At 63.8% G+C, this 57,547-nt stretch carries 49 protein-coding genes and 4 tRNA genes (1 of these 53 cut by a window edge); 22 read left to right on the top strand and 31 right to left on the bottom strand.

The genetic code is table 11. The features are described from left to right. Positions 1–213: the 5' portion of an amidohydrolase gene (locus HBJ55_RS00485; protein WP_167109937.1), read on the bottom strand. The gene continues 603 nt to the left of window position 1, outside the view; only the first 213 of its 816 coding nucleotides appear in the window; its start codon is at positions 211–213; its stop codon lies off the left edge, out of view. Positions 214–370: 157 nt separating this feature from the next. Between HBJ55_RS00485 and rarD the strand changes: the two genes are divergently transcribed. Next, positions 371–1,309, top strand: coding sequence for an EamA family transporter RarD (rarD, locus tag HBJ55_RS00480; RefSeq protein WP_167109935.1), 939 nt, complete (start codon positions 371–373; stop codon positions 1,307–1,309). A 30-nt stretch (positions 1,310–1,339) separates the two neighbouring features. Here the strand turns inward: rarD and HBJ55_RS00475 are convergent, their stop codons facing one another. Together HBJ55_RS00475 and HBJ55_RS00470 are read right to left on the bottom strand one after the other, a co-directional pair. Continuing rightward, a complete protein-coding gene (locus HBJ55_RS00475) occupies positions 1,340–2,932 on the bottom strand; it encodes a methyl-accepting chemotaxis protein (RefSeq protein ID WP_240935928.1) in 1,593 nt (530 codons plus the stop codon). 206 nt (positions 2,933–3,138) lie between these two features. After that, entirely contained in the window at positions 3,139–4,413 is a 1,275-nt protein-coding gene (locus HBJ55_RS00470; RefSeq protein ID WP_167109933.1) for an O-acetylhomoserine aminocarboxypropyltransferase/cysteine synthase family protein, read from the bottom strand. A 123-nt stretch (positions 4,414–4,536) separates the two neighbouring features. Here HBJ55_RS00470 and HBJ55_RS00465 point away from each other — a divergent pair, with 123 nt between their 5' ends. The 4 genes from HBJ55_RS00465 to HBJ55_RS00450 all read left to right on the top strand — a co-directional run bounded on the left by HBJ55_RS00465 (position 4,537) and on the right by HBJ55_RS00450 (position 11,187). Further along, entirely contained in the window at positions 4,537–6,249 is a 1,713-nt protein-coding gene (locus tag HBJ55_RS00465; RefSeq protein WP_167109930.1) for a SulP family inorganic anion transporter, read from the top strand. A 245-nt stretch (positions 6,250–6,494) separates the two neighbouring features. Then, positions 6,495–7,655: a TAXI family TRAP transporter solute-binding subunit gene (locus tag HBJ55_RS00460; RefSeq protein ID WP_167109928.1), complete on the top strand. Its 1,161-nt coding sequence runs from the start codon at positions 6,495–6,497 to the stop codon at positions 7,653–7,655. 71 nt (positions 7,656–7,726) lie between these two features. Then, positions 7,727–9,751, top strand: coding sequence for a TRAP transporter permease (locus tag HBJ55_RS00455; RefSeq protein WP_167109926.1), 2,025 nt, complete (start codon positions 7,727–7,729; stop codon positions 9,749–9,751). A gap of 8 nt (positions 9,752–9,759) precedes the next feature. Then, the gene (locus tag HBJ55_RS00450) at positions 9,760–11,187 is read left to right on the top strand and encodes an enoyl-CoA hydratase/isomerase family protein (protein WP_167109924.1); all 1,428 of its coding nucleotides are present in this window, start codon (positions 9,760–9,762) and stop codon (positions 11,185–11,187) included. A 30-nt stretch (positions 11,188–11,217) separates the two neighbouring features. Here HBJ55_RS00450 and HBJ55_RS00445 read toward each other — a convergent pair whose 3' ends face one another. Genes HBJ55_RS00445 through HBJ55_RS00430 form a run of 4 tightly spaced genes read right to left on the bottom strand, consistent with a single transcriptional unit; the run spans position 11,218 to position 15,798 of the window. After that, positions 11,218–12,606 carry a hypothetical protein gene (locus tag HBJ55_RS00445; RefSeq protein WP_167109922.1) on the bottom strand — a complete coding sequence of 463 codons (1,389 nt, stop codon included), beginning with the start codon at positions 12,604–12,606 and terminating at the stop codon, positions 11,218–11,220. Beyond that, positions 12,603–13,028, bottom strand: a complete 426-nt coding sequence (locus HBJ55_RS00440) for a PaaI family thioesterase (RefSeq protein ID WP_167109920.1) — start codon at positions 13,026–13,028, stop codon at positions 12,603–12,605. The genes HBJ55_RS00445 and HBJ55_RS00440 overlap by 4 nt, the downstream gene beginning before the upstream one ends. Next, positions 13,025–14,647 carry a class I adenylate-forming enzyme family protein gene (locus HBJ55_RS00435; protein WP_167109918.1) on the bottom strand — a complete coding sequence of 541 codons (1,623 nt, stop codon included), beginning with the start codon at positions 14,645–14,647 and terminating at the stop codon, positions 13,025–13,027. The genes HBJ55_RS00440 and HBJ55_RS00435 overlap by 4 nt, the downstream gene beginning before the upstream one ends. Continuing rightward, a complete protein-coding gene (locus tag HBJ55_RS00430; RefSeq protein ID WP_167109916.1) occupies positions 14,647–15,798 on the bottom strand; it encodes an acyl-CoA dehydrogenase family protein in 1,152 nt (383 codons plus the stop codon). The genes HBJ55_RS00435 and HBJ55_RS00430 overlap by 1 nt, the downstream gene beginning before the upstream one ends. A 198-nt stretch (positions 15,799–15,996) precedes the next feature. On the opposite strand from HBJ55_RS00430, the gene HBJ55_RS00425 reads away from it, so the two are divergent. From HBJ55_RS00425 to HBJ55_RS00385, 9 genes are all read left to right on the top strand, one after another. Then, entirely contained in the window at positions 15,997–17,526 is a 1,530-nt protein-coding gene (locus HBJ55_RS00425; RefSeq protein ID WP_167109914.1) for a 3-hydroxyacyl-CoA dehydrogenase, read from the top strand. Between the two features lie 20 nt (positions 17,527–17,546). Continuing rightward, complete coding sequence (locus HBJ55_RS00420; protein ID WP_167109912.1) at positions 17,547–18,755, top strand: 3-oxoadipyl-CoA thiolase; 1,209 nt, start codon at positions 17,547–17,549, stop codon at positions 18,753–18,755. A 93-nt stretch (positions 18,756–18,848) separates the two neighbouring features. Further along, a complete protein-coding gene (locus HBJ55_RS00415; protein ID WP_167109910.1) occupies positions 18,849–19,664 on the top strand; it encodes an IclR family transcriptional regulator in 816 nt (271 codons plus the stop codon). A 104-nt stretch (positions 19,665–19,768) separates the two neighbouring features. Beyond that, positions 19,769–20,890, top strand: a complete 1,122-nt coding sequence (locus tag HBJ55_RS00410; protein ID WP_167109908.1) for an MlaE family ABC transporter permease — start codon at positions 19,769–19,771, stop codon at positions 20,888–20,890. Next, positions 20,887–21,693 carry an ATP-binding cassette domain-containing protein gene (locus HBJ55_RS00405; RefSeq protein WP_167109906.1) on the top strand — a complete coding sequence of 269 codons (807 nt, stop codon included), beginning with the start codon at positions 20,887–20,889 and terminating at the stop codon, positions 21,691–21,693. The genes HBJ55_RS00410 and HBJ55_RS00405 overlap by 4 nt, the downstream gene beginning before the upstream one ends. Continuing rightward, positions 21,693–22,631 (top strand): MlaD family protein, encoded by a 939-nt coding sequence (locus HBJ55_RS00400; protein ID WP_167109904.1) that lies wholly within the window; start codon positions 21,693–21,695, stop codon positions 22,629–22,631. The genes HBJ55_RS00405 and HBJ55_RS00400 overlap by 1 nt, the downstream gene beginning before the upstream one ends. Beyond that, entirely contained in the window at positions 22,628–23,242 is a 615-nt protein-coding gene (locus HBJ55_RS00395; RefSeq protein WP_167109902.1) for an ABC-type transport auxiliary lipoprotein family protein, read from the top strand. The genes HBJ55_RS00400 and HBJ55_RS00395 overlap by 4 nt, the downstream gene beginning before the upstream one ends. Before the next feature lie 108 nt (positions 23,243–23,350). Beyond that, positions 23,351–24,040 carry a DNA-binding transcriptional regulator CsiR gene (gene csiR, locus HBJ55_RS00390; protein WP_167109900.1) on the top strand — a complete coding sequence of 230 codons (690 nt, stop codon included), beginning with the start codon at positions 23,351–23,353 and terminating at the stop codon, positions 24,038–24,040. 149 nt (positions 24,041–24,189) lie between these two features. Continuing rightward, on the top strand, positions 24,190–24,411 hold the full coding sequence (locus HBJ55_RS00385) for a hypothetical protein (RefSeq protein WP_167109897.1): 222 nt from the start codon (positions 24,190–24,192) through the stop codon (positions 24,409–24,411). Here the strand turns inward: HBJ55_RS00385 and HBJ55_RS00380 are convergent, their stop codons facing one another. From HBJ55_RS00380 to HBJ55_RS00370, 3 genes are read right to left on the bottom strand one after another with little or no spacing between them, the layout of a single operon-like run. Continuing rightward, positions 24,412–25,359 carry a 5-oxoprolinase subunit C family protein gene (locus HBJ55_RS00380; protein WP_167109895.1) on the bottom strand — a complete coding sequence of 316 codons (948 nt, stop codon included), beginning with the start codon at positions 25,357–25,359 and terminating at the stop codon, positions 24,412–24,414. Beyond that, the gene (locus HBJ55_RS00375; RefSeq protein ID WP_167110110.1) at positions 25,356–26,060 is read right to left on the bottom strand and encodes a carboxyltransferase domain-containing protein; all 705 of its coding nucleotides are present in this window, start codon (positions 26,058–26,060) and stop codon (positions 25,356–25,358) included. The genes HBJ55_RS00380 and HBJ55_RS00375 overlap by 4 nt, the downstream gene beginning before the upstream one ends. A gap of 2 nt (positions 26,061–26,062) precedes the next feature. Beyond that, complete coding sequence (locus tag HBJ55_RS00370) at positions 26,063–26,815, bottom strand: 5-oxoprolinase subunit PxpA (RefSeq protein ID WP_167109893.1); 753 nt, start codon at positions 26,813–26,815, stop codon at positions 26,063–26,065. Between the two features lie 218 nt (positions 26,816–27,033). On the opposite strand from HBJ55_RS00370, the gene HBJ55_RS00365 reads away from it, so the two are divergent. The 5 genes from HBJ55_RS00365 (at position 27,034) to HBJ55_RS00345 (ending at position 31,443) form a co-directional block, all read left to right on the top strand. Continuing rightward, positions 27,034–27,471 (top strand): VOC family protein, encoded by a 438-nt coding sequence (locus HBJ55_RS00365; RefSeq protein WP_167109891.1) that lies wholly within the window; start codon positions 27,034–27,036, stop codon positions 27,469–27,471. Positions 27,472–27,482: 11 nt separating this feature from the next. After that, complete coding sequence (locus tag HBJ55_RS00360) at positions 27,483–28,460, top strand: LysR family transcriptional regulator (RefSeq protein WP_167109889.1); 978 nt, start codon at positions 27,483–27,485, stop codon at positions 28,458–28,460. 35 nt (positions 28,461–28,495) lie between these two features. Next, positions 28,496–29,479, top strand: coding sequence for a TRAP transporter substrate-binding protein (locus HBJ55_RS00355; protein WP_167109887.1), 984 nt, complete (start codon positions 28,496–28,498; stop codon positions 29,477–29,479). 64 nt (positions 29,480–29,543) lie between these two features. Then, positions 29,544–30,107: a TRAP transporter small permease gene (locus HBJ55_RS00350; RefSeq protein WP_167109885.1), complete on the top strand. Its 564-nt coding sequence runs from the start codon at positions 29,544–29,546 to the stop codon at positions 30,105–30,107. Positions 30,108–30,138: 31 nt separating this feature from the next. Beyond that, entirely contained in the window at positions 30,139–31,443 is a 1,305-nt protein-coding gene (locus HBJ55_RS00345; RefSeq protein WP_167109883.1) for a TRAP transporter large permease subunit, read from the top strand. A gap of 19 nt (positions 31,444–31,462) precedes the next feature. Here HBJ55_RS00345 and HBJ55_RS00340 read toward each other — a convergent pair whose 3' ends face one another. From HBJ55_RS00340 to osmF, 8 genes are all read right to left on the bottom strand, one after another. Continuing rightward, the gene (locus tag HBJ55_RS00340) at positions 31,463–33,304 is read right to left on the bottom strand and encodes a protein kinase domain-containing protein (protein WP_167109881.1); all 1,842 of its coding nucleotides are present in this window, start codon (positions 33,302–33,304) and stop codon (positions 31,463–31,465) included. Positions 33,305–33,313: 9 nt separating this feature from the next. Further along, a complete protein-coding gene (locus HBJ55_RS00335; RefSeq protein ID WP_167109879.1) occupies positions 33,314–34,963 on the bottom strand; it encodes a dihydrolipoyllysine-residue acetyltransferase in 1,650 nt (549 codons plus the stop codon). A 27-nt stretch (positions 34,964–34,990) separates the two neighbouring features. After that, positions 34,991–35,968, bottom strand: coding sequence for an alpha-ketoacid dehydrogenase subunit beta (locus tag HBJ55_RS00330; RefSeq protein ID WP_167109877.1), 978 nt, complete (start codon positions 35,966–35,968; stop codon positions 34,991–34,993). Between the two features lies 1 nt (position 35,969). Next, on the bottom strand, positions 35,970–37,196 hold the full coding sequence (locus HBJ55_RS00325) for a thiamine pyrophosphate-dependent dehydrogenase E1 component subunit alpha (RefSeq protein ID WP_167109875.1): 1,227 nt from the start codon (positions 37,194–37,196) through the stop codon (positions 35,970–35,972). Positions 37,197–37,417: 221 nt separating this feature from the next. Then, entirely contained in the window at positions 37,418–38,185 is a 768-nt protein-coding gene (locus HBJ55_RS00320; RefSeq protein WP_167109873.1) for an ABC transporter permease, read from the bottom strand. After that, positions 38,182–39,123: an ABC transporter ATP-binding protein gene (locus HBJ55_RS00315; protein WP_167109872.1), complete on the bottom strand. Its 942-nt coding sequence runs from the start codon at positions 39,121–39,123 to the stop codon at positions 38,182–38,184. Before HBJ55_RS00315 ends, HBJ55_RS00320 begins: the two co-directional genes overlap by 4 nt. Then, positions 39,120–40,286 carry an ABC transporter permease gene (locus HBJ55_RS00310; RefSeq protein ID WP_338071946.1) on the bottom strand — a complete coding sequence of 389 codons (1,167 nt, stop codon included), beginning with the start codon at positions 40,284–40,286 and terminating at the stop codon, positions 39,120–39,122. Before HBJ55_RS00310 ends, HBJ55_RS00315 begins: the two co-directional genes overlap by 4 nt. A 3-nt stretch (positions 40,287–40,289) precedes the next feature. Continuing rightward, on the bottom strand, positions 40,290–41,201 hold the full coding sequence (gene osmF, locus HBJ55_RS00305) for a glycine betaine ABC transporter substrate-binding protein OsmF (protein ID WP_167109871.1): 912 nt from the start codon (positions 41,199–41,201) through the stop codon (positions 40,290–40,292). A 93-nt stretch (positions 41,202–41,294) separates the two neighbouring features. On the opposite strand from osmF, the gene HBJ55_RS00300 reads away from it, so the two are divergent. Beyond that, positions 41,295–42,284 (top strand): DUF1853 family protein, encoded by a 990-nt coding sequence (locus HBJ55_RS00300; RefSeq protein WP_167109870.1) that lies wholly within the window; start codon positions 41,295–41,297, stop codon positions 42,282–42,284. 52 nt (positions 42,285–42,336) lie between these two features. Here HBJ55_RS00300 and cysS read toward each other — a convergent pair whose 3' ends face one another. Beyond that, complete coding sequence (gene cysS, locus HBJ55_RS00295) at positions 42,337–43,746, bottom strand: cysteine--tRNA ligase (protein ID WP_167109869.1); 1,410 nt, start codon at positions 43,744–43,746, stop codon at positions 42,337–42,339. A 1-nt stretch (position 43,747) separates the two neighbouring features. Then, a complete protein-coding gene (locus HBJ55_RS00290; protein ID WP_167109868.1) occupies positions 43,748–45,427 on the bottom strand; it encodes a glutamine--tRNA ligase/YqeY domain fusion protein in 1,680 nt (559 codons plus the stop codon). A gap of 154 nt (positions 45,428–45,581) precedes the next feature. On the opposite strand from HBJ55_RS00290, the gene HBJ55_RS00285 reads away from it, so the two are divergent. Further along, complete coding sequence (locus tag HBJ55_RS00285; protein ID WP_167109867.1) at positions 45,582–46,091, top strand: peptidylprolyl isomerase; 510 nt, start codon at positions 45,582–45,584, stop codon at positions 46,089–46,091. Between the two features lie 91 nt (positions 46,092–46,182). Further along, entirely contained in the window at positions 46,183–46,944 is a 762-nt protein-coding gene (locus HBJ55_RS00280; RefSeq protein WP_167109866.1) for a UDP-2,3-diacylglucosamine diphosphatase, read from the top strand. Positions 46,945–46,961: 17 nt separating this feature from the next. On the opposite strand, the gene HBJ55_RS00275 is transcribed toward HBJ55_RS00280, so the two are convergent. From HBJ55_RS00275 to HBJ55_RS00225, 11 genes are all read right to left on the bottom strand, one after another. Further along, a complete protein-coding gene (locus HBJ55_RS00275; protein WP_167109865.1) occupies positions 46,962–48,014 on the bottom strand; it encodes a CobW family GTP-binding protein in 1,053 nt (350 codons plus the stop codon). 147 nt (positions 48,015–48,161) lie between these two features. Continuing rightward, positions 48,162–49,979, bottom strand: a complete 1,818-nt coding sequence (locus tag HBJ55_RS00270) for a SurA N-terminal domain-containing protein (RefSeq protein ID WP_167109864.1) — start codon at positions 49,977–49,979, stop codon at positions 48,162–48,164. A 212-nt stretch (positions 49,980–50,191) separates the two neighbouring features. Further along, positions 50,192–50,464 carry an HU family DNA-binding protein gene (locus tag HBJ55_RS00265; RefSeq protein WP_167109863.1) on the bottom strand — a complete coding sequence of 91 codons (273 nt, stop codon included), beginning with the start codon at positions 50,462–50,464 and terminating at the stop codon, positions 50,192–50,194. Positions 50,465–50,641: 177 nt separating this feature from the next. Continuing rightward, on the bottom strand, positions 50,642–53,044 hold the full coding sequence (gene lon / locus HBJ55_RS00260; protein WP_167109862.1) for an endopeptidase La: 2,403 nt from the start codon (positions 53,042–53,044) through the stop codon (positions 50,642–50,644). Positions 53,045–53,194: 150 nt separating this feature from the next. Next, entirely contained in the window at positions 53,195–54,472 is a 1,278-nt protein-coding gene (clpX, locus tag HBJ55_RS00255; RefSeq protein WP_167109861.1) for an ATP-dependent Clp protease ATP-binding subunit ClpX, read from the bottom strand. A gap of 77 nt (positions 54,473–54,549) precedes the next feature. After that, positions 54,550–55,170: an ATP-dependent Clp endopeptidase proteolytic subunit ClpP gene (gene clpP, locus HBJ55_RS00250; protein ID WP_167109860.1), complete on the bottom strand. Its 621-nt coding sequence runs from the start codon at positions 55,168–55,170 to the stop codon at positions 54,550–54,552. A 95-nt stretch (positions 55,171–55,265) separates the two neighbouring features. Beyond that, entirely contained in the window at positions 55,266–56,612 is a 1,347-nt protein-coding gene (gene tig, locus HBJ55_RS00245) for a trigger factor (protein WP_167109858.1), read from the bottom strand. A 274-nt stretch (positions 56,613–56,886) separates the two neighbouring features. Next, positions 56,887–56,961: transfer RNA gene (locus HBJ55_RS00240), tRNA-His, on the bottom strand. A 34-nt stretch (positions 56,962–56,995) separates the two neighbouring features. Beyond that, positions 56,996–57,070, bottom strand: a tRNA-His gene (locus tag HBJ55_RS00235). Between the two features lie 43 nt (positions 57,071–57,113). After that, positions 57,114–57,190 (bottom strand) — tRNA-Arg (locus HBJ55_RS00230). A 67-nt stretch (positions 57,191–57,257) separates the two neighbouring features. Continuing rightward, positions 57,258–57,334: transfer RNA gene (locus tag HBJ55_RS00225), tRNA-Pro, on the bottom strand. Positions 57,335–57,547: the final 213 nt, after the last annotated feature.

Below are 57,547 nucleotides of genomic sequence, written 5' to 3'. Positions count from 1 at the left end.
GGTCAGCCATGCAGCGGCGCGGCTTTGCTCCATGGGCTCGGCCATCTCGCGGGAGTTCATGGTAAAGCCGGTGGAGAACATTTCGGGCAGCACGATGAGATCGGTCTCGCCACCATCGAGCTCGCCCAGTTGTTCTTCGAGCATGCGACAGTTGGCCTGAGGATCTTCCCAGCGCAGGTCGCACTGGACCAGGGTCGTACGCAAATCGCTCATGGAGTGGTTCCCTTGCGGTTACTCGTCTATCGCATCAGCCTAACTCAGGCTGGCAAAGACGTCAGCCTGCTTGCGCGCTTGCGAAACGACGCCGGGACCATGGAGCCGAGTTCAATAGGCTGCTAAATTGTAGCCTTAATTCTTCAGAGTGACCGGCATGTCCCTGCAGTTCATGAGTGATCGCGAAGCCGCACGTGGCGTCGGCTTCGGTCTGGCCGCCTACGTCATGTGGGGCTGCTTTCCCCTGTTCTTTGCCTTGTTCGAAGGCATACCCGCCTACGAGGTGCTGATACATCGCATCATCTGGTCGTGCCTGTTCCTGGTCGGGCTGGTCACTCTGCTCAAGCGCTGGGCTCCCATCCGCAAGGCATTCACCCAGCCCAGGCGCCTGGGCCGTGTGCTTGGCTGCGCCGTGCTGATCGCTATCAACTGGGGGCTCTATATCTATGCCGTCGAGACCCGTCAGGTGTTCCAGGCCAGCCTCGGCTACTTCCTCACGCCCTTGGTCAACGTTGCACTGGGCATGCTGGTGCTGCGCGAGGCCATGGCCGGGCTGCAGCGCATTGCCGTCTTGCTGGCCGGCATGGCCATCGCCATCCAGCTGATGTTGCTGGGTGAGCTGCCCTGGATCAGTCTGACGCTGGCGCTGAGCTTCGGCACCTATGGCCTGCTGCGCAAGCAGGTACCTCTCGACGGGCTCTCAGGTCTCTTCGTGGAAACCCTGCTGTTGCTGCCGCTAGGGTTGATGGCTCTCGCCTGGCTCAGCGCAAACGACCTCTCACACTTCCTGGGCGGGTTTCGCGTGTCGCTGCTGCTGGTGGCAAGCGGTGTGATCACTGCCTTGCCGTTGCTGGCCTTCGCCGGGGCGGCTCGACGCCTGCGTCTCGCTACGCTGGGGTTCCTGATGTACCTCAACCCCTCCATCCAGTTCTTCATCGCACTGTTGGTGTTTCACGAGCCGCTCTCGCCGGTGCAGCTAGCCACCTTTGTACTGATCTGGGCTAGCCTGGCGCTCTACTCCTGGTCGGCCTGGAGTACCCGGACACGCTCGCCATTGGCGCCAGCCGGCACCGCATCAGCGCCAGAGCAGCGCTGACACGGCGAAACCGCGCCAGCGCTCGAAGGGTTACGCCGTCTCGGGCTTGTAGCCGACACGGAACCCGCCCCAGTGCTTGCCACCCACGTAGATGGGGACGGAGAGGTCGTGCATGATCTCGCCGGTGTCGCGCTTGTAGGTCTGCAATAGCAATGTCTGCTCGTGGGTTCCGCAGCGTTGACCGGTGGTATCTTCATAGATGCGCCGGTTGCGACAGAACTTCAGGTCGTGCTCGTAGTCACCGGTAGGCGGCTTGCTGCTTTGTACGTTATGCGTAGGAATGTAGCCGCGGCGGTCGATACCGATGGCATAAGCCACGCCCAATCGCTCCAGCAGCGGCTCCTGCACGGCCGGGAAGTTCTCGTCGGTGTAATGCACGAAACCGGTCTCGTACTGCACCGGGTTGGTTCCCGGAATTGGCGTGTACTGGGCATGAAAGAGAGTCTGCTCGTCCAGTTCGCCATGCTTGAGCGCTGAATCGAGCATCGCGCCGATCTTGATTGCCGCTTGTCGTGCGGCCTCGAACATCTGTTGATGGCGACCTTCGAGGCGCTGCTGGGCGAGTGCCGCATCGACGGCTTCGGCGCCCTCCATCAGGGCACGAGCCTGGCTCGCCAGGCCGTGCATGTCGCGATTGCCCTGCTCGGCGTCCTCCTCCAGCGTGCCCAGGGTACCGGCCACGCGCTGGGAGTGCCGGTTGGTATCCTCCATGGACTCGGCGATGGAGCGAATCTCGCCTTCCACCTGATCGAAATGGCCCGTCATCTCGGTAAGTTGCTCGCCGACCTTGCTCATCTCCTTGGCCCGGTCGCCAACGCGCTGCATCAGATGCCCGATGGTATCGACCACGCGATGGCTGCTGTCGCCGATATCCCCCACCAGCGCTTCGACGTTGCGCGTGGCATCGGCAGTACGCCCAGCGAGCTGACGCACCTCACCGGCCACCACCGCAAAGCCTCGTCCATGCTCGCCGGCCCGGGCGGCTTCGATCGAGGCATTGAGGGAAAGTAGATTGGTCTGCTCGGCAATCTCTTCGATCAGCGAGGTCACGTGACGCACGCTGTCCGCCTTCTGGCTCAATATGTTGAGCAGTTCCAGCGCCTCTTCGGAGCGCTCGGCCAAGGCTTGCATTTCATCGATCACCTGTCCCAACGACTCGCGACTGACATGGCTGGCATCACGCGAGCGGCTGGCCAGTGTGGCCACGTTGGAAGCGCTGGCCGCAACCTGCTCGATCGCCGAGGTGATTGCCGCCATGCTCGAGGAGGCTTCGCGAACGGTCTGCTCCTGCCGCTCCAGGCGCTGGTCCATTCGATCGGCATGGTGAGAAACCTCGGCGGAAGCGATCGCCGTGGTGCTGGCCTGACGAATCAGGCCATGCGCCATGCGCCGCAGCGAGAGATAGTCGCGGGAAGCGGGTAGCCAGACATGGAAACGGTCGTTGGCCAATGAAGCGGCACTCGCGCGATAGATCGCGGCCAGACCACTCAACGCGAGCATTGCACCCGCGAGCGACGCCAACCCCACGGAGAGGAGCGCCTGCCATTCGGCGCCGCCTCGGTAGCCGATCAAAAAGCCGGCGGCAAGCGCAACCGCGGCCAGCAGGAGCATCAGTATCCGCATGCGTGTCGTCTCTTTGTTATAGGTGTCTGCGAAGATTAACTTTATGTAAGCGAAGTTCGCATCACCACTTTCGCCTGACAGACGAAAGCGCTACTCAAGTCCTATCTCGAGTGGCCGATAGTGCCTCTTTGGCCAGCGCGCTCTCCTCTTCGATACGATGCAACTGCAACGCCGGACGTCTCCCGCTGCGAGACGCCAGCGGATTCTCAGCTCTGGCTGGCAGCCAGTGCCTGCTCCAGGTCGGCAATGATGTCATCGACGTGCTCGATACCGATAGAGAGCCGCACCATATCGGGCGTCACGCCGGCGGCGACGAGTTCGTCGTCACTCAGTTGGCGGTGAGTGGTCGAGGCCGGAATCGATGAACAGGTCTTGGCGTCGCCGATGTTTACCAGGCGCAGGATCATGTTCAAAGCATCGTAGAAGCGCGCCCCTGCATCGCGACCACCCTGAATGCCGAAGCTGAGAATGCCCGAGGCGTGCCCATCCATGTAGCGATGGGCCAAGGCATGATCCTTGTGGCCCGGAAGCCCGGCATACTGCACCCAGGTGACCGACGGGTGCCCTTCCAGGTATTCGGCCACTCGCTGAGCGTTGTCGCAAATGCGCTCGATGCGCAGTGCCAGCGTTTCCAGCCCCTGCAGCAGGTTCCACGCCGCCTGGGCGGAGAGTGCCGCCCCCATGTTGCGCAGCGGCACCACCCGAGCCCGGGCGATAAAGGCCGCCTCGCCCACGTCTCGGGTATAGCTCACACCATGATAGGAAACGTCCGGCTCGTTGAGCAGCGGGAAGCGTTGCGGTTGATCGGCCCAAGGAAACTTGCCTGAATCGACGATCACCCCACCCACTGTCGTGCCGTGCCCGCCGATGTACTTGGTCGCGGAGTGGATGACGATATCGGCACCGTGCTCGATCGGCCGCCACAGGAAAGGCGTGGGCACAGTATTGTCGACGATCACGGGCACACCGTGGCGATGGGCGACCTCCGTCAGCCTTGCCATGTCGACCACGCTGCCGGAGGGATTGCCGACGCTCTCGCAGAATACCGCCTTGGTGCGTGCATCGATCAGCGACTCGATGCCGTCGATATCGTCCTTGTCGGCGAAACGCACCTCGATGCCCTGTCGCGGCAGCGTGTGAGCAAAGAGGTTGTAGGTGCCGCCATATAGCTCGCTGATCGAGACGATGTTGTCGCCGGCCTCGGCGATGGTCTGGATCGCATAGGTGATCGCAGCCATGCCCGAGGCCACCGCCAGACCGGCAATCCCGCCCTCCAGCGCAGCGATACGCTGCTCGAGTACGGCACATGTCGGATTCATGATGCGTGAATAGATGTTTCCTTCGACCTTGAGGTCGAACAGGTCGGCGGCATGCTGGGCGCTGTCGAAGGAGAACGAGGTGGTTTGATGAATCGGTACCGCCACGGCGTGCTGGTCATTGGGGGCGTAGCCGTGGTGCAGAGCGATGGTCTCGGGCTTCATGGCGTGTCCTGTGAGGTTGACGAATCGTTCGGGTTTTATATCAACCGATGCTAACCAAGACTCAACCCATCCACCAATATCGTTTAGTCTGGTCACTCTCCCACCCTGACGCGAAGAGACGGGATGCTCAAACGCTACCTGCCGATCCTCACCTGGCTGCCTCACTACAACCGCCGCCTCGGCGCTGCCGATCTGTTGGCAGGTTTCATCGTCACCGTAATGGTGATACCACAGTCCTTGGCTTATGCCGTACTCGCCGGCCTGCCGGCCGTCGTCGGGCTCTATGCCAGCCTGCTTCCGGCGCTGGCCTACGCATTGCTCGGCACCAGTCGCACCCTGGCCGTAGGGCCGGTCGCCATCATCGCGCTGATGACCGGTGCGGCACTCTCCGGCGTTGCCACGCCGGGCACGAATGAGTATCTGCAAGCCGCGCTGGTGCTCTCCCTGCTGTCGGGTGCCATCCTGATCATCATGGGGCTGCTGCGCATGGGCTTCGTGGCCAATTTCCTCAGTCACCCGGTGATCGGCGGCTTCCTCTCGGCCTCGGGCATCCTCATCGCCGCCAGTCAAATCGGCCACCTGCTCGGCATCGAGCTGGCCGCCCGGGAACTGCTGCCGCGCTTGGCGGAGCTGGTACAGAATTTTCCCCAACTGCACTTGCCCACCCTAGCCATCGGCCTGGGGAGCCTTCTCTTCCTGTTGCTGATGCGCCAGTTCGGCCGAGCCAGCCTGCGTCGGCTCGGTCTGTCCGGACAACTGGCCGACCTGCTGACCCGGGCCGGGCCAGTCTTCGCCGTGCTGGTTACCACGCTGGCAACATGGCACTGGGGGCTCGAGCAGCGCGGCGTGACCGTGATCGGCGACATCCCACAGGGCCTGCCACCGCTGACCCTACCCGGCTTCGATGCCACACTGTGGCAGGCCCTGCTGGTACCGGCGCTACTGATCAGCATCGTCGGCTTCGTCGAGTCCGTGTCCATGGGCCAGATGCTTGCCGCTCGTCGGCGTGAGCGCATCTCGCCCAACCAGGAGCTGCTGGCTCTTGGCGGCACCAATCTGGCGGCGGCATTCACGGCCGGCATGCCCGTCAGCGGTGGCCTGACGCGGACGGTAATCAACCATGACGCCGGCGCGCAGACGCCGTTGGCCGGCCTGTTCGCCATGTTCGGTATTGGAGCGGTGACGCTGTTCCTCACTCCTGCGCTCCATTACCTACCCATTGCCACCCTCGCGGCTACCATCACGGTGTCGATCATCACCCTGATCGACGTACCCATGATTCGCCAGACCTGGCGCTATTCACGCAGCGATTTCTCGGCCATGGCCCTCACCATCCTGCTGACCCTGGTCGAGGGCGTCGAAGCCGGCATTCTTGGCGGCGTCACGCTCTCCATCGGTCTGTTCCTCTACCGCACCAGCCGCCCCCACAGCGCGCTGGTGGGACGGATTTCGGGCACCGAGCACTTCCGCAACGTCGAGCGTCACGACACCGAGACCGCCAGTCACCTAGCGCTGCTGCGCATCGACGAGAGCCTCTACTTCGCCAATGCCCGATACCTGGAGGATACCGTCTACGACCTGGTGGCAACGCGGCCCGAACTCGAGCACGTAGTACTGATCTGCTCGGCGGTAAACCTGATCGACGCCTCGGCCCTCGAGAGCCTGGATGCCATCAATGCCCGTCTCAATGACTCACGCGTCATGCTGCACCTGGCCGAGGTGAAGGGGCCGGTCATGGACCAGCTCAAGCGCAGCGACTTTCTCGACGACATGACCGGGCGGGTTTTCCTCAGCAGCTATGCCGCCTGGCGCGAGCTCTCTCGCCCTCCGGAATAATCGAGCCGTCATACCATGGTCGAAGGTTTCGTTTTCCTGACCAGCCTGACTTTCGACAACATCCTCTTTTACTTCTTGTTTTTAATTTTCACCAAGCCTGATTCCGCACTGCGAAAAGCAAGTCACATCTCAACGGTGAGCATGCGTTGACACCGTCGCCGGGGGTTCCTAGTATCGAATGCAGTTTTCGGAACTGAATACCGCATAGCAAAACAACAATCACTTCAACAGCACAGGAGCCACCCATGCGCCAGCTGTCCCGTTCTCTCGTTCTTGCCGCACTTCCGCTCTCGCTGCTCTCTGCCAGCGTGGTCCAGGCCAACGAGATCGAACTGCCCGGTACCATGGCCTGGACCGCTTACGGAACCAACTCCAGCGGCTATGCTCAGGCGGTGGCCATCGGCAACATGTTGCAGAATCAATACGGCACCTCTGTCCGCGTCCTGCCCGGTGACAACGACGTGTCGCGCATGACCCCGCTGAAGCAGGGGCGCGTCGATCTGTGCGCCTGCGGTATCGCCAGTTACTACGGCGCCGAGGGCGTGCTCATGTTCGCCGACCGCGACTGGGGGCCGCAGCCCATCCGAGTGATCACCACCTCCACCGCCTCCTTCGGCCTGTCGCTGGCCGTGGCCGGAGATCTTGGCGTGGAAACGCCGGCGGACCTCGCCGGCAAGCGCATCGCCTACATTCGCGGCGATGATGCCCTCAACAAGGGTACCGAAGCCTACCTGGCCTTCGGCGGCCTGACGTGGGACGACGTGGAACGCGTCGACTATCCCGGCTATGCGCGATCCTTCGATGGCATCATTGCCGGCGACGTGGATGCTTCCTTCACCACCACCGTGACACCACCCGCCCAGCAGCTCGCCAGCAGCCCTAGAGGAATCAGCTGGCCGGTGCTCGACCCCGACGACGCCGATGGCTGGGAGCGCATGCTGGCGGTAGCCCCATACTTCCAGCCTCACGAAGTGACCGCCGGGGCCGGCGATGTCAGCGCCGACAACCCCGTGCCCAGCGCCAGTTACCCCTATCCGATCGTGGTGGCCAACCAGGATCTCGACGACAAGGTGGCCTACGGTCTGATCAAGGCGCTGCAGGAGAACTACGAAGAGTACAAGGATGCCGCACCGGGTGCCGTGGGCTACGCCTTCGAGCATCAGGACCTGACTTGGGTGCTGCCCTTCCATGATGCCGTGGTCGAATACTACAAGGAGATCGGCGAGTGGACCGACGAGATGCAGGCCCACCAGGACTCTCTGATCGAGCGCCAGGAGCTGCTGCTCGATACGTGGAACACCTTCCTCGAGGGTGCTCCCGACGATGAAGAAGAGTTCCGCGACGCCTGGATGCAGGCCCGCGCACAGGCGCTCACCGATGCCGGCTTCGATCCGGTCTTCGAGTGATCTGAGTCTGCAGGTAGAAGCCTGACCTCGGGGCGGCGTCGCCGCCCTTCTTCCGATTCACGGACGCCGCCATGACCACCGCCCCCTCGCCCCCCGAGTCATCAAGCCAGCTCAAGGAAAAGGTCACCCACGTGCGCCCGCTGCCCACCGTCCTGCGCTGGCTTCCCGGCGCCGTGACGGTGGCGCTGATGATGATGACCCTGGATTACCTGTTCAATCTTGGCTGGCTGCGCTTCGTTACCGGCCTGGAGACCCAATTCTATTATGCCGTGGTGGCTCTGCTGCTGCCGCTGGTCTATCTGCTGTGGCCGATCACCTCGTCGCGACAGTACCGTCCGGTGCCGTGGTACGACTATGCGCTGAGCCTTTTGACGCTGATCGTGGGTGGCTATTTCGTCTATCACGCCGAGTCTATCCTCGAGCGCGGCTGGGCCTTTGCCGCTCCCGACGCCGCGATCATCGCCAGCTATGCCTGGTGGCTGCTGATCATCGAGGCGGCTCGTCGCGCCGGGGGCTGGCCCATCGCCGTGATCGCCGCGACGTTCTCGCTCTACCCACTGGTGGCGGACATAGTGCCCGGGCCGATCCAGGCGTTTCCTTCCACCCTGGAGCAGACCGCCATGTACCACACCATGAGCACCGAGAGCATCATGGGGGTACCGCTGCAGGCCTTCGCCGGCCTGGTGATCGGCTTTCTGCTCTTCGGCGTGGTGCTGCAGAAGAGCGGTGGCGGCAAGTTCTTCATCGACCTCGCTTTCGCCCTGCTGGGCCACGTGCGTGGCGGGCCCGCCAAGGTCTCGATCTTCTCCAGCGGGCTGATGGGCTCGATGAGCGGCAGCGTGATCAGCAACGTACTGACCACCGGCGTGCTGACGATTCCCGCCATGCGCCGCATCGGCATGGGCCGCTCGTTCGCCGGCGGCGTCGAGGCCTGCGCCTCCACCGGCGGGGTGTTGATGCCCCCCGTCATGGGCGCCACCGCCTTCGTCATGGCGATGTTCCTCGACGTACCCTACGCCGCCGTGGCGCTGGCCGCGGTCATTCCCTCGATCCTCTATTTTCTCGGTCTGTTCATCCAGATCGATGCCTACGCCGCGCGCCACGACATCAAGGGCCTGCCCGCCGAGGAACTGCCTTCCCTGTGGCATACCCTCAAGCAGGGGTGGTATTTCATCTTCGTCTTCGCCCTGCTCGTGTGGATGCTGTTGATCATGCAGCGCGAAGCCGTGGCACCGTTCTACGCCACTGCCCTGCTGCTGGTGCTCAACCAGTTCTCTCCCCGTAACCGCTGGGGGCTGCGCGAGCTAGGCGAATCGCTCTCCTCGGCGGCCAAGCTGTTCGCCGAACTGGTCGCCATCCTCGCCGGCGTCGGCATGTTGGTCGGCGCACTGTCGATGACCGGGCTATCCGGCACCATCGCCAACGACTTCATTCATATCGCCGGGGGCAGCGTGCCGCTGCTGCTGATCATGGGCGCGCTGACCAGCTTCGTGCTGGGTATCGGCATGACCGTCACCGCCGCCTACATCTTCCTTGCCGTGGCGCTGGCACCCGCTCTGATCCAGGGCGGCGGGCTCGATCCCATGGCGGTGCACATGTTCATCCTCTACTGGGGCATGCTCAGCTTCATCACGCCTCCCGTCGCGCTCGGCGCCTTCGCCGCCGCCACCGTGGCCGGCGCGCGCCCCATGGCTACCGGCCTGCAGGCCATGCGCCTGGGCAGCGTGATCTACTTCATCCCGTTCCTGTTCGTGCTCAACCCGGCGCTGATCATGCAGGGCGAGCCGCTCCAGATCGGCCTGGTATTCGTCCAGGCGCTGGTGGGCATCGTGCTGTTCGCCTCGGCCATGCAGGGCTATTTGATCGGGGTGGGTCGGTTGGGTACCGGCATCGTCTCGGAGTGCATTGCGCGCGCCCTGGTACTGCTGGCCGGCCTCATGCTTGCCCTGCCGGGCGGCGGCATGGTACCGCTCTCCCAGCTTGAGCTGTTCGCCATCGCGCTGGCCGCCCTCATTCCCGCCGTCGTGCTGTCTCGCTGGAGCCAGCGCCGGGCCGGGCAACGCGCGTCGCGTCTGACCTCACCCATCGATTCATGAGGAACCGCATGACGTCTCCCGTCAGCTACCATCGTCACGGCGACATCGGCGTGATCGCCATCGACAATCCACCGGTCAACGCCCTGGGCCAGGCCGTGCGCCAAGGCCTGGTGGAGGCCGTCGCCCAGGGCAACGAGGACACCGAGGCCCGCGTCCTGGTGCTCGTCGCCCGCGGCCGCACCTTCATTGCCGGTGCCGACATCCGCGAGTTCGGCAAACCACCCCAGGCGCCGATCCTGCCCGAGGTGATCGCCCACCTCGAAGCCAGCGCCAAGCCCATCGTCGCCGCCCTGCACGGCACGCCGCTCGGCGGCGGGCTCGAGGTGGCGCTGGGCTGCCAGCTACGCGTGGCGCTGCCCGGCACCAAGGTCGGCCTGCCCGAGGTCAAGCTGGGGCTGCTGCCCGGCGCCGGCGGCACCCAGCGCCTGCCACGGCTCGCCGGCATCGAGGCGGCGCTGGACCTGATTACCAGCGGGCGGTTCGCCTCCACCGACGAGGCGCTCAAGCTCGGTATCGTCGATGCCGTGCTCGAAGTCGACGATCCGATCGAGGCTGGGCTGGCAGCGGCACGCGACGTGCTCGACGGCAGGCGAACGCCGCGCGTCACCGGCGAACTTCCGCCACCCGCGGCCGATCACGAGGCTGTCGAACGCTATCGTGCGAAGCTTATGGCCGAGGTGCCGGAGCTCTTCTCGCCCTTCCGCTGTATCGACGCCATCGCCGCGAGCAGCGAAGGAAGCCTCGCCGACGGCCTGCGCCGCGAGCGCGAGCTGTTCCTTGCCTGCATGGATTCGCCCCAGCGCGCCGGGTTGATTCACGCCTTCTTCGCTGCCCGCTCCCCGCACAAGGTGCCCGGCGCCGGCGAGGCGCCCGAGCCGACCTGCATCGCCCTGCTCGGTGAGCATCCGCTATTCGCCCGCCTGCGGGGCGCCGCCGAGCGCGCCGGCATCAAGCTTACCGAGCACCCCGATGGAGATACTCAAGCCTGCATCGTTGCCCCCGGAGCCGCTCCGGCCTGTCCCGCCCACTGCCTGCACATCGCCCTGCTGTCGAGCGTGGAGGCGGCCGACCTCGATTCCATCGACGCCGACCTGGCCTTGGTCACGCCTGATGCAGCTGGCCTGGCGGAGCTGGTCGCGCTGCGCGCCGACGCCACGCAGCAGCAGGCCACGGCCAACGCGCTGAAGGCGCTACGCCAGGCAGTCGTGGTGAGCCGCCAAGGCAGCCTGTTGGCCACTCTGAGCAGCGCGGCCCGCGACGATGGCGTCAACCCACACGCGGCGATGGAGGCGGCGAGCCTGATGCTGGCCGAGCGCGGCTGGGCCTACCGCGAGAGCGATATCGACCTGCTCGCCATCGAGGCACTCGGCTACCCGCGCCACCTGGGCGGACCCCACCGCCAGGCCATCTTGCGCCTTGATAGCGAGCGTGCCTGAAGGCACTCGGAGGCATCGGGCAAGACCCCATCACCATGGTGCAATCAGAAACCAGGCCGACAACAGCGGAATGCAGGCCAGCAGGAAACGCGCATTCCAACGATAGCCGATGCGGGTCGATGCCACGCCGGTGAAGCGCGACAGGATCAACATCGAGGCCGTCATCGGCGATGACATCAAGGCCAGCGCCCACCCTACCATCAGGGAGGCCCCCGTTATGGCGGGCGACAGGCCGTCAATGGGCAGCGTGGGGAGCAGTCCGACCAGCAGGGTGACGGTAACGATCGGATTGATCCCCACCTGGGCGAGCACGACCACCATCAGCATGGCCAGCACGGCGTTCGCCGCGCCCAGGGAACCCAACAACGCCATGAGCGGCCCCAGGCTCTCTACATCGATCAGGCTGACGCACAGATGGCCCAGGTACCCCGCCGCGCCCAGCACCACCACTTCGTTGGCGCTGGGCGTCAGCAGCCAGGGCAGTTGGCGCTGCAGGCTGACGAATGCCGCGGGAATCCCCAGCGCACCCAGCCGACGGCGCTGCCAGGCCAACCAGGCCAGTGCGCCAAGCGGCGCCCCGAGCAAGGCGGCAATGGGCAAGCGGACGTCTAGCGCCCATGCCAGCAGAAACACCAGTGAGACGATCCCCACCAGCAGCAGGCAAAACCGACCGAGCGGTGCCAGGGACGGTGCGGGCAGCGCCGCCTTGCGGGCGACGGGATGCGGGCCAGTGAAGTGGTCGATACCCCACCCTACCAGGAAGATGACCAGGGCGGCCCCGATCACGTAGGGCGCCAGGTCGAGCCAGCGCAGCTCGGGCAAGTTGGAGAGCACTACCGCTACCCCGATGCCCATCGGCGAGATCAAGGGTGCCAGGGCGAAGCCGCGCAGCAAGGCCAGCATCATCCGCCGCTGTCGCGCCTGCTGGACCCAGGCACGGCCTTGGGCCGCCACCAGGGTATTGCTCTTCTCGATCATCGCGGCGAACAGATTGAGCACGCCGATGTTGAGAATGACACCGAACAGGGCGGAGCCGATGGAAAGAATCGGATAGCGGCGCCCCGGGGGCTGCAGCAGCATGGCCCGGCCGCAGCGGCGCACGAGCCGTGAACGATAGGCCGGCAGGCGCAGCAGGCTCAGCGCCACCACGAAGGTGGCAAAGAAGGCGAAGCGGCCGGCGGCCTCGAAAAGCAACCGACCGGGGGCATCGGCGTGCCATAACGCGGCCAGCGTCATCACCGCGGCTGCAACGAGCAGAGCACGGGCTATGGCCGTCAATCTGCCCCGCAGGGAGACCAGGTAGGCCAACAGCGCAAGCACGCCAACGGCTTGCGGGACGATGCTGCCGGAAACGAGGTGGGCCAGGGTAGCCAGCGTGACCAGCGCCAGCAGGCCGGTGCGCTGACGCGCCGCTGTCACTCGGCAATGCCCTCGGGTGACTCGCTGCCGCTGCGGCGCCGAAACGCACCTTCGGCCATCGCCAGCAGCTGACCCTGGGCATCGATGATTTCGCCGCTGGCCATGTAGACCTTGCGTCCGCCGCCACGCACCCTGCCGGTGGCCCGCAGCACGCCGGGACCGGCGGGTCCGACGAAGGTGGTCGCAAGCGAAAGCGTCATGCCGCGACGCACTCGCCCAGGTATCTCGCAATGAAGCCCGGCCAGACTGAGCGCGCTGTCGAGCATGGAGCCGAGCACGCCGCCATGCACGATACCGCTGCGATTGAGATGGCGCTCGTCCGCCACCAGCTCGACCACGGCGATGCCCTCCGACCACTCCACCACGCGCATGCCGAGCAGTTCGAAATAGCCCATCGTCGGCGGGTGAGAAAGCTCGCTCATGCCGTGCCCTCCCGGCTGGCTAGTTCGCGCAGGCGACCCTTGAGGATCTTGCCGCTGGCGGTGGCCGGCAGCGCATCCATCAGCACCAGTTGCGTGGGCCGCTTGTACGGGGCCAGGCGCTCGGCGATGAAAGCCTTTAGCTCACTCACCTCGACGCGGGCGCCGGGCTCGCACTGGACGAAGGCGACCACCTCTTCGTTGCCGTCCACCTGGCGCCCCACTACCGCCGACAGGGTGACGTCGGGGTGTTCGTTGATCACCGCCTCGACGTCGGGCGGATAGATATTGAAACCGGAGCGGATGATCAGCTCCTTGCTGCGACCGACGATATAGAGTTGCCCGTTTTCATCGAAGCGGGCGATGTCGCCGGTGTTCAGCCACCCCTCTTCGGTGAGGCAGGCGCGCGTCGCCGCCGGCTGGCGAAAATACCCTTTCATCACGTTGGGACCACGCACCCACAGCTCACCGACTCCTGCATGGTCCGGTTCGTCCTCGCCGGCATCACCCAGCGGTTCGAGGCGATACTCCAGCAGCGGCAGTATGCGCCCCACGGTATTGCTGTCGAAGCGATCGTCGATGCGGGTCTGGCTGATGGTCGGGCTCGCCTCGGTGAGACCGTAGCCGTTGTGCAGGGTGAGGCCGAACAGCGCCTCGACCCGGCGCTTGAGATCGCCGTCGAGTGGTGAGCCGCCGGCCGAGATGTAGCGCAGCGCGGGAGCGACGAGCGATCGCTCCTCGCGACGCAGGAATTCCAGTGTGCGCGCGAACATCGCCGGCACGCCCTGCAGCACGGTGATGCGCTCACGCTCCAGCGTCTCGAGCATGACGGCGGCGTCGAAGCGCGGCACGGTGTAGAGGCAGGCGCCGTTGTAGAGCGAGCCTAGGCACACCGACGACAGGCCGAACACGTGCGACATCGGCAACACGGCATAGACCCGTTCGCCCTCGCCGAGATGCCGCATGCCGCCTGAGAGCGAGGCGATATACAGGATGCCCCGATGGGTCAGCATCACGCCCTTGGGCGTGCCGGTGGTGCCCGAGGTATAGATCATCGCCGCGACCTGGTCGGCACCGCTGGCCGCGACCGGCTCGGGATCGACATCAGCCAGTGGCGCCAGCCGCAGCCGGCCCAGCGACGGATGCTCGAACGCCTCGGCGCCGTGCCGCTCGCCATGGGACTCGGCGTCTGACGAGGCCTCGCTGGTATAGAACACCCGGCGCGGCTGGCAGTTGTTGCGGATGGCGTCGACTTCCTGGGCCGAGAGCCGTGAATTGACGATGGCTACCCACACGTTGCGCTCGCTGGCCGCCAGCAGCAGCACGACCTGGGCCCGGCCGTTTTCGCTCACCGTCATGATGCGATCGCCGGGACGGATGCCCAGCGTGTCGAGCCACTCGGCGGCGGCACGGATCTCGCGTCCCAGTTCGGCATAGCTCCAGCGCACCTCGCCGTCGACCAGCGCCGGCTGGCCGGCCAGGCGCTCGGCGTTGTCCAGCACCCGGGTGCTGAGTCGCTCGGGCAGCTCGGCCACCAGGTTGCTCGCCAAGCGACCGAAGATCTTCTCGTCCGGCGCCCGACGTGGCGCCGAGAGAGCCGTCAGCCCACCTTCGAGAGCCATCAGCTCACCTCCCGCACCATGTTGCGGGCGATCACCAGTTGCTGGATCTGGGTGGTGCCTTCATAGATGCGGAACAGGCGCACGTCACGGTAGAAGCGTTCCACCGCGTATTCGGCAATATAGCCGGCGCCGCCATGCACCTGCACCGCACGGTCGGCGACGCGCCCCACCATCTCGGCGCAGAACAGCTTGCAGCAGGACGCCAGCGTCGATACGTTCTCGCCGGTGTCCTTGCGCCGCGCGGCATCGAGCACCATGCTACGGCCGGCATAGGCCTCGGTCTTGCTGTCGGCGAGCATCGCCTGGACCAGCTGATGCTCGGCCAGCGGCACGCCGAACTGCTTGCGTTCGATGGCGTAGTTGAGCGACTCCTCGACCAGCCGTTCGGCTACGCCCACGCACACCGCCGAGATATGCAGACGGCCGCGGTCGAGCACCTTCATCGCGGTCTTGAAGCCCTGCCCTTCGCGTCCGCCGATAATGTTTGCGGCCGGCACCCGGCAGTCCTCGAAGATGATGTCACAGGTGTGCGCGCCCTTCTGGCCCATCTTCTTGTCGGCCGGCCCGCGCTTGAGCCCCGGGGTATCGCCTTCGACGATGAAGGCAGTGATGCCACCGGCGCCCTTGTTGCTCGGGTCGGTTCGCGCCATCACCGTGAAGACGTCGGCTTCGGGGCCGTTGGTGATGAAGCGCTTGGTGCCGTTGAGCACATAATGGTCGCCGTCGCGTACTGCAGTGGTACGCAGACTGGCGGCATCGGAGCCGGAATCGGGCTCGGTGAGGCAAAAGGCGCTGAGTAGCTCGCCGGTGGCCAGGCGCGGCACGTACCTGGCCTTCTGCTCCGGCGTTCCGTCGATCAGGATGCCCTGGGCGCCGATACCATTGTTGGTGCCGAAGACCGAGCGGAAGGCCGGCGAGGTCTTGCCGAGTTCCATCGCCACCAGCGCCTCCTCCTCCATGGTCAGGCCCAGACCACCGAACTCCTCGGGTATCGACAAACCGAACAGGCCGATTTCCTTCATTTCCACCAGCAGCTCGGTCGGTACGGCGTCCTCATCCGCCAGCCGCGCTTCATTGGGAATCAAGCGCTCGCGCACGAAGCGGGAAATGGTATCGATGAGCTGATCGAGCAGTTCGGGATCGCGAATCATGGCATGTCCTCACGAAGTGGCAGGCGAATCCTGGCCGGGGCCTTGAAATGTCGGGCTTCATCTGCCCAAATTTCGCATAGCAGAACGAAAGATCGCTTTTTATTGTCAGGCACTGTTGCATAGCCTAGGATGGCGGTCAATAAAACAAAATCATGTTTTGCTATGCGAAACAAAAACACGACCAGAGAGGACGTCATCATGTCGAATGGCATATCGCCGCCCCGCTCCCCCTTCCATACGCTGGGTATCGTCGGCACTGGCGCCATGGGCCGGGGTATCGCCCAGATCGCCGCCCAGGCCGGCTTGACCGTCTATCTCCACGACCTGCGCGAAGGGGCCGTAGCCGAAGCCCAGGAATTCATCGGAGGCATGTGGTCACGCGGCGTAGAAAAGCAGCGCTTGAGCGAAGCCGATGCCGAGCTCTATCGGTCCAGCCTGAAGGGAGCCACCAGTCTTGCTGAGCTTGCCGAGTGCGACATCGTCGTCGAGGCCATCGTCGAGAAGCTCGAGGCCAAGCAGGCTCTCTTCACCGAGCTCGAGGAGATACTCGACGACCGTGCGGTACTGGCCACCAATACCTCCTCGCTTTCGGTGACTGCCATCGCCTCGGCCTGCCGCCACCCTGAACGGGTGATCGGCTTCCACTTCTTCAATCCCGTGCCGCTGATGAAGATCGTCGAGGTGATTCCGGGGCTGCGCACCGCTGATGATGTGGCCGACAACGTCGAGGCGCTGGGCCATGCGATGGGCCACTTCACCGCCCGTGCCACCGATACGCCGGGGTTCCTGGTCAACCACGCCGGTCGCGCCTACGGCACCGAGGCGCTACGCATCCTCGGCGAAAGGGTCACCAACCCCGCCACCATCGACCGCATCCTGGTCGATCAGGGCGGCTTTCGCATGGGGCCGTTCGCCCTGCTCGACCTCACCGGGCTCGACGTCTCCCATGCGGTGATGGAGTCGATTTATCACCAGTACTATGAAGAACCGCGTTTTCGCCCTTCGCCACTGACCCGCCAGCGGCTGACCGCCGGCCTGCTCGGGCGCAAGAGCGGCGAAGGCTTCTACCGCTACGTCGACGGCAAGCCGCAGGTGCCCGAGGAGCCGCCACTGCCCGAGGCCGATCCGCGACCGGTATGGATCGGCGCCGAGGAGACGGATGCTCGGCAGGCGCTGGTCACTCTGGTGCAAGCTGCCGATTGGCCGCTGGAGAACGGCGAGGCCCCCTCTCAGGATGCGCTGTGTCTGCTCGCCCCGTTGGGCGAGGATGCCACCGGCTGCGCCCTGCGCCTGGGCCTGCCGGCCGAGCGCTGCGTGGCCGTAGACATGCTGGCCGGTCTCGACAAGCGCCGCTCGCTGATGACCACGCCGACTACCCACACGGAATACCGCGACGCCGCCATGGCTCTGCTTGGCCACGACGACACGCCGGTCAGTGCCTTGGACGACAGCAACGGGTTCGTGCTGCAGCGCGTGGTGGCCTGCATCGTCAACGTCGGCAGCGAGATCGCCCAGCAGGGCGTGGCCGAGCCGACGACCATCGATCGCGCCGTGGAACTGGGGCTCGGCTACCCCTACGGGCCGCTAGCCATGGGCGACCACTATGGCAGTCGCCGCATCCTCACCGTTCTCGACAACATGCTGGCTGCCACCGGCGATCCGCGCTATCGCGCCAGCCCCTGGCTGCGCCGCCGTGCCAGTCTCGGCCTGCCGCTGACGTCGGCTTGAGGCATCCAAGGAGACTCTTCATGCAAGACGCCTATATCTTCGATGGCCTGCGCACCCCCTTCGGCCGGCATGGCGGCAGCCTGGCAGGGATCCGTCCCGACGACCTGCTGGGTCACGTGCTCAAGGCACTCGTTGAGCGCAACGCCTTCGCTGCCGAGGCCTACGAGGAAGTGCTGGCCGGCTGCACCAATCAGGCCGGCGAGGACTCGCGCAACGTGGCTCGCCATGCCGGACTGGTGGCCGGCTTGCCGGTGGAGATCGCGGCTCAGACAGTCAACCGGCTGTGCGGCAGCGGCCTGGCGGCGGTAATCGACGCCGCCCGCGCCACGCGCCTCGGCGAGGGTGAGCTGTTCCTCGCCGGCGGAGTCGAGTCGATGTCCCGCGCGCCCTATGTGCTGGGCAAGGCCGAGTCACCCTTCGCCCGAAACCAGCCGATGTATGACACCGTGATCGGCTCGCGCTTTCCCAACCCCTGGATCGTCCGCGAGTACGGTAGCCACAGCATGCCGGAGACCGCCGACAACGTGGCCCATGAGCTCGGCATCGGGCGCGACGCCAGCGATGCCTTCGCCGCACGCTCCCAAGCGCGCTACGCCGCGGCCCAGGCCCGCGGGTTCTATGACAACGAGCTGCTCACCGTCGAGGTTCCTCAGGGCCGCAAGCAGCCGCCGCTGAGCGTGGATCGCGACGAGCATCCGCGCCCGGGCACCGATGTCGACAAACTGGCGCGGCTCGGTCCGCTGTTCGAGGGCGGCGTGGTCACGGCCGGCAACGCCTCGGGACTCAACGACGGCGCTGCGGCGCTGATCGTCGGCAGCCTGGCGGCCGGTGAACGTGCCGGTATCGCGCCGCGGGCGCGTATCGTCGCCAGCGCCGTGGCCGGCGTGCCGCCGCGGGTGATGGGCCTGGGCCCCGTCCCGGCCAGTCGCAAGGCGCTGGAGCGAGCCGGACTCGCCTTGGAGCAGATGGACGTCATCGAGATCAACGAGGCCTTCGCCGTGCAGGTCCTGGGCTGCGTCGAGCAGTTGAGCATCGCCGCCGAGGACGAGCGCCTCAACGCCAACGGCAGCGCCATCGCCATCGGTCATCCGCTGGGTGCCTCCGGCGCCCGCCTGGCCCTGACCGCCCTGCGTCAACTGGAGGCGAGCGGAGGCCGCTACGCCCTGGTGACCATGTGCATCGGTGTCGGCCAGGGCATCGCCTGTATCCTGGAGAGACTGGATGCCTAGCCGACCGTGCGTTATCCCGCGGCGCTGTCGCCAACGGACCCGATTCGGGGCGATATGCGATACTTCGCCAAACGTTTGCCACAGGGAATTTCCATGAACAAGCCCGCACCGCTGGAAGACGACCAGGAGGCTCCGGCCAAGGATCGCAACTTCGTCACTGCCCTGGCCCGAGGCCTGCAATTGCTGCGCGCTTTTGGTACCGGCGAGGAGTACCTGGGCAATGCGGAACTCTCCAGTCGCACCGGCATTCCACGGCCGACGGTGTCACGCTTGACCTACACGCTGACCCAGCTCGGCTACCTGCGTCACAATACCCGGCTGGAGAAGTACCGCCTGGGGCCGGGCATCCTGGCGCTGGGCTATCGCTTCCTGGCAAGCCAGGGCATTCGCGAAATCGCACGCCCCTTCATGCAGCAGTTTGCCGAGGCCACGGACTGCAACGTCAGCCTGGGGGCGGCAGACAAGAACGACATCTTGTACATCGAGAGCTGTCATGGCAGCGGCCCGCTGATCGTGCGCCTCGACGTGGGCTCGCGGCTACCGATGGCGACCACGGCAATTGGCCGAGCCTGGCTATGCGGCCTTCCGGAGGCGCGCCGCGAGGCGGTGCTGGTAGAACTCGCCAAGGCGCATGGGAACGATTGGCCCGCACTCGAGAAGGGCATACGGCGCAGCCAGGAAGATTATGCCCGCTATGGCTTCTGCCTTTCCGAAGGTGATTGGCAATCCCAGATCAGCGCCGTTGCCACCCCGCTCATTCTCGAGGATGGCGCCGAGGTCATGGCCATCAACTGCGGTGGTGCCGCGCACCGGCTCGGCCACTCGATCATGGTCGACAACCTGGGGCCGCGGCTCAAGGAAGTGGCAAGGCGCATCCTCGCCGAATTGCAGCACGGCAATGGCCAGTAGCAGCGGTAGCGGCCAGCGATCGCTGTCGCCTAACGGCGTATGACGATATAGTGATGGTGAGATGCCCAAGGGCACCATTTTCACGAAGAGATGGACGACTCGCCATGCCCGACACTGCTTCGCGTCCCGGCATGCTGGAGCAGGATGCCCATCGTCTGAGCGCCGTTGGCGACTGGACACTGCCACACTATGCCAGGCTGCGGGAGGCCGTGGCCAAGGTCCACGAGGTTGAATCGATCGACCTGCAGAGACTCGGCGAGCTGGACACCTCCGGCGCTGCCCTGCTGGTCGACCTGCTGGGTCCCGACAGCGTGCGCGAGATCGCCCAATGGGCGCCGAACCTGCCCGCTGAACGGCAGGCCTTGCTCAAGGCCGTCGCCGATGCCAATCGCAATCCTCTGTTTGCACCGCCAGTGCCTCGCGGCAACCCGCTCGCGGCACTGGCGGGGCTTGGTCAGGTCGCCGAGCTGCTCGCAAGACAGCAGCTCAGGCTCGTTGCCTTCATCGGGCTGACGCTGAGCACGTTGCTGAAAACGTTATTCACTCCCTGGCGCTGGCGAATCACCTCGCTGTCGGCACACGTTCAGCAGACCGGGCTCAACGCCATTCCCATAGTGGCCCTGCTCACCTTTCTGGTCGGCGCGGTGGTGGCCTTCCTCGGCGCCACCGTACTGCGCGATTTCGGCGCAACCATCTACACCGTCAATCTGGTGACCTACTCCTTCCTACGCGAGTTCGGCATACTTCTGGCGGCAATCTTGCTGGCCGGCCGCACCGCCAGTGCCTTCACCGCGCAGATCGGCTCGATGAAAGCCAACGAGGAACTCGATGCGCTGCGCGCCCAGGGGCTCGACCCCATGGAAATGCTGGTGCTACCCAGGGTACTGGCGATGATGATCAGCTTGCCGATCCTGGCCCTGATCGGCATGCTCAGCGGCATGCTGGGAGGGGCGGTGGTATGTGCCATGGCCCTCGACATCACCTCCACTCAGTTCCTCACCATTCTCCAGCGCGACATTCCGCTGGAGCATTTTTTGGTGGGCATCGGCAAGGCGCCACTGTTCGCCTTCGTCATCGCCGTGATCGGTTGCCTGGAAGGCTTCAAGGCCGGCGCCAGCGCCCAATCGGTTGGTGAGCACACCACCTCCAGCGTGGTGCAATCGATCTTCATGGTAATTCTGCTCGATGCGCTCGCCGCGCTGTTTTTCATGGAGATGGGTTGGTGAATCAGACGGGAGAAGCCATCGTCGAGATACGCAGCCTGGTCAATCGCTTCGGCGATCATGTGGTTCACGAAGGGCTCGACCTGGACATACGGCGTGGTGAGATTCTTGGCGTGGTGGGCGGCTCCGGTACCGGCAAGTCGGTTCTGCTTCGCAGCATCGTCGGGCTCAAGCAGCCCGACGGCGGCAGCATCCGCGTTTTCGGCAAAGACCTGCAGCGCCTGCCTTCCGCCCAGCGAACCCAGATCGAGCGCCGCTTCGGTGTGCTGTTCCAGCGCGGCGCTCTGTTCTCCTCGCTCAATTTGCAGGAGAACGTGGCTCTGCCGCTGTTCGAGCACGCCGGCCTGTCGCGGTCCGACGCCGAGCGCCTGGCACGGGTCAAGCTGGCGCTTGCGGGGCTGCCGCCCGAGGCCGCCCGGTTAAACCCGGCGGAACTCTCCGGCGGCATGGTCAAACGTGCCGCGCTCGCTCGCGCCTTGGCCCTCGATCCCGAAGTGCTGTTCCTCGACGAGCCCACCGCCGGGCTCGACCCGATCGGTGCCGCCGCCTTCGACCGCTTGATCATGACCCTGCGCGATGCGCTGGGCTTCAGCGTCTTTCTGGTCACGCACGATCTCGATACGCTGTACTCGAGCTGCGACCGGGTCGCCGTCATCGCCGACAAGCGAGTCCTGGTGGCCGATTCATTGGCCACGGTAGAAGCCACCGACGACCCCTGGATACGCGACTATTTCCACGGCCCCAGAGGCCGGGCCGCCAGCCTGGCGGCAAGACACCATTCGTCACCGCAGGGGGAGAGACGCTGATGGAGACCCGCGCACACCACGTCGTCATCGGCCTTTTCGTCGTACTGGCGGCCATCGGCGGGGCACTGTTCGCGCTCTGGCTGAACCAGAGTACCCGCGACCAGACCTATACCCAGTATGAAGTTCTTTTTCATCATGGCGTCAGCGGCCTGTCGGAAGGCAACGCCGTGGAGTACAGCGGCGTTCGGGTCGGAGAGGTAGACAGCCTGCACCTCGATCCCGCCGACCCTCGCAACGTTCTGGCGTTGATTCGCGTCGAAAGCCAGGTGCCGATCCGGCAGGATACCCGGGCACGCCTGGCCCTGGCCAACATCACCGGCAGCATGTCCATCCAGTTGCATGGAGGCGCCCCGGATAGCCCTCTGCTGGTTACCCAAGGCGACCGGCCACCACGCATCACCGCCGACCAGTCGCCGCTGAGCGCCATGCTCAGCGACAGCGAGGAGCTGCTGGGCAACGTCAATCGCGTGCTTTCGCGTTTGGAGGCGGTGCTTTCGGAAGAGAACGTGCACAACGTCGAACGGATACTGGCCAACCTGGAGCGCACCACGGCCCAGCTAGCCAGTCTCGGCGACGCGCCCGGAAATCTGGCCGAACGCCTGAACGAAGTATCCCAGGAAGCCGCTCGAGCACTCACCGAAATTCGTGCGCTAGCCAACCGTACCGGCGGCATGATGCAGGGCCATGCGGAAGGCATGCTGGTGGACGCCCGCCAGGTCACTGCCAGCCTGGCACGCACCGCCCAAAGCCTGGAATCACTGTTGGAGGACAACCAAGGGGCACTGGAGAGCGGCTTGCGTGGCGTGCAGGGCTTGGGACCGGCGACCCTGGAACTACGCGACACGCTCTCTTCGCTGAACCGTCTGATGCGTCGCCTGGAGGATAACCCGCGCGCCTTTCTGCTGGGACGCGATCGCGTCGAGGAGTTCAGCCCATGAGGCATCGCTTGCCACTGCCAGCAGTGATGGCAGTCCTTCTGTCACTGTTCGGCTGCGGCCTGGTGCCGGAGCGCACCCCGATCGTACTGTATGAACTGCCCGCTCGCAGCCTCGATCCAGCACCTCAAACGGACGAGCGAATCGAAGCGACACTGCGTCTGGCAACCCCGCGTGCCACCGGCCTGCTCGATGGCTCGCGAATTCTTGTCGTCCCGTTGCCCAACCAGCCACGAGCCTACGAAGGTTCACGTTGGGCCGACGGCATGCCACAGCTCATCCGCAACCGCCTGCTCGATGCCTTTCAGGATGATGGGCGCATCATGCACCTGGTGCATGACGACAGTGCCGTGTCGGCCGACACGGAACTGCTCAGCGACCTGCGCACCTTTCACAGCGAATACCAAGACGACCTGCCCGTGGCAACGCTGCGCCTCGACGTCAGGCTGATCGACACCCGCTCGCAGCGAATCTTGGCCAGCCGTCGCTTCGTCCAGCAACAGCGCGCGGAGAGTGAGGCCATCCCCGACGTGGTCGACGCCTTCGGCATGGCGGCGGACAGGCTGGCACGCGGTCTGGTCGACTGGACTGCAGCGCAGATCGATCGGCGCTGAGCTGTACCAGACCACTTGAAGGCATAGAGACTTGGCAGAACGTCGAGCGATTACCAGCAACGTTAGCGATTGGTTATCATGCTCGGCAACTTCAAGGGAACAACGACCATGACGATGGATACGCCACGCCAGAATCTCGGTATCAGCGCCTACAGCTGGCTCAAGCACGACATCATTCGCGGTGTGTTCCGGCCCGGCGAAAAGCTATTGATGAGCCGGCTCAAGGAGCGCTACGGGCTAGGTATCGGCCCACTGCGCGAAGCCCTCTCCCAGCTCGTCGCCGAGCGCCTGGTAGTGGCCATCAGCCAGCGTGGCTACCGGGTCGCCCCCATGTCGCTGGCCGAACTCAACGATCTCTACGATGCCCGCGCCCATCTCGAAGGGCTGCTGCTCAAGCTTGCCATCGAGCGCGGCGACGACGGCTGGGAGGCCGACATCCTGGCCAAGGCGCATACCCTGTCAAAGGTCATGGAAGTGAACTCCCCCGACGAGCTGCTGGATGTCTGGGATGCACGGCACAAGGCCTTCCATACGGCGATCGTGAGCGGCTGTCGCTCGCCCCATCTGCTGCAGGTACGCGACAGTCTGTTCGATCAGGTCGAGCGCTACCGACACCTGTGGTTGCGCGAGACGGTATTTTCCGAGGAGGCGCTGGAGCGTAAGCGTCAGGAGCATGCCGCTCTGGTCGAGGTGATACTCGAGCGTCAGGCCGCACGCGCCGCCGAGATGATGCGTGAGCACCTGATGACTCCGGTTCCGATCATCACCGAAGTGATGACCCGCCGCGGCCTGGCCTGACACGCCCCTCTTCTCGGTCTCTCTGCCTTCGTCACCATCCTGTCATGCGCTGTCGCCAGAATGGTAGGTGACAGGCCGAACGCATCGGCTTATTTTGAAAGTAAACCAGAAGAGCCGGCCTGATTGACGCAGGGCCGAGGGAGGGTAACATGCCACACCTGCTGCGGTTTTCCCGCGACATCGAATCCCGCCTCGAGAGACTTGCCCAGCGTACCGGCAAGAGCAAGGGGGAACTGATCGAGAGCTGCCTCGCGATGGGCATGCACGACCTGGAAGCTCAGTTTTTGCTGGAGGAGGCCGTCAGCGCCCCGCTAGCCAGCCATCGCCCTGCCCTCGACCAGTTGCTGCGCGAGAGCGGGCTGGGCGCCTGATCATCCGTTTCGGTGGAGCTCATTCAAGCAGCTTCGATGCCTCGCCAGCGCTTGCTCGCTGGACGTGGCCACCAGTCTCACTTCTTCCCCGGGCAGGCACTGTGCCAGGCACGCAGTTGACAACGGAGTCAGCGCCCCCAGGCGTGGGTAACCGCCAATGGTCTGGCGGTCGTTGAGCAATACGATGGGCTGTCCGTCCGGCGGCACCTGCACTGCTCCGAGAGGAATCCCCTCGGAGATCATGCTACCCAACCGGCAGTGCAGCTCGGGCCCGCGCAACCTGACCCCCATGCGGTCAGCTCGGTCGTCAATGCGCCACGGCGCATTGAAGGCACGATAGAGACTCACGCCGGTGAAATGACCGATCTGCGAGCCGGGTACCAGCGCCAGTTGCCGCCCCACCAGAGTGATGCCTTTGGCCGGGTCGAACGGCAGACGACGCTCCGGCGCTTGCTGCCCGCTCCATTCGAGCCGATTCCCGTTTCTCAACGCGCTGCCGTCACCCAGATGTCCGCCCAGTTGCTCCCGTGCCGTAGCGCTGCGGCTACCCAGCACCTCCGGCACATCGAACCCGCCTGGCACGGCCAGATAGGCTCGCAGGCCCTGCCGCGGCTGGCTAAAGGTCAGGCGTTGCCCAGCGGCGATGCGAAAGGTCGCACCGGGTGCGAGCGGACTGTCGTCGAGACGGGCCCCGAGATCTGCCCCCGCCAAGGCCAGTGTCGCATCCTGCTCCGCCTCCAGCGTCAGACCGCCACCGATCACGATCTCCAGCGCAGCGGCATCCGCTGCATTGCCCAGCAGCCAGTTGGCCCAATAGAAAGAGATCCAGTCGGCGGCGCCGCCCTGGGTCACGCCCAGGTGGCGCACGCCGAAGCGTCCACCGTCCACGACGAGCGCCAGGGGCCCCTCCTGCACGACGCGTAGAGCACGAGACACAGCATGATTCATGAAGCGCTCTCCAGCGGTGTGGTGTCGCCGCCCTGGCGCTCGAACTCATCACGAGAAATCGCCGCAAAGCGCACCCGGTCGCCCGGCAGCAGTAGTGGCTCGCCGCGACGAGCATGCTCGAACAGCGGCACGGCGGTGCGACCCAGGATGTTCCAACCACCCGGTGACTGCAGCGGGTAGATGGCGGTCTGGCGCTCGGCAATGGCGACGCTGCCGGCGGGTACCCTGCGCCGCGGCGTATTCAGCCGCGGCGTGGCCAGAGCCTCTTCCACCAGCCCCATGAAGCCGTAGCCGGGCGCGAAGCCAAGCGCGAAGACACGGTAGTCGCGATCGCAGTGACGCCGCACGATCTCATCGATAGTCAGCCCCGCCCGCTCGGCCACACGCACCAGCTCCGGGCCGACGCTGGGGTCATACCAAACCGGGATTTCGTGGCGCTGGCCCAGCCCGGCACCGGCCGGCTCCAGCCCTTCGAGTGCGCGCTCGATGCGCTGCAGCGCCTCAGCATGCGTCAGGCACAGGCAGTCGTAGTGCAGCATCAGCGTGGTGTAGGAAGGCACGAGATCGATCAGCCACGACCCAAACGCCTCGCGAAGCGCCCGATCGGCAGCGAGGAGCCAAGGCATGTTCTCCTCGTCGATGGTGTCGAACAGGCGCACCATGAGCACATCCATGGCGGCCGGCTCGATGCGCGGCCGAATCGTCACGTCGTCTTCAACGCTTCGAAGGCCTCGCGAATGGCTCGTACCGCAGCCACCGACTCGGGATTGTCGCCGTGTACGCAAAGGGTGTCGCAGGGCAGCTCGAGCTCGGTGCCATCCGCTGAGCGCAGCGATTCGCCCCTGGCCAGGCGCACCGCTTGTTCGACGATAACCTTCTGGTCATGGTGCACCGCTCCCGGCAGGCGGCGTGAGACGAGATGGCCGTTGGCATCGTAGGCCCGGTCGGCAAAGGTCTCGAACCAGATGGCGATGCCCTCTTCCTCCGCCAGACGCCGGCTCGGCTCGGGGTCGGCCGTGGCCATCAGCATCAGCGGCAGGCCTGGATCGTAGCTGCGCACCGCCCGCATGACGGCACGCAACAGCTCGGGATCGCGAGCCATGTCGTTGTACAGCGCGCCATGCGGCTTGACGTAGCGAATGGTGGTCCCCTCCGCCTGGCAAATGCCGGCGAGCGCACCCATCTGGTAGAGCACCATGTCCTCGACTTCCGCGGGAGAGCAGGCCATGGAACGGCGTCCGAACCCCATCAGGTCGGGATAAGCCGGATGCGCCCCCACCCTGACTCCATGCTCCACTGCAAGCCGTACCGTGCGGCGCATCACATGCGGATCCGAGGCGTGGAAGCCGCAGGCAATATTGGCGCAATCGACATGAGGCATGACCTCACTGTCGAGCCCCAGCGAGTAGTTGCCGAAGCTTTCGCCCATGTCGCAGTTGAGTAGGGGAACGGCCATGACGACTCCTGTGTCAAGCAGTGTCAAACGTCTATTCTTGTAGCGTGTTCCACTATATGAAGCGTCTTTTTTCATTGCCAATCGTTTTTCACGATACTCCGTATCGACAGCTTCTATCATATTGTTATTTAGTGGAAAAATGGTTGACCTCGTCCCTTTCGGGGATTATCAATGAAAAGAGTCGAGGCCCTATAACGTCAACAAAAGGAGTCACCCTCATGGCGGTCAAAGATCCTTTTCACCTGGCCATTCAGGTTCACGATATCGATGAGGCACGCCGCTTCTACGGCGACTTCCTCGGCTGCCCCGAAGGGCGCTCATCGGACAGCTGGGTGGACTTCAATCTCTTCGGACATCAGTTCGTCTGCCATCTCAATCCGGCCCTGAGGGATAATCCGGTTTCCAGCCACAAGAACCCCGTCGATGGCCACGGGGTGCCGGTGCCGCATTTCGGTGTGGTGCTGGAAATGGAGGCCTGGGAAAACCTGGCCCAAAAGCTGCGGGATCACGGCGTGGAGTTCGTGATCGAGCCCTATATCCGCTTCAAGGGCGAAGCCGGCGAGCAGGCCACCATGTTCTTCTACGATCCTTCCGGTAATGCCCTTGAGTTCAAGGCCTTCAAGAACCGTGAAGAACAGCTGTTCAAGAAGGCCTGACCGGCTCCGTCATGCTTGATTTCAAAGAGCTGGAGGCTTTCGTCTGGGCGGTCAGGCTGGGCTCCTTCCGCAAGGCGGCGGAACGCCTGCACCTGACGCAGCCCTCGATCTCGGAGCGCATCTCGCGCCTGGAGGGCAGCGTCGGAGAGGTGCTGCTGGAGCGCTCGGCCAGACCCATCCAGCCTACCATGCGCGGCCGCGAGTTCTTTGTGCATGCGGAGCGGTTGCTGCAACAGCGCGACGAAGCACTGAGACTCTTCGACGACGAGGAGACCTACTCCGCCCCCCTGCGCCTGGGCGCCATCGAGACCATCGCCCATAGCTGGCTGCCCGATTTCATGCGCGGCCTGACGCAGCGTTATCCGCGGCTCACCATCGAGCTGAGCGTCGACTATTCTCCGGCGCTCAACCAGCGGCTGGCCGGCAATGACCTCGATATCCTGCTGGCCATGAACGGTTATCTCGATCCTGAGCGCGTCGATCAGGTATCGCTCAGCCCCTACGAGATGGGCATGTTCGTCTCACCGGATCATGTCGAGATGCTGACTGCCCGCCCCGACAGCTGGCTGGTCGGGTTGCCTTTCATCTCCTTCGGCAAGAAGGCGCGACCCTATGAGGAACTGATCGAGTACCTGGCACGGCAGGGGCTGGAGCATCCACGCATTCACAGCGTGAGCACTCTGATGACCATTGTGCGAATGACCATGGAGGGGCTTGGCATCGGTGCTCTTCCCGTCGCCACCGTGCTGGACGAGTGGCGCAGCGGCAAGCTGTACCGCCTGGAACTGCCAAGTGCGCTGCCCGACATGCACTACGACGTGATATGGCGTCCGGCCAGCCATCCACGCTTCTGTCGTAGCGTTGGGCTGCTGGCCCAGGAGTGCGCCGAACGCTACGCAAGGGCACGCCGAGACGACATGGCGCACAGCGATTTTCCCGGCCGTTGGGTGCGGCCAGAACGCCCCACGACACACCCACTGGCAACATGACCACCACCCTCAGAAATCCAACAAGAGAGAAGATAATGAACAAGATCCTGTCCCGTTCCCTGCTGCTGGCGACCGCCTGCAGCCTTTCCGCTGCGGCCACCGCCGCCGAATGGACCATGGCGACACCTTATGGCGATGCCAGCTTCCATACCAAGAACGTGAAGCAATTTGCCGAGGACGTCGCGGAAGCCACGAATGGCGAACTGACCATCAACGTGCACAGCGGTGGCTCGCTGGTGGCCCACGGCGAGATCAAACCCTCGGTGCGCCGCGGCACCGTCGAGGCCGGTGAGGTCTTCCTCTCGACTCTGTCCAACGAGGATCCGATCTTCGAAGTCGACACCCTGCCGGGCGTGGCCGGCAGCTACGATGAAGCCTATCAGCTGTGGCAGACCACCAAGCCGCTCATCAGTGAGCTGTTCGCCAACCAGGGCATGATGCCGCTGTATGCCGTCGCCTGGCCGGCTCAGGGCATCTACACCGATTTCGAGCTGAACGACCCGGAGCAGTTCAAGGGCCTGCGGGTGCGCGCGCCGAACATCAATACCCAGCGTTTCGTCGACAACCTTGGCGGCAGCCCCACCGAGACCGAGGAGTCGGACATCCCCACCGCCTTCAGCACCGGCCGGGTGGACGCCATGATCACCTCGAGCTCCACCGGCAATTCGATGACCGCGTGGGACTACGTCTCCCACTACACCGACGCCAACCTGTGGCTGCCGAAAAACATCGTTTTCGTCAACCAGCGCGCCTTCGATCGCCTCGACGAGGCCACGCAGGAAGCGCTGCTGGAAGCGGCCGCGCGTGCCGAGGAGCGCGGCTGGCAGATGAGTCGTGACGACAACCAGGCCAGTCTCGAGGCGCTGCAGGAGAACGGCATCACCGTCTCCGAGCCTAACGAGGAAGTGGCCGCCGCCCTGCAGGAGGCGGGCAATCAGCTGTTCTCCTCATGGCAGGAGCGTGCCGGCGAGCAATCCATGCAGGTGCTCGAGGAGTATCAGCAGCAGCGCGGCAACTGATCCCGCAGAGACAAGGCGTGGTGGGCTGCCGCCACGCCTCTCCAGTTCGCCTCGAGGCACTGCCATGACTTTCAAGTTCAACGCACTTTACCGCCTGGGTGCCTGGGGCGCGGCCGCCTGTATGGTGGCGATCTGCGCCCTGGTTGCCCTGCAGGTCACCTTCCGCCTGGTCGACGCCCTGCTGGTGCTGGCCGGCATGCGTCGTCTCGGTTTCGGCATCACCGGCCTGTCGGAAATCGCCGCCTATCTGCTTGTCGGTGCAGCCTTCCTGGGCCTCGCCTACACCTTCGTCCATCACGCGCACATTCGCGTGACGCTGCTGATCGGCCGCTTGCCCTCGGTGCTGCGCGCCTGGTTCGAGGTCTTCTGCCTGCTGGTGGCGCTCGCCCTCAGTTTGCTGCTCGGCTATGGATTGGTGGAACTCGCCCGCGAAAGCCGCGACTTCAATGACGTCTCCTCGGGCTTCCTGTCGATCCCACTGTGGATTCCCCAGACGGTGCTGGCCACCGGTGTCGGCCTGCTGTGTCTGGCGCTGGCTGAGGCACTGGTACAGACGCTGCGGATCGCCATTCGCGAACCGGACCGCTTCCGTGAAGCGACCGCTACCGACGACAGCGAAACTCACTGAGTCGCGCCTCAACAATACGGAGTAACGTCACGTGCTGACACTCAGCCTGGCCACTATCCTCACGCTGGCGATCCTGCTGGGCAGCGGGGTGTGGATCGCCTTCGCCCTGATCGGTACCGCCTGGATCGCGCTGGCCTTCTTCAGCCCTTTTGCGCCAGGCCCGATACTCGCCTCCGACTTCTGGGGCGCCAGCTACGGCTGGGACCTGACGGCCCTGCCGATGTTCATCTGGATGGGCGAGATCCTGTTCCGCTCGGGACTCGCCGACAATATGTTCCGCGGTCTGTCGCCATGGCTCAACCGCGTGCCAGGACGCCTGCTGCACACCAACATCATCGGCAGCGGCATGTTCGCCGCCGTGTGCGGTTCATCGGCGGCCACCTGCGCCACGGTGGGCAAGATGACCCTGCCCGAGCTGGAGCGTCGTGGCTACGATAGCAATATGGCCATCGGCACCCTGGCCAGCGCCTCCACGCTGGGCCTGCTGATTCCTCCCTCGATCGTGCTGATCGTCTATGGCGTGGTCACCGAGCAGTCGATCTCGCGGCTGTTCATGGCCGGCATCGGCCCGGGGCTGATGATTCTGGCACTATTCATGAGTTATCTGGTGGTCTGGTCGCTGTTCCGCGGCAACCGCCTTGGCCTCACGGGCCAGGACGAATCCGGACTGCCGCTGGCCAAGAAGCTGCACCAGACACTGGAACTCGTACCGATTCTGTTGCTGATCGGCGGCATCATCGTCTCGATCTACGGCGGGCTCGCCTCGCCCACCGAGGCGGCCGCGGTCGGCGTCGTGCTATCGATGCTGATCGCGCGCTGGAACGGCAGCTTCGATGCCGGCATCTTCAGGGATTCGCTATTCGCCGCCGTCCGTACCGCCTGCATGATTGCCTTCATCATCGCCGCGGCTTCGTTCCTGACCTCGGCCATGGGCTTTACCCAGGTACCGATGCAACTGGCCCGCGCCATCGGCGAGATGGGCCTGTCGCCGACCATGCTGCTGGTCGCGCTGACCCTGCTGCTGCTGGTGATGGGTTGCTTCCTCGACGGCATCTCGCTGATCCTGCTGGTCACTGCCATCATCATGCCGCTGGTGAGCGCCGCCGGCTTCGACCTGATCTGGTTCGGCATCTATCTCGTCATCGTGGTCGAGATGTCGCAGATCACGCCGCCGGTGGGCTTCAACCTGTTCGTGATCCAGGGCCTGACGGGCAAGGACATCCTGACCATCACCAGGGCCACGCTACCCTTCTTCCTGCTGATGCTGGTCGCGATCGCGCTGATGCACCTGTTTCCCGAGATCGCCCTTTACCTGCCGCAGACCATGACCCGCTAAATGTGACGGGTGCCCGTACCTAGCCTCGGGCGCCGTCATGATGGATCTCTTCGCGTGGATTACGCGGGTAGTAGCGCTCGGGCTGGCGTTCGACATGGGCGAAGAAGCGCGTGTCCTTGTAGGGCATCTTCATGAAGCCGGAGACACCGAGCCCTTCGATCAGGCCCACCGCCGCCAGGATGTCCTCGAGACGATCGCGGAACTCCGCCTCGCGGGAGGGGTCGAGCAGGCGATAGTAACTATGAATCTTGAGGTGTTGGGGCAACGCCTCGAAGATGATCATACCGGTGTGATGGATCTCGTTGAGGGCTTCCAGCGAGGTAATGATCGTCTCCGGCAGGACCAGGAATTCCTCGGGATCGGGCCCGTCCTCAAAATAGCTGTGCAGGCGGCTGCGATCCTCCAGTTCGGGTACCGCGCTGACCTCGTAGCGCAGCTGCATGCCGGGCTCGACGACGAAGGGATGCGCCGGGCTTTCTCGATCCAGGTGCAGGGTATCGCGGGCGTTGAACAAGCAGCTCTTGAAGATGCCCTGGCGATAGATGGCGCGGGCCAGATTGACCATGTTATTGACGGCGGCGACGAAAGCCGACTTGAGCCTGGTGTCGTGCAGATTCAACGAGGTGTCGATATAGACGCCATCGGCTTCCCAGCGCACGGCGAGCCCGCCTACCACAGGATACTTGCCCAGGCGGCTCACTGCTGCAAGGAATGCTTTCTCGGTCTCGCCCATGCCCTGCATGAAGTTCTTGTAGTAGCGGTCGAGCTGGACGTCATTGACGTCGTTGAGCGTCTCGCGGCCGCCCTCCTCGCGCAGGAAAGCCTTGCGCGAGCTGTACACCACGGTATCGATCTCGCGCGCCGAGGGTCGTACCCAGGTCGGCACCAGCGGCGATTCCGCGGCTTCCGGCAGGTCGATCATCACCACCCGTGCCAGGCGCGGCATCTCGCGAATGAAGTGATCCCCGGCGCGCAGCCTCACGCGCGGGTCGGGATCGAGCATGCCATCGAGCATGCGGGCAAACTCCATGGGCAGGCCCAGGGAGGTGGCGGGAATGGCGCGATGACCGAAGCGGCACGACTGCGCCGAGGCCAGCGCGTAGAGAGTGCCGGCAGCGCCCTGTTCGTCGAAGCGCGGCGACGACAATGCGCCGTTCAGCTGCTCCTCGCCGATGAAGTAGACGTCGCCAAGACGCGCATTGGTCTGCTGCAGGTTGTCCGACATCAGCTCCATCACGTTGGCCGACACGAACTGCTGGTTGGCGTCGAGCTGGGCGAATACCGACGAGCCCCAGTCGATCAGCGCCACCGCCTCGCGACCGGCGTCGAAGACCAGGTTCGACGGCTTGATGTCGCCATGCACGATGGGGCGTCCCGCCGGCCCCGTTTCGCGCCGCAGGCTGCGCAGGATGTCGGCGAGCTGGTCGGCGATGCGCACCACCAGGCGCGGCGAGAGACGTCCTTCCCGTAGCGAAACCTCTTCCAGGTTGATGCCCGGGGCACGCTGCATCACAAGGATCGACTGGTTGCGCACCCGCTGGAAGGCGATCAGCCGCGGCACCCGGGAGTGTTCCACCTGCTCCAGCATGAACGCCTCCTCCTCGAGGCGATCCTGCAACTGCTGGGGCAGGTTGACCCGGGTGAACTTGAACACGTACTCCTCGTCGTGGGCGGTGATCCCGGCGAAGACGAAGCCATAGGCGCCCTTGCCGATCAGTTCGATATCCCGATAGCCCAACTGTTCGAGCTGGGCCTGACACAGCGCCACCCACTCCTTGAGCTTGCGCGCATCGTCGTGGCTGAGCAGGTAGATCGACTGCTCTTCCGGAATGTAGAACTGCTGCAGCGGCGCCTGGGACATGAACCGGCCTCAGCCTAGGTGAAGTAGCATGGTCTCCGGCGCTTCGAGGTAGCCCTTCCAGGCGTTGCAGAAGCGGGCGATGGTGCCGCCGTCGATCACCCGATGGTCGCCCGCCCAGGTCACCGTCATGATTGCCCGCCTCGTCACCTCGCCGCGCTCGTCGAAGCGCGGCAGCCACTGGCTCTTGCCGATGGCGACGATGGCCAATTCCGGAGCATTGATGATCGGTGCCGCATAGGTACCGCCGAGCGCCCCGATGTTGGAGACGCTGATGGTTCCGCCCTTGAGGTCCTCCTGTGCCACCCTGCCGTCGCGGGCATCTGCGGTGAGACGTTGGATCTCGCGGGCCACGTCGAGCACGCTACGCTGTTCGACATGCTTGACGTTGGGCACGATCAGCCCTGATCGGCTGTCCACCGCCATGCCCACGTTGACCGAAGGCAGGTAGTGGATCTCGGTCACCTCGGCGTTTAGCCGTGCATTGAGGATCGGCTCCTCACGAACCGCCAAGGCCAGCGCTTTCATGAAGAACGGCATCAGCGTCAGACGAACCTGCTGCGCCTCGGCCACCGGTTTCAGTCGCTCACGCAGGGTCAGAAGTTCAGTGACATCGATCTCCTCGCCATACTGGAAATGCGGGATGGTGCTGGCCGACTCGACCATGCGCCGAGCCATTACCGCACGCACGCCGCGAATCGGCTCGACGCGTATTTCGCCGTCATCACGTCTCGGCGGCTTGACCGCATCGCTGGGCCGGGAATAGCTCGCGGGCCGCTCACTGCGCTGCCGATCGTGCTCGAGCTGGCCGTCTTCGCGCGGGCCGCTTTCAAGAAAGCGCAGCACGTCCTCCTTGAGTACGCGGCCGTCCTTGCCTGAGCCGGCAATCGCCTCGAGCGACAGGCCGTGCTCGCGTACCAGGCGTCGCACCGCGGGGCTCGCCGGGATACGCCCGTAAGGCCCTCGGCCGCCGCTGGCCACGGAGGAGACGGAAGGCACTTCCGCCAGGCTTTCCGGGCGAGATGTCTCGCTGCCGGCCGCCGGGCTTTCGCTCGGCTCTGCATGGCTGGGTGTATAGGCGAACAGTGGCGCATGTACCTTGGCTATCTCGCCCTTGGGTACGTAGAGCTTGCTGACGGTGCCCGCCTCGGGAGCGGTGATCTCGACCATTGCCTTGTCGGTCATCACATCGACCAGCGGCTGGTCCTCTTCGATGTGCTCGCCCTCGGCCACGCGCCACTCAACCACCTCGCACTCGACGATGCCCTCGCCGATATCGGGCAGGATGAAGTCCTTCGTCCTGACGGCAGCTGCGGGCGTAGGTGCAGCACTCGACGCGCCAGGGGGAGGCGCTTCGGCCGCGGGGCTCGCCACTTCGTCCTCTTCCCGCGCAGCAGGACGAGGAGGTGTCTCGAGGCCTTCCTCGCCCGTCGCCTCATAGGCGAATAGCGGGGCATGCACCTTGGCGATCTCGCCCTTCGCCACATACAACCTGGTGACGCGCCCAGCCTCCGGGGCGGTGATCTCGACCAGCGCCTTGTCTGTCATTACCTCGACCACGGGCTGGTCTTCGGCGATCTCGTCGCCTTCGTCGATGCGCCATTCGACCACTTCGCACTCCACGATACCTTCACCGATATCGGGCAGCATGAAATCGCTCATTGTCTTCTCCTGTCCTGATATCGGGCGTCAGAACGCCACGGATGCCTTGATCGCTTCGAAAATTTTCAAGTGATCGGGCAGATACTCCTTCTCCAGCGTCAGCGGGAAAGGCGTATCCAGCCCGGTCACCCGTTCGATGGGCGACTCCAGGTACAGGAAGCAGCGCTCCTGGATGGTAGCGGCGATCTCGCCGGCGAAACCGCCGGTACGCGGCGCTTCGTGGGTGATCAACAACCGGCCCGTCTTGAGCACCGATTCGACCACGGTGTCCTCGTCCCAAGGCAGGATGCTGCGAAGATCGATCACCTCGCAGGAGATGCCCGCCTTCTCGGCCAACTCCACGGCCTTGTCGATCACTTCCATCTGCGCGCCCCAACCGAGCACGGTGATATCGCTGCCCTCCTTGGTGACTTCGGCCTCGCCGATGGGCAGTTGGTAGTCCTCTTCCGGCACCTCGCCGACCGAGGCGCGATAGAGCCGCTTGGGCTCGAAGAAGACCACCGGATCGGGATCGCGGATGGCCGACAGCAGCAGCCCCTTGGCCTGGTAGGGGTTGCGCGGCACTACGACCTTCAACCCCGGCGTATGCGCGAAGTAGGCCTCGGGTGATTGAGAGTGATAGAGCCCGCCGGAGATACCGCCGCCATATGGCGCGCGTATGGTCAGCCCGCCGACGTTGAACAGATCGCCTGAGCGGAAGCGGAACTTGGCGGTCTCGTTGACGATCTGGTCGAAGGCCGGAAAGATGTAGTCGGCAAACTGGATCTCGGCCACCGGCACCGAGCCCTGGGCCGCCAGGCCGTTGGCGAAACCGATGATGCCCTGCTCCACCAACGGCGTGTTGAAGCAGCGGTTACGACCGTACTTCTCCTGCAGATGACTGGTGGCACGAAACACGCCGCCGAACACACCGACGTCCTCGCCGAAGCAGAGCACCTTTTCGTCTTCGGCCATGGCGATGTCCAGCGCGTTGTTGATTGCCTGAAGCATGTTCATCCTGGGCATGTCAGGCTCCTCCCTGTTCATCGCTGGACTTGTGGTCGCTGCCCGGCGCCTGGACGCCGGGGTCGAGGGAACTCGCCCCCTTCGGGTAGGCATCGGGGTGCTTGCGAATATGGGTCTTGAGGGCGTCGAGCTGCCGCTGCAGCGCCGGTGTCACGTCGGCATAGACATCCGTGACCAGGCTCTCGAGGGGCGGGGGCGGGCGCTTCTCGGCACGCTTCATGGTTTCGAGCACCTCGCGACGCAGGCTGTCCTGCAGCTCCTTCTCCTGCTCTTCGCTCCACCAGCCAAGATCGATCAGCCAGCGCTGCATGCGCAGGATCGGGTCCTTCTCCCGCCAGGCCTCCTCTTCCTTGCGAGAGCGGTAGCCGGAAGGGTCGTCGGAAGAAGAGTGAGCCGCGAGCCGATAGGTCATGGCCTCGATCAGCACAGGCTGGTTCATCTCCACGGCGATCTTGCGTGCATCCTGTGTAGCGCGGTACACCGCCAGCACGTCGTTACCGTCGACACGGATCACGTGCATGCGATAGCCGAAGGCGCGTGGGGCTATGCCGTCGGCGGCGAACTGCTCGCTGGCCGGCGTCGAGATCGCATAGCCGTTGTTGCGGCAAAAGAAGATCACCGGCACCTTGTGCACCGAGGCCATGTTGAGCGCGGCGTGAAAATCCCCCTCGGAAGCCGCACCCTCGCCGAAGAAGGTAATGGTGCAATGCCCCTCGCCGGCCAGCTTCTGGCCATAGGCGTAGCCGGTAGCCTGGGGAATCTGGGTCGCCAGCGGCGAGGAGATGGTCATGTAGTGCAGCTTGCGCGAACCGTAGTGGATCGGCATCTGCCTGCCCTTGCCGTAGTCGAGCTCGTTGCCGAACAGCTGGTTCATGAACTCGTCGTAGCTGAAGCCGCGATAGACCAGCGCTCCCTGCTCGCGATACTGGGCCATGATCATGTCGGCATCGTCCAGCGCCGCGGTGGCACCGATGACCGCTGCCTCCTCGCCGGTGCATTGCATGTAGAACGACAGCCGGCCCTGGCGCTGCGCCGCCATCATGCGCTCGTCGAGCACGCGGGTGACGAGCATGGCGCGGTAGATCTTCAGCGCCTTTTCCTCATCGAGCTCAGGCGCTTCGGCGCCCTCGAACAGGGAGCCATCCTGTTGCAGCAGGCGGAAGGTGGGAATGTTGAACTCATCGCCGGTCATGAAGCTCGGCGTGTGCACGTCGTGTGTTGTTGTCATCTTCCTGGTCCTTGGGTAATGGCAGGAGGAGTGCCGCCCCTCGTGAGGGCAGTGTTGACTCTAATGTAGCCGTCTGCCAGAGGGTCACTCCAGCAGATCGCCAACGCTGGAAGGTTGACGTTAACGTAAGATGAACCTAAACGCACCTATTTTGCTAGTCAACCTCCGTTTATACGACGAATGAACTGCCAGGCCCGATATCAGCAGACGAACTCGCCATGTCAACCTGGGTTACCGGGAATGAGACGCTCGAAAACGCTATCCACGGCGATCGCCAGCAGCCCGATCAGCAGCGCCCCTTGAAGGATGTAGGCAGTGTTGCCGTTGACGATGCCCGAGATGATCGGATCGCCAAGGTTGCTCGCCCCCACGGTTGCTCCCAACGCCGCGGTGGCAATATTGATGGTTACCGAGGTGCGTATTCCGGCAAGAATGACGGGGGCCGCCAATGGCAGCTCGACCTGGCGCAGTACCTGCCCGGCGGTCATGCCCATGCCCCGGGCCGCCTCGTGCACGTCGAGGTCGATGCTGGCAATGCCGGCCAGAGTGTTGCGCACGATCGGCAGCAAGCCATACAGCAACAGCGCAACGATGATCGGTAGCGTGCCGAAACCCAGCGCCGGCACGGCCAGAGCCAGCACGGCAACGGGAGGAAAAGTCTGGCCGATAGAGGCGAGTTGCGACACCAGGGGCAGGAAGTCTCGACCGGCGGGTCGGGTGACGGCTATCGCCGCTCCCACGCCCAGCACGACCGCCAGCAGCGAGGCAGCACCCACCACCAGGATGTGTTGCCCCAGCAATGAGAAGAAGCCGGCCCGCCGATAGATGACCTCCCGCATGTCCGGCTCGACCAGGCGGAACAGCCACTCGAGCTGCCCCATGCCCGCTGCCAGCAACAGCAACAGGGCCAGCCAGACCAATGGCGCCAGCCACAGGCGCTGGCGAGCCAAGGGTGTGAGACGGTTGCCGGTGAGCGATGCGGGCTTCATGACGCCTTGGCCCCGAGCAGGCGGCGCAGCGACAACTCGCCGATGGGAATGTCCTCCTCGTCGACTACCGTCAGGCGATCCACCTGGTGCCACAGCATGACCGACAGGGCCTGGCTCAGCGACGCGCCATAGGCAATCCGCTCGCTGGCCAGCAGGCGCGGCCCCAGCGGCAGCATGCGCTCACTGACGCGGATCAGCGCCGCCTCCTTGAGGCCGCGGTCCATGCCACCCAGCAGCGATTCGACGAAGGGATTGACCGGGTCGTGCAGCAGCTCGATCGGTCTGCCCTGCTGCACGACCCGGCCCTGGTGCATCACCACCAGCCGGTCGGCCAGTGCCAGCGCCTCGTCCATGTCATGAGTGACGAAGACGATGGTCTTGTGCAGCCGCGCCTGCAGCTCACGCATTTCATGCTGCAATGTCTCACGGGTGATGGGATCCAGCGCGCCGAACGGCTCGTCCATCAGCAGGATATCGGGGTCTGCGGCCAGCGCCCGGGCCACGCCCACACGCTGCGCCTGGCCGCCGGAGAGCTGGCGTGGGTACTTGTCGGCGAATTCCGCTACCGGCAACCCCAACAGTTGCATCAGTTCCTCGACACGCTCACGCACACGCCCCTTGGGCCACTTGAGCAGGCGCGGTACCAGGCCAATATTGCGAGCTACCGTCCAGTGCGGAAACAGACCGGTACTCTGGATGACGTAGCCGATGCGCCGGCGAAGCGTCACCTCGTCGAAGTTGCGCACCGGCTGGCCGTCCAGATGGATTTCGCCTCCATCGTGCTCGATCAGCCGGTTGATCATGCGCAGGGTGGTCGACTTGCCGCAGCCCGAAGTACCGACCAGCGCGCACAGCTCGCCCTTCTCGATGCGCAGCGAGATTCCGTCGACGGCGGTGTCGTTGCCGAAGCGCTTGGTCACGTCGAACAATTCGATCATGCGGCCCCTCCGGGACGAAGACGTTCACTCAGGGAACCGAACAGCGCGTCGGCCATCAGCGCCAGACCGATGATCGGCAAGGCACCGAGCAAGACCATGTCCATGGCCGCCTGCCCCAGCCCCTGGAAGATGAAGGTCCCAAGCCCCCCGGCACCGATCAGCGCCGCCACCGCCGTGAGACCGATAGCCTGGACCGTGGTGATGCGTATCCCTTCGAGCACCACCGGCAAGGCCAGCGGAAGGCGCACCTGCAGGAACACCTGACTTCGGTTCATGCCCATGCCGCGGGCCGACTCGACCACTGCCGGGTCCACCTCTTCCAGCGCTACGTGTATGTTGCGCACCATCGGCAGCAGGCTGTAGCCGAGCAGTGCCAGGAAAGCCGGCGCCCAGCCGATGCCGCTCACGCCGATGGCTGATAACCAGTCGATGCGGGAGCCGAGCCAGGCGAGCGGTGCCAGCAGCAGACCGAACAATGCCAGGCTGGGAATGGTTTGAAGGAAGTTGAGCACGCCGAATCCTGCTCGCCTGATACCGGCATGCCGACGCATGGCCAAGGCCAGCAACGAGGCCAGCACCAGGCTGGCGCCTACCGCGGCGCCAACCAGTACCAGATGCATGGCCAGGGCAGTGATGAACTGATCACTGCGGGCCTGGTACTCGCGCAGCAGTGCCAGCGGCTCCAGCCATAGTGTGAGCGCCAGCCACCAACCCGCTCCCATCGGCACCAACAGCAGCCAGCCCATGGGCCGCGATAGCCCCAGCCGCGTGCGCAGCTCGATCAGCGCCAGCAGCAGCAGGAACAGCAACAGCCACAAGGCGGAGCCGATGCCGACACGCGCCCGGGGCATGTCGGACTCCACCAGGACCGCCGTCGCCGCCGAAAGCCACAGCGGCAACAGCGTCAACAGCGCCACCACGGCCACCAGCGCCAACCGCAGCCCCTTGCGGGTCGGTTGCCAGGCCAGCACCGCTACGGCGAGCATCGGCAGGGCCAACAGCAGAGCCGGCCAGCCGTCCATGACTTCCCGTGCCGTATAGGCGGAACCGGGCACGATCCGATTGGGCGCCACGCTCACTGCATCGAGTGTGAGCCACGCAGCCACGGCGGACAGCATCAGACTCAACAGTACCCAGTTGGTACGTTGCCTGCCCTCACCCACGCGTCAGTCCTGCAGGCCGGTCAGATACTCTTCGGCGACCTGGCTCGGGTCGAGGCCCTCCACCGCCACCAGGCCATTGAGCTCCTGTAGCGTCTCGAGGTCGAGCGACTGGAACAATGGTTCGAGAAGCTCGGCGATCTCCGGGTGCGCATCGAGCACCTCCTGTCGCACCACTGGCGCTGGCTGGTAGACCGGCTGCACGCCGAGCGTATCCTCCAGTACTACCAGATCCAACGCTTTGAGGCCGCCATCGGTGCCGTAGGTCATGGCGCCATTCACGCCGCTGGTCTGCTGCGCGGCGGCACGCATGGTGGCGGCGGTATTGCCACCGGACAACACCAGCAACTGATCCTGCGAAAGCTCGAAGCCATAGGCCTGCTGGAAGGCCGGCAGCGCCTGCTCCGACTCGACGAACTCGGCACTGGCGGCAAACTTGAATTCCCCCCCGTCGTCGAGGTACTCGGCCAGATCCTCGAGGGTTTCGAGGCCATGCTCGCGGGCCAGATCACCGCGCACGCTCATGGCCCAGGTATTGTTGGCCTGTGCCGGCGTCAGCCATACCAGGCCATTCTCGGCATCTCGCTCACGTACCGTATCAAAGGCACGCTCGGCATCGTGCCAGACGTCGCTGTCGGCCATGTCGAAGAAGAAGGCACCGTTTCCGGTGTATTCGGGATAGAGGTCGATCTCACCGCTCATTAACGCCTGGCGCACGATGTTCGTGGCGCCGAGCTGCAGCCTATCTTCGGTTTCGATCCCGCCCTGCTGCAGTCGTTGAATGATCAATTGACCCAATACCGAGCCCTCGGTATCGATTTTGGAGGCGACCGTTACCGGATCATTGGCCTGCGCAACGGTTGCGAGCAGCAGAGAACCGGCAGCCAGCGCCGCCAGGCCGGACAAGGAGCGTTTCATATCACCACCATCCGTTGTGAATGTCAGTAGAGTATAAGGCGTGTACAGTTTGACTGTCAGACCCGGATCTCAACGCGGAGCCACATCCCCACCATGTCCGAGGACGATGCCGCCCTGCTTGCCCGCTGCCATCATCCGCTGGTGCGCGATCTGGCCTGGATCGTGCTGGCCCCCGACCTGCTCGCCACTCCCTGGCCCGGGCGCCCCACCCGCGCGACCCTGGGCCTGACGGAGCATCGCTTGCACGCCTATTTCGACGAACTCGAAGCCACACCTCAGGCGTTGGAACGTCGTGTGGGCAGTACCGTCGATGGCCGCATGGGGCATTACCATGAACGCCTGTGGCAGTATCTGCTCGATACTGCCCCAGATACCCGCCTGCTGGCCAATAACCTGCGCATACATCAAGGCAAGCGCACACTGGGCGAGCTCGACCTGCTCTATCGGCGACGCGACGACCCGACGCCAGTGCACCTCGAAGTGGCCATCAAGTTTTATCTGGGACTAGCGGAAGGCCCCGGAGCGGTCAATGATCAAGCACGCTGGATCGGCCCCGGCGGCGCCGACAGCCTGGCCACCAAGCGCGAGCACCTGGATCGTCATCAACTGCGCTTGACCGAGCGGCTCGAGACCCGCCTGACGATCCGGCAGCATACCCAACCACGCGATATCGGCCCCGCTCCCGAGGCCAACATCCGGCCCCAGTTGGCGATCCCGGGCGTGCTCTTCTACCCTTGGCAGTCGCCCATCCCCCCGCCACACGAGGCAGCGCCCGAGCACCTACGCGGCCATTGGTTGTACTGGCGCGATTGGCGGCGGCTGCGCGATGGCCTGGCACGCCAGACTCGCGCCGCCTGGCTGGTAAAACCACACTGGCTGGCACTGCCACGGGACGAGGCATTCCTGCCACTGCGCGACGTCGAAGCCCGCCTGGCGCAGCACTTTTCGCGCCCCGCCTCTCCGGTTCAGATCGCGCTGCTCGCCCCTAGCGGCCCAGCCAACCGGCATCGCCGTCTTTTCGTCGTGGATGACAGCTGGCCACTGCAGATACCGCTGCCTCCGCGCCCACGCCCCGTCACCTGAGTACGAACGAAAACGCCCGGCCGAGGCCGGGCGAATGACGATACGAACGGTCTCACTGTCTGGGCGATTCGAAGATCCAGCTCGTGCCCTCGCGCGCGTCCTTGAGCACGATGCCGAGTGCGGCGAGTTCGTCGCGAATAGCATCGGCCTTGGCGAAGTCCCTGGCCTGCTTGGCTGCGGCCCGCTGGGCGATGCGCGCCTCAATCTCGGTTTCGGACAGCGGCAGCGCCGCCTGGTCGCCCTTGAGAAAGGCCTGCGGATCCTGGTCGAACAGCCCCAGCACACCACCCAGGCGGCGCAGCTCATGTGCCAGGCCTGGCGCGAGAGCCGGTGCCTCTTTCTTTGCACGGTTCAGTTCACGCGCCAGCTCGAACAGCACCGAGAGCGCCTCGGCCGTATTGAAATCGTCATCCATGGCGGCGGTGAAGCGCTCCGCGAAGCGGCCGTCGACCTGACTTTGGCCAGGCTGCTCTCCGCTCTCCAGGTCCAGCCCTGCGAGAGCGGTATAGAACCGCTCCAGCGACTTGCGCGCCTCGGCCAGCGAATCCGGGGCATAGTTGATCGGGCTGCGATAGTGGCTCGCCACCAGCAGGTAGCGCACCACCTCGGGGTCGTGAACCTCGAGCACCTCGCGGATGGTGAAGAAATTGCCCAATGACTTGGACATCTTCTCCTGGTCCACTCGCACCGCGCCGGCGTGCATCCAGGTATTCACGTAGGGCTTGCCGGTGGCCGCCTCGGACTGGGCGATCTCGTTCTCGTGGTGCGGGAAGGTCAGGTCCGGCCCGCCGCCATGAATGTCGAAGGTTTCGCCCAGGCAGCAGGTCGACATCGCCGAGCACTCGATGTGCCAACCGGGGCGTCCTTCGCCCCATGGCGAGGGCCAGCTCGCCTCTCCCGGCTTGGCCGCCTTCCACAGTACGAAGTCGAGCGGGTCCTCCTTATGCTCATCGACCCCCACCCGCGCGCCCGCGCGCATCTCGTCGAGGTTGCGATTGTTGAGCTTGCCGTACCCCTCGAACTTGCGTACCCGGTAGTAGACGTCGCCGTTGACGGCCGGGTAGGCGTACCCCTTGTCGATCAACGTCTTGACCATGGCGATGATCTCGGGCACGTGCCCGGTGGCACGCGGCTCCTGATCCGGGCGCAGCACACCGAGGCGTGCCTCGTCCTCGTGCATGGCATCGATCATTCGCTCGGTCAACGCAGCGATGCTCTCGCCATTCTCGTCGGCGCGCTTGAGTATCTTGTCATCGATGTCGGTGATGTTGCGCACGTAGGTGACGTCATAATCACGCCAGCGCAGATAGCGGGTCACCACGTCGAACGCCACCATCACCCGGGCATGGCCCAGGTGGCAGTAGTCGTAGACGGTCATGCCGCAAACGTACATTCGCACCTTGCCCGGCTCGATCGGTGTGAATGTCTCCTTGCGCCGCGTCAGCGTATTGTAAATCTGCATGTCAGCCCTTCTTCTGTATCTTTGCCCAACTGTCCTTGAGTCCAACGGTACGGTTGAATACCCGCTTGCCGTCGCGACAAGCGTGGCGGTCGGCACAGAAGTAGCCTACGCGCTCGAACTGGAAGCGCGATTCGGGGGCCGCATCGGCCAGGCTCGGCTCGCCCATGGCCTGGCAGACCTGCAGCGATTCGGGGTTGAGATGCTCGAGGAAGTCGGCATCCTTGTCCTTGTCCGGTTGCTCGACCAGGAACAGGTTGTCGTAGAGGCGCACCTCCATGGGTACCGCATGGGCCGCGCTGACCCAGTGGATCACGCCCTTGACCTTGCGCCCTTCGGGGTTCTTGCCGAGGGTATCGAAATCTACCGAGCAGCGCAGCTCGGCGATCTCGCCGGCGCTGTCCTTGACCACCTCGTCGCAGCGGATCACGTAGGAGTTGCGCAGGCGCACCTCCTGCCCCGGGGCCAGGCGGAAGAACTTCTTCGGCGGCTCCTCCATGAAGTCGTCCTGGTCGATATAGAGTTCGCGCGTGAACGGCACCCGGCGTACCGGCATGTCGTCACGCGCCGGATGCCCCGGCACCTCGTAGACCTCCTCGAAGTCCTCGGCAACGTTGGTCAGCACCACCTTGAGAGGCTTCAGCACGCACATGGCCCGCGGCGCGTTGTCCTCTAGGTCGGAACGGATGGCGTGATACAGCATGGCGATGTCGACCAGGCCGCCGTCGGCACGGGTCACGCCGATCATCTCGCAGAACTTGCGGATGGAAGCCGGCGTATAGCCGCGCCGGCGCATGCCGGAAATGGTCGGCATGCGCGGGTCGTCCCAGCCGTCGACGATGCCCTCGTCCACCAGCAGCTTGAGCTTGCGCTTGGACGTGAGGGTGTAGTTCATGTTGAGCCGCGCGAACTCGATCTGACGCGGCTTGGCCGGCACCGGCAGGTTGTCGAGGAACCACTCGTAGAGCGGACGGTGATCCTCGAACTCCAGCGTGCAGATCGAGTGGGTCACGCCCTCGATGGCATCCGACTGACCGTGAGTGAAATCGTAGGAGGGGTAGATCTTCCACTTGTCGCCGGTCTGATGGTGATGGGCGTGGCGAATACGGTAGAGGATCGGGTCGCGCAGGTTGATGTTAGGCGAAGCCATGTCGATCCTGGCCCGCAGCACCCGCTCACCTTCGTTGAACTCGCCAGCACGCATGCGCTCGAGCAGATCGAGACTCTCCTCGGCGCTACGATCACGATATGGGCTCGGCCTGCCGGGCTCGGTCAGGGTACCGCGGTACTCGCGGATCTCGTCGGGCGAGAGGTCGTCGACGTAGGCCTTGCCCTCGCGAATCAGGTGCTGCGCCCAGGCGTAGAGCTGATCGAAGTAATCGGAGGCATAGCGCACCGAACCGGCCCACTCGAAGCCGAGCCAGCTGACGTCCGCCTTGATGGCATCGATGTAGGCCTGCTCTTCCTTGGCCGGATTGGTATCGTCGAAGCGCAGGTGACAATCCCCACCAAACTGCTCGGCCAGTCCGAAGTTCAGACAGATCGACTTGGCGTGCCCCACATGCAGGAAGCCGTTGGGCTCCGGCGGGAAGCGAGTGACGACCTTGCCGGCACGGCCGGCCTCGATCTCGTCGTGGATCTGGTTACGAATGAAATTCGGCGCACTGGCGTTTTCGGTGCTCATGTCGTTGCGGCAAACCTCTGGTTGGATCGCGAATCGGAAAAGGGCCTCGGATACGATGGCCCGACGCGCTTCGCGCATCGATGCAAAACCGCTATTATAACGCCACGCCCATGCACGGCGCCAAGGCGCGCTCCTTTTGGACAGGAAAACTTCGATGATTATTCTCGAGACCAGCTTCGGCGACATCGCCATTGCCCTCAACCATGACCAGGCGCCCAAGACCGCAGCCAATTTCGAGCAGTATGTGCGCGACGGGCACTTCGACGGCACGCTCTTCCATCGCGTCATCCCGGGCTTCATGATCCAGGGCGGTGGCTTCGACCAGGACTTCAACCAGAAGCCCACACGCGACCCGATCGAAAACGAAGCCGACAACGGGCTGAAGAATCTTACCGGCACCCTGGCCATGGCCCGCACCCAGGACCCCCACTCCGCCACCGCGCAGTTCTTCATCAACGTGGCCGACAACGATTTCCTCAACCATAGCGGCAAGTCGATCCAGGGCTGGGGCTACTGCGTGTTCGGCGAGGTAGTCGAGGGCATGGACGTGATCGAGCGCATCACGGCAGTGGAAACCACGCGCCGCGGCATGCACGCCGACGTACCCGCCGAGGACGTGATCATCAAGCGTGCCTATATCAAGGACGAGTCCAGCGACAGCTGAACCCACCTGTCTGCACGCCCTGCGCAAGGGCGTGCAGCCGCGAGGCTCTGTGCGAGCCCTTTCGTTCGACCCGAGCCAATGAGACACGGCCATGACCACCACCCTGCTGATTTCCGATCTGCATCTGCACCCCAGCGCTCCCGACGTCACCGAAGGCTTTCTCGGCTGGCTCGACAGGCGCGCCCAAGACGCCGCTGCACTCTACATCCTGGGTGACTTCTTCGAAGCCTGGATTGGTGACGACCTGCTCGATCATGTCGACCAGGACCCCAGCGGCAACGCTGCGCTGGCCATACGCGTGGCAGGTGCACTGCGCAAGCTGGCAGATGCCGGCACGGCCATCTACCTGATGCACGGCAACCGCGACTTCCTGCTCGGTCATCGCTTCGCTGCTGCGGCCGGCGCCAAGCTCGTCACCGACCCGGCTGTGTTGCGTTTCGCCGACGAGCCGGTCCTGCTCATGCACGGCGACAGTCTGTGCACCCGCGACGAGGCCTATATGGCCTTTCGCAGCCAGGCCCGCAACCCGGCCTGGCAGGAACAGATACTCGCCATGCCGCTGGACGAACGTATCAAGCTGGCCGCCAGCTTGCGCCAGCAGTCGGGGGAAGCGACGTCCAACAAGGCCGATGACATCATGGACGTAACGCCCGAAGAGGTCGTGCGTACCATGCGCGATCATGGTGTGACGACGTTGATCCATGGCCACACTCACCGCCCCGCCGTTCACGAACTCGAAGTCGACGAGCAACCCGCGCGTCGTATCGTGCTGGGCGACTGGCAGCCAGGCCAGGGCTGGGAAGTCGAGATCGGCCCCGACGGCGACCCGGTACTGCGCCAGTTCGCGCTGTAGTCTCATCGACTTACTACTTACTGCACCTCGCCCTTCCGCCCCTGCAGACGGCACGCCTGAAGGGCAGCAAGAGTCTCTTCGCTTGGCGGCATGTGTTCCGCTTCAGCGATCAACTCCAGGCGTGAGTCCTTGCGCCAGGCACTGGTGGTAAGGCTCGCCGCCCCGTCTCCGCGGTTGTACAGCCTCCAGCCCGTATCGGTATGCAAGACTCCCTTCAGCCGCAGCCTGGATGGCAAGCGGTCCAGCACCTGGGTCAAGCAGTCGAGGTCGAAGACGTCCTCGGCACTCCAACGCCAGCTCAGGGTACGATAGCCAAGCGCCATGCCGCTCTGCTGTAGCGGCTTTCCAGGCTGAGGCGTAGCCTCGTCGAAGCCATCCAGGACTACCACCTGTCGAGCCGCATCGCGAAGTGAATCGTGCCCGCTGCTCACGCTGTGCGGCGCCCCCTCCCGGTGACGACCACTCATCAACAGCAGGGAAATCGGCAGTTCGCCGTGGGCAACCTCGGTCACCCACTTCTTGGCTGGCCACAATGACTCGGCGTGATGTAGAGCTGCCGTCAACTGCTCAGGTGTTGCCCGATCGCTCTTGGTCAATGCGACTGCATCGGCCATGGCCAGTTGGTCGTTGAACGTTTCATGCTCACGTGCGCGGGGATCGTCGAGCCGGGCAGGATCGAGCAGCACGACGACATCGCGCAGTTCGAGGATATTGGCAAAGGCCTCTCCGCGCAGCACATCGAGCAGACCGGCAGGATGACCGAGCCCGGACGGCTCGATGATGAGCCGGTCGGGCCGGTGGCGGTGCAGCAGATTGACCAGGGTAGCCTGTAGCACAAAGGCCAGCTGGCAGCACAGACAGCCCCCGGGCAGCCCCTTCACGATGACATCGTCACGGGCCTCAAACATGGCCTGGTCGATGCCGATCTGGCCAAACTCATTGACCAGAACCGCCCAGCGCTCCTCCTTCGGCTTCTGCTCGATCAAGCGGCGAATCAGTGTGGTCTTGCCGCTGCCAAGGAAGCCGGTAAAGAGATGGACAGGAATCCCAGTGAGAGGTGCTGTGCTCATGATAGCTCCGTCGGAAATTGTTATAGCATAACATGCATAACATTTACCTCCAGCCTGGGACATGAGCTGAAAGCGTGCAAGATAACGGTATAAATACTCACCCAAAGAAAAGGGGCCAGCGCCCCTTTTCTTTGGGTTGCCAAGCGATCAATACCGCTCGACCTCGGCCGTCTCTCGCAGGTGGTTTCTCAAGCCCTGAATGGCAGCCTGGGCACGCAACTGTTCCGCCATGCGCGCCACGAAAGCTTCCGTCTGTTCGTCTGCTTCACCAGGCTCGACGCTATCCAACGCAATCACGGTGACTCGCTCCTGGTTGCCGGTATGGCCAAAGACAGTCTCATCCCCCTCGGGGCGGGGAAGCCGGAAGGCAGCCTGCACGATAGCCTGTGGCACGTCGGCCTGCTGCCGGGTCGCCCGCTCCACCTGCTGCCAGTCGAGTTCGAGCACCTCGCCGGCACGCAGACGCTCGACCTGCTCTCGAGCCAGGTCAAGTAACGCTTCGCGCTGCTTGCGCTGCTCTACGGAAGCCGCCACTCGATCGCGCACCTCATCGAGCGGCAGCACGGTGGCCTCGCGATGTTCGGCCACGCGCAGCACCATGCGGCGATCCTCGTCGAGCTCGATGACTTCACTGTTGAAACCTTCGATCAACACATCCTTACTGAAGGCCTCGCTCATGACGCCGGGTTCGGAAAGCACCCCGTCGCCACCCTCTCGTGACACCCACTCACTTTCATGCAGCTCGAGCTCCTGGCTCTCGGCTACGCTGGCCAGATCGTCGGCCGCGAAACTCTCGTCGATGAGCGCCTGGACCCGGCGATTGAATACATCGGCCACTTGGTCGAGAGCCAGCTCACGTGCGATATCGTCGCGCACTTCCTCCAACGGCGCTTGATCCAATCCAGTCACCTTGATCAGATGCAGGCCATTATCGGTCTCGACGATACTCGATACCTGGCCTGGTGCGAGCGCGAAGGCAGCTTCGTCGAAGGCATCGCCGAAGAAACCGCGGCTGATCACTCCTAGATCGCCACCCTGCTCGGCCGTTGAGGGGTCATCTGAGTATTCGAGGGCCAGCTCGTCGAACGACTCCCCCTCAGCCAAGCGCTCACGCACCTCTTCAAGGCGCGCAATCGCTTCATCGCGGCTGCGCTCGCCATCGAAAGTGACCATGATATGCGACACACGGCGGTCGGCATCCCTACCACGCTCTTCCCACGCCTGGCGTATCGCCTCTTCCTCAACCTCGACCTGCTCGGCCATCTCCTGGCGGTCGACGATGACGTACTCGAGTCGAACCTGCTCAGGGCGCTGATAACTCTCGCGGTTCTCCTGGTAATGAGCCTCCAGCTCGGCTTCGCTGACTTGAACGGGCTCAGCGAGATCCGCCGCCGAAAGTGTGTGATAGCGGAAACTGCGTACCTGACGTTGCAGCGATGCCAGGGCTTCACGCTCGCTTTCGAGAACGAAATCACTGACCGCGAGCCCTTGCTGAAGTTGCTGGCGCTTCAGGTCGACGCGTAGCGCCGCCCGGAACGAGGTCGGCGTGAAGCCGGCACTCGCCAGGCGGTTACGGAACAGATCGGTATCGAAACGACCGCTCTGATCTTGGAACTCGGGTAACGTCACGATCACCTGGTCGAGCTGCTCGTCAGAGAGATAAAGCCCACCGTCTTCGGCGAAAGCGAGCAACAGGCGTTCACCGATCATCTCGTCGAGCACCTGGCCACGCAGAGCCCGCTCCTGCTCTGGAGGTACCTGACCGGAACGGATCGCACGCTGCACTTCCATTTCCAGCTCCTGGCGGGTGATGGTCTCGCCGTTGATCTTGGCGACCTCGTCACCACCACCGCCGAACAGCCCCACCAGGGACTCGACACCGAACAGCGCCATGGTTACCACCACGGCCCCTACGATGATCTTGGCGCCCCAGCTTCTGGAGCGGTCACGAATACTTTGCAGCATGCAGGCCTCGATTGCTGATTATTGGCTGGCTGTGGCGCCGTATTATACGGCGACGGGTCGCCGCGGGCCATCACGACAGCCCTGCTCGTCCAGAAGGGGACGGCGTTGCCGAGACGAAAAAAGAAGGCGCACCGCCGAAGCGGTGCGCCTGATCGTTTGCTGCCGAGTGGCTTCGCCCGCTTTCGGGCCTTCGGCGCAAATAATCCGTTGACTCAGTTCACGGAGTCCTTGAGCGCCTTGCCGGCCTTGAAAGTCGGCACCTTGGCTGCGCTGATCTGGATCGGCTGGCCTGTCTGCGGATTGCGGCCTGTACGGGCGGCACGCTCTTTCACCGAGAAAGTACCAAATCCGACGAGAGACACACTGTCACCTTTCTTGAGACTTTCTGAGACCGTGTCGACCATGGCATCCAGTGCGCGAGACGCAGCGGCCTTGGGAATATCGGCAGACGCGGCGATGGCTTCGATCAGCTCGGATTTGTTCACACTTCACCCCTTGACTGTTTCAGAAAATGGCTCTAATCGGCGTACCTTTCGCCCGGCAACTCGATCACAGCATGGCTGGCAGTTTATAGCAATGCTGCAAAAGAGGTGTCAAGCAACTGCGGCGCCAAACCGCGTCATACTCGGGTTCTGCACCCGAGTATGACACAGCAATTATCGTTAATGCGTACTGATCATGCTGGAAGAAGAAGCCGAATCTTCCGTTCGTGATTCTTCCCCACCATTACCGGTCCTTTCGGCAAGGGCCGACTCCAGCACTTCGTCGATCCAGCGGACGGGCCGGACATCCAGCGCATCCTTGATATTATCCGGCACCTCCTTGAGGTCCCGGCGGTTCTCTTCCGGAATGAGCACGATCTTTATACCACCGCGCCGTGCCGCCAGCAATTTCTCCTTTAGCCCACCGATCGGCATCACTTCGCCACGCAGGTTCACTTCTCCGGTCATGGCAAGGTCGCAGCGTATTGGCCGTCCGGTATAAGCCGACACCATGGCGGTGACCATGGCGATACCTGCACTAGGACCATCCTTGGGCGTCGCGCCCTCAGGCACGTGGATATGCAGGTCTTCCTTCTCGAAGCGCTCCGGGTCGATGCCCAGCGTCGCAGCACGGGCACGTACGACGGTGTGGGCCGCACTGACGGACTCCTTCATCACGTCACCCAGCGAGCCGGTCTTGTTGATGCGCCCCTTGCCCGGAGTGACGACCGACTCGATATTGAGCAGCTCTCCACCCACCGATGTCCAGGCCAGGCCGGTCACGCGCCCTACCTGGTCCTCCTTGTCGGCCAGGCCATAGCTGTACCGGCGCACACCGGCGTAGGCCTCGATGTCTGCCGCGGAGAGCAGCGCTGGCGCCTGAGCCCCTTTGCCCTCGTACTCGAGCCGCTCGCGCAGCACCTTGCGGCACACCTTGGCGATCTGCCTCTCGAGCTCACGCACCCCCGCCTCGCGGGTAAAGTAGCGGATCAACTCGAGCAGCGATTCGTCGGAGAACGCGAGCTCATCTTCCTTGAAACCGTTGGCATTGAGCTGCTTGGGTACCAGGTAGCGCCGAGCAATGGCGAGCTTTTCGTCCTCGGTATAACCGGGCAGGCGGATGACCTCCATGCGATCGAGCAAGGGTCCGGGAATGTTCATCGAATTGGCGGTACAGATGAACATCACTTCGGAGAGGTCGTAATCAAGCTCGAGATAATGATCGTTGAACTTGTCGTTCTGCTCCGGATCGAGCACCTCCAGCAGCGCCGAGGCGGGGTCGCCACGATGGTCCATGCCGATCTTGTCGACCTCGTCGAGCAGGAACAGCGGATTCTTGACCTCGGCCTTGCTCATACGCTGAATCAGCTTGCCCGGCAGCGAGCCGATGTAGGTACGGCGATGCCCGCGAATCTCCGATTCGTCGCGCACGCCACCCAGCGCCAGGCGCACGTACTTGCGATTGGTGGCCCGTGCAATCGACTGTCCCAGCGAGGTCTTGCCCACCCCCGGCGGACCGACCAGGCACAGCACGGGCCCCTTGAGCTTCTTCACACGCTTCTGCACGGCGAGGTACTCGAGGATGCGTTCCTTGACCTCGTCGAGCCCATAGTGGTCTTCGTCCAGCACCCTGTGGGCGTGTACCAAGTCATGCTTGACCCGGGTGCGTTTCTTCCACGGCACCGAGATCAGCCAGTCCAGGTAGGAGCGCACGACCGTGGCCTCGGCAGAACTCGGCGACATCATCTTGAGCTTGCCCAGTTCTTGAACCGCCTTGTCGCGTGCCTCCTTGGGCATGCCCGACTCCTCGATCGCCTTTTCGTACTTCTCGGCTTCGTTGGGCACGTTCTCGAGCTCGCCCATCTCTTTCTGGATGGCCTTCATCTGCTCGTTGAGGTAATACTCGCGCTGCGACTTCTCCATCTGGTCCTTGACCCGGGAGCGTATGCGCTTTTCCACCTGCAGCAGGTCGATCTCAGACTCGATCAGCGCCATCAGGTGTTCGATGCGCTCGCGCACACGATCCATCTCAAGCAGCTGCTGCTTGTCCTGGATCTTGAGCGAGAGGTGAGCGCAGATGGTGTCAACCAGACGGCTCGGGTCCTCGATGCCGGAGAGCGAATTGAGCACCTCGTTGGGCACCTTCTTGGACAGCTTGACGTACTGCTCGAACTGGTTGAGCAGCACCCGAACCAGCGCCTCCTGCTCGCGTTCGCTCAGCGGCTCGCTGTCGCGCAGCACGGCCTCGGCCATGCTGTGGCCGTCGGTATGATGGACTTCTCGCAGATCGGCGCGAGAAACCCCCTCGATCAGCACTTTGACGGTGCCATCGGGCAGCTTGAGAAGCTGCATAATCTCGGCAACGGTGCCAATGGTGAAGAGGTCGTCGGTACCGGGGTCATCCTGCCCGGCTTCGCGTTGAGCGACGAGCAATACACGCTTGTCGGATGCCATCGCGGCGTCGAGCGCCTGGATTGACTTCTCGCGCCCGACGAACAGCGGGATCACCATCTGCGGATATACGACCACGTCGCGCAGAGGTAGTAGGGGCAGACTCAAGGTCTGAACGGCGTTCTGCTGCATCGCAGACGTTCCTCAAACAGAAATCGATAGATAACAAGGGGGATGGGGGCGCGCCGCCACCATTGCAAGGGGAATGCGCTGGCGAACGTGAAAAGGGGCCGCCCGAGCGACCCCTTTTCGTCTTGGGCAGGCAGCCAAGGCCGCCTGGCCTCAACCGTCAGTGCCGTCCACCCGCTGGTCCTGCTGCGAATAGATCAGCAGCGGCTCGCTGTCACCGGCGATGACCGACGCATCGATGACCACCTTGGATACCCCCTCCATGGATGGGATCTCGTACATGGTATCGAGCAGTACCGACTCGAGGATGGAGCGTAACCCACGAGCACCGGTCTTGCGCGCCATGGCCTTCTTCGCTACGGCGCGCAGCGCATCCTCGCGAAACTCGAGCTCGACCCCCTCCATGTCGAACAGACGGGCATACTGCTTGACCAGAGAGTTCTTGGGCTCGGTGAGAATCTGGATCAGAGCATCCTCGCTGAGCTCGGTCAGCGTGGCAATGACCGGCAGACGCCCGACGAACTCGGGAATCAGGCCGAACTTGACCAGATCCTCCGGCTCGACGTCGGCGAGCAGGTCGCCTACGCCCTTGGTCTCGTCCTTGCTCTTCACCTCTGCGCTGAAGCCGATGCCACCCTTCTCGGCACGATCACGAATGACCTTATCGAGGCCGGCGAAGGCACCGCCGACGATGAACAGGATGTTGCCGGTATCGACCTGGAGGAACTCCTGCTGCGGATGCTTGCGCCCCCCCTGCGGCGGAACGGAAGCCGTAGTGCCCTCGATGAGCTTCAGCAGCGCCTGCTGCACGCCCTCGCCCGAGACATCACGGGTGATCGAGGGGTTATCCGACTTGCGCGAGATCTTGTCGATCTCGTCGATGTAGACGATGCCTCGCTGGGCCTTCTCCACATCGTAGTCGCACTTCTGCAACAGCTTCTGAATGATGTTCTCGACGTCCTCTCCGACATAGCCCGCTTCGGTGAGCGTAGTGGCGTCGGCGATGGTGAAGGGCACATTGAGCAGCCGCGCCATTGTCTCCGCCAGCAGCGTCTTGCCGCTACCGGTAGGCCCGATCAGCAGAATGTTGGACTTGCCGAGTTCCACGTCATCGCCCTTGATGCCGGCGCGAAGACGCTTGTAGTGGTTATAGACGGCCACGGACAGCACCGTCTTGGCGCGGTCCTGGCCGATGACGTATTCGTCCAGGGTGCGACGAATCTCGCGGGGAACGGGCAGACGCTCCTCATCGCTCTCGGCATCGGCATCGAGAACTTCCTCGCGAATGATGTCGTTGCACAGGTCGACACACTCGTCGCAGATATAGACGGACGGACCGGCAATCAGCTTGCGCACCTCGTTCTGGTTCTTGCCACAGAACGAGCAGTAGAGCAGCTTGCCGCCTTCGTCCTTGCCTTTGCCGTCGGCCATTCGCGTACCTCTGTCACTTCGGCGGCCGGGCCGGCCGCCGCTAATCACTTAGTTGAAGCGTGCTTGATTTCACGCTATCAGGATGTGGGCCGCTTATCCAGTACGGCGTCGATCAGACCATATTCCACTGCCTGAGTGCCGCTCATGAAGTTGTCGCGGTCCGTATCCCGGGCGATCGTCTCGATATCCTGACCGGTATGATGGGCAAGGATACGGTTGAGCTTGTCCCGGATACCCAGTATCTCGCGGGTATGAATCTCGATATCTGCCGCCTGGCCCTGGTAGCCGCCCAACGGTTGGTGAATCATCATCCGTGAGTGGGGCAGCGAGTAGCGCTTGCCTGCAGCGCCGCCAGCCAGCAGCAACGCCCCCATGCTGGCCGCCTGGCCGATGCACACGGTGGAGACATCGGGCTTGACGAACTGCATGGTGTCATAAATCGACATCCCGGCGGTAACGGCGCCGCCAGGAGAATTGATATAGAGGTGGATGTCCTTGTCCGGATTCTCGGACTCAAGGAACAGCAGTTGCGCCACGATCAGGTTGGCCATGTGATCCTCCACCGGCCCCACCAGAAAGATCACACGCTCCTTCAGCAGCCTGGAGTAGATATCGTAGGCCCGCTCGCCGCGTGCGCTCTGCTCAACCACCATCGGCACCAGGCCGCCGGCGTTTCGGGTCTCGAACTCGTTGCTCATCAGTGTGATGTCCTTGCATCCGATGAATGGAAGCGCCTCTCGACCGACCTGCCGTTCGCCCTTCGGCGACCGACAGATCGGGCCTTGCCACCGTATCAGCTGTTGGCTTCTTCCTCGCCCTCTTCGGCCTGCTCACCCTGCTGCTGGGCAGCGGCAAGCGCCTGCTGGTAGCTCATCTCCACGTTCTTGACGGTAGCCTGCTGCAACAGCTTGTCGACAGCCTTCTCTTCGAGAATAGCCGACTTGACCTGAGTCTTGAGCTGGTCGTTGCCCATATAATAGTCAATGACTTGCTGCGGCTCCTGGTACTGCTCGGCAAGCTCCTCGACCTTGGCGCGAATCTCGTCGTCGCTGGCATCCAGCTCGCCCTGCTTGATCACTTCGGCCAACAGCAGGCCGACCTGGACGCGCCCCTTGGCCTGCTCTGAGAACAGCTCGTTGGGCAACTGGGAGACGTCGAAATCCTCTCCCAGGCCGAACTGCTGGGCCGCCTGACGTTTGAGTGTATCGGTCTCCTGCTGCACCAAAGCCTGGGGCACAGGCACATCGTTGGCCTTTTTCAGTGCTTCGAGAACCTGCTGCTTGATCCGGTTGTCGACGGCCTGCTTGGCTTCACGCGCCATGTTCTTCTTTACTTCGGCGCGGAATTTCTCGATGTCGCCGTCTTCCACGCCAAAGCGCTTGATGAACTCATCGTCGATTTCGGGAAGGACCTGGCCCTTCACGGCATGCACCTTGACCTTGAAGGTAGCTTCCTGACCGGCCAGATGCTCTGCCTGGTAATCCTCGGGAAAGGTGACCTTGATCTCCTTCTCCTCGCCCGCCTGAGCGCCGACGAGCTGCTCCTCGAAGCCGGGGATGAAATTGCCGGAGCCCAGCACCAGCTCATGCCCCTCGGCACTGCCACCCTCGAAGGGCTCGTCACCGAGGAAGCCCTGGAAGTCGAGCTTGACCTGATCGCCCTCTTCGGCGGCGCGATCGACCTCCTCCCAGGAGGCATTTTGCTTGCGCAGGGTCTCGATCATCTCCTCGAGGTCGGCGTCGCTGACCTCAACGACAGGACGCTCGACTTCGGTGCCCTCGATCGAGGCAAGTTCGATCTCCGGGTAGATTTCGAGGGAAGCCACGAACTCGAGGTCCTTGCCCTCTTCATCGACCTTGGGCTCGATGCTCGGGAAACCGGCCGGATTGAGGTTCTGCTCGGTGATCGCACGCACATAGCGCTCACGCATCAGCTCGCCCACGACCTCGTCGCGCACGCCGCGGCCATAACGCTGGCGCACCACGGACATAGGTACCCGGCCCTTACGGAAACCGTTGAGGCGAATGTTCTTCGCCGTGTCCTTGAGGCGGGCTTCGACGGCCTCGTCGACCTCGGCGGCGGGCACTTGGAACGTGACACGGCGCTCGATCTGGGAGGTCGTTTCGACGGAAACTTGCATGAATGGTCCTCTACCGACTGGGGCGTTCTTGGGAAGCGTGAATGTAAAAGAGAGATTCTAAGAATCCCGCCCGACGCTGGCAAGCGTTACGCCTACAGGATTGGGGCGCCCGGGCATTTTACAAGGGCAGCGGGCAAAGTTGATGGCGCTACCCTGTCCTCTCGACATGAATGGCACCGATAGCACATCAGGCGACACCCGAGCGGAATGAGCCGTTCGAGGCATACAAGAAGAGGGAGACGGGAAAACGAGCTGAGTAAAGAAAACGGTGCAATGGGGTGGATGATGGGGATCGAACCCACGACCACCGGAGCCACAATCCGGGGCTCTACCACTGAGCTACATCCACCATTGCAAACCGGGAACCACGTAAGGAAGTCGAATGGGGTGGATGATGGGGATCGAACCCACGACCACCGGAGCCACAATCCGGGGCTCTACCACTGAGCTACATCCACCATATCGACACTGCTCGAACCGAAGGTCACTTCCACGCCAGACTGGCACGCCCAGCAGGACTCGAACCTGCAACCTACGGCTTAGAAGGCCGTTGCTCTATCCGGTTGAGCTATGGGCGCATTCTACGTTCCATGGCGTCCGACCGCAACCCCGATTTGCTTTTTTCTCAGCATAAACAAAAGGTTGTGGTCGGGGTGGAGGGATTCGAACCCCCGACATCCTGCTCCCAAAGCAGGCGCGCTACCAGACTGCGCTACACCCCGCCGGCCTTCGCACGGCCCTCGACGCCCTATATCGGGCCTCACCGAGCGCTGCGTATTCTACGCGAGAATCGACCGTGGTCAATAGCCTCCTGACGCAGCGAGGCTTTTGCGCTTTGCCTTGGCGGCATGGCGTGCGAAAATCGGCACCCTTCGAAGTTCCGCAGCCGGCCCCGCCAGCACCGCTCACACCATTCACCACAGGGGAGATACGAT

The sequence above is a fragment of the Billgrantia bachuensis genome (assembly GCF_011742165.1).
In the GTDB taxonomy this organism is placed as follows: Bacteria; Pseudomonadota; Gammaproteobacteria; order Pseudomonadales; family Halomonadaceae; genus Halomonas; species Halomonas bachuensis.
This window is presented reverse-complemented; position numbering and strand designations above follow the sequence as displayed.

Bases quoted from the DNA above. Each gene is read 5' to 3' on its own strand.
- HBJ55_RS00370 (WP_167109893.1), bottom strand. From the start codon at position 26,815: ATGGCCGTTCCCCTACTCAACTGCGACATGGGCGAAAGCTTCGGCAAC.
- HBJ55_RS00335 (WP_167109879.1), bottom strand. From the start codon at position 34,963: ATGAGCGATTTCATGCTGCCCGATATCGGTGAAGGTATCGTGGAGTGC.
- HBJ55_RS00325 (WP_167109875.1), bottom strand. From the start codon at position 37,196: ATGACAACAACACACGACGTGCACACGCCGAGCTTCATGACCGGCGAT.
- tig (WP_167109858.1), bottom strand. From the start codon at position 56,612: ATGCAAGTTTCCGTCGAAACGACCTCCCAGATCGAGCGCCGTGTCACG.
- HBJ55_RS00440 (WP_167109920.1), bottom strand. From the start codon at position 13,028: ATGAGCGAGCTTTCTCACCCGCCGACGATGGGCTATTTCGAACTGCTC.
- HBJ55_RS00460 (WP_167109928.1), top strand. From the start codon at position 6,495: ATGCGCCAGCTGTCCCGTTCTCTCGTTCTTGCCGCACTTCCGCTCTCG.
- HBJ55_RS00315 (WP_167109872.1), bottom strand. From the start codon at position 39,123: ATGATCGAATTGTTCGACGTGACCAAGCGCTTCGGCAACGACACCGCC.
- HBJ55_RS00275 (WP_167109865.1), bottom strand. From the start codon at position 48,014: ATGAGCACAGCACCTCTCACTGGGATTCCTGTCCATCTCTTTACCGGC.
- HBJ55_RS00290 (WP_167109868.1), bottom strand. From the start codon at position 45,427: ATGAGCACCGAAAACGCCAGTGCGCCGAATTTCATTCGTAACCAGATC.
- HBJ55_RS00280 (WP_167109866.1), top strand. From the start codon at position 46,183: ATGACCACCACCCTGCTGATTTCCGATCTGCATCTGCACCCCAGCGCT.
- cysS (WP_167109869.1), bottom strand. From the start codon at position 43,746: ATGCAGATTTACAATACGCTGACGCGGCGCAAGGAGACATTCACACCG.
- HBJ55_RS00470 (WP_167109933.1), bottom strand. From the start codon at position 4,413: ATGAAGCCCGAGACCATCGCTCTGCACCACGGCTACGCCCCCAATGAC.
- HBJ55_RS00455 (WP_167109926.1), top strand. From the start codon at position 7,727: ATGACCACCGCCCCCTCGCCCCCCGAGTCATCAAGCCAGCTCAAGGAA.
- HBJ55_RS00350 (WP_167109885.1), top strand. From the start codon at position 29,544: ATGACTTTCAAGTTCAACGCACTTTACCGCCTGGGTGCCTGGGGCGCG.
- HBJ55_RS00425 (WP_167109914.1), top strand. From the start codon at position 15,997: ATGTCGAATGGCATATCGCCGCCCCGCTCCCCCTTCCATACGCTGGGT.
- HBJ55_RS00380 (WP_167109895.1), bottom strand. From the start codon at position 25,359: ATGAATCATGCTGTGTCTCGTGCTCTACGCGTCGTGCAGGAGGGGCCC.
- HBJ55_RS00300 (WP_167109870.1), top strand. From the start codon at position 41,295: ATGTCCGAGGACGATGCCGCCCTGCTTGCCCGCTGCCATCATCCGCTG.
- HBJ55_RS00465 (WP_167109930.1), top strand. From the start codon at position 4,537: ATGCTCAAACGCTACCTGCCGATCCTCACCTGGCTGCCTCACTACAAC.
- HBJ55_RS00430 (WP_167109916.1), bottom strand. From the start codon at position 15,798: ATGATTCGCGATCCCGAACTGCTCGATCAGCTCATCGATACCATTTCC.
- lon (WP_167109862.1), bottom strand. From the start codon at position 53,044: ATGCAGCAGAACGCCGTTCAGACCTTGAGTCTGCCCCTACTACCTCTG.
- HBJ55_RS00410 (WP_167109908.1), top strand. From the start codon at position 19,769: ATGCCCGACACTGCTTCGCGTCCCGGCATGCTGGAGCAGGATGCCCAT.
- HBJ55_RS00400 (WP_167109904.1), top strand. From the start codon at position 21,693: ATGGAGACCCGCGCACACCACGTCGTCATCGGCCTTTTCGTCGTACTG.
- HBJ55_RS00475 (WP_240935928.1), bottom strand. From the start codon at position 2,932: ATGCGGATACTGATGCTCCTGCTGGCCGCGGTTGCGCTTGCCGCCGGC.
- HBJ55_RS00420 (WP_167109912.1), top strand. From the start codon at position 17,547: ATGCAAGACGCCTATATCTTCGATGGCCTGCGCACCCCCTTCGGCCGG.
- HBJ55_RS00270 (WP_167109864.1), bottom strand. From the start codon at position 49,979: ATGCTGCAAAGTATTCGTGACCGCTCCAGAAGCTGGGGCGCCAAGATC.
- HBJ55_RS00435 (WP_167109918.1), bottom strand. From the start codon at position 14,647: ATGGCTCTCGAAGGTGGGCTGACGGCTCTCTCGGCGCCACGTCGGGCG.
- clpP (WP_167109860.1), bottom strand. From the start codon at position 55,170: ATGAGCAACGAGTTCGAGACCCGAAACGCCGGCGGCCTGGTGCCGATG.
- HBJ55_RS00365 (WP_167109891.1), top strand. From the start codon at position 27,034: ATGGCGGTCAAAGATCCTTTTCACCTGGCCATTCAGGTTCACGATATC.
- rarD (WP_167109935.1), top strand. From the start codon at position 371: ATGTCCCTGCAGTTCATGAGTGATCGCGAAGCCGCACGTGGCGTCGGC.
- HBJ55_RS00285 (WP_167109867.1), top strand. From the start codon at position 45,582: ATGATTATTCTCGAGACCAGCTTCGGCGACATCGCCATTGCCCTCAAC.
- HBJ55_RS00385 (WP_167109897.1), top strand. From the start codon at position 24,190: ATGCCACACCTGCTGCGGTTTTCCCGCGACATCGAATCCCGCCTCGAG.
- HBJ55_RS00450 (WP_167109924.1), top strand. From the start codon at position 9,760: ATGACGTCTCCCGTCAGCTACCATCGTCACGGCGACATCGGCGTGATC.
- HBJ55_RS00415 (WP_167109910.1), top strand. From the start codon at position 18,849: ATGAACAAGCCCGCACCGCTGGAAGACGACCAGGAGGCTCCGGCCAAG.
- HBJ55_RS00395 (WP_167109902.1), top strand. From the start codon at position 22,628: ATGAGGCATCGCTTGCCACTGCCAGCAGTGATGGCAGTCCTTCTGTCA.
- osmF (WP_167109871.1), bottom strand. From the start codon at position 41,201: ATGAAACGCTCCTTGTCCGGCCTGGCGGCGCTGGCTGCCGGTTCTCTG.
- HBJ55_RS00330 (WP_167109877.1), bottom strand. From the start codon at position 35,968: ATGCCCAGGATGAACATGCTTCAGGCAATCAACAACGCGCTGGACATC.
- HBJ55_RS00360 (WP_167109889.1), top strand. From the start codon at position 27,483: ATGCTTGATTTCAAAGAGCTGGAGGCTTTCGTCTGGGCGGTCAGGCTG.
- HBJ55_RS00340 (WP_167109881.1), bottom strand. From the start codon at position 33,304: ATGTCCCAGGCGCCGCTGCAGCAGTTCTACATTCCGGAAGAGCAGTCG.
- clpX (WP_167109861.1), bottom strand. From the start codon at position 54,472: ATGGCCGACGGCAAAGGCAAGGACGAAGGCGGCAAGCTGCTCTACTGC.
- HBJ55_RS00320 (WP_167109873.1), bottom strand. From the start codon at position 38,185: ATGAAGCCCGCATCGCTCACCGGCAACCGTCTCACACCCTTGGCTCGC.
- HBJ55_RS00355 (WP_167109887.1), top strand. From the start codon at position 28,496: ATGAACAAGATCCTGTCCCGTTCCCTGCTGCTGGCGACCGCCTGCAGC.
- csiR (WP_167109900.1), top strand. From the start codon at position 23,351: ATGACGATGGATACGCCACGCCAGAATCTCGGTATCAGCGCCTACAGC.